This is a genomic window from Lysinibacillus sp. 2017 (assembly GCF_003073375.1).
In the GTDB taxonomy this organism is placed as follows: Bacteria; Bacillota; Bacilli; order Bacillales_A; family Planococcaceae; genus Solibacillus.
Genome location: NZ_CP029002.1, coordinates 922,743 through 980,413, shown reverse-complemented (window position 1 = coordinate 980,413; position 57,671 = coordinate 922,743). Strand labels below are relative to the sequence as shown.

Sequence of the window (57,671 nt, the reverse complement as noted above, 5' to 3'; positions counted from 1 at the left end):
CTTGTTCTGCACGATGAATCGCTTCACTCGATAACGAATCTGCATCGATTAATTTATTAGCCTCTTCTTGTATTAAAATACGACGAGCATCATTTACTTGTAGCTTACGTTTTTTTGTCTTTTTCGGCATTAAATTCGAAAGCATATCTTGCATGCCACCCGCATTCATATCCATATGCATACCTGGCATTGCATCAAATAATGCTGGAGCTGCTTCAGCAACTTCAATCGTAACCCACTGATTTTCTAACTTACCATCCTTTAAGTCTTTGGCAATTTGCGCTCGTCTTGAACGAACTTCAGTATCTTCTACTTGATCCGTTTCTTGTTCCGACGTAGTTTCTTTTTGTCCAAATAACATTTCAAAAGGATTTTGAGTCAGTTTTTCTTTAACTTTTGATGGAGCTAATAATTTTACAAGTTGGTCATTCGCATTACGTTCTGCTTGCTCTCGCACAGCTTCAACCATTTCTTCTTTCACAAGACGACGTGAAGCTTCTACTAAATCACGCACCATCGATTCAACATCGCGGCCAACATAACCTACTTCAGTAAATTTTGTCGCCTCTATTTTGATAAATGGCGCATTTGTTAATTTGGCAATTCTACGTGCAATTTCCGTTTTCCCGACACCGGTTGGCCCAATCATCAAAATATTTTTTGGAATGACTTCATTTTTCAATTCTTCACTAAGTAATGAACGGCGATATCGATTACGAAGTGCAATAGCAACCGCGCGCTTTGCTGTTTCTTGACCAACAATATGACGATTTAAGTGTTCCGTAATTTGTCTTGGCGTTAAATTATTTGTTGTCATTATAATGCCTCCAAGATAATATTATGGTTCGTAAACACACAAATATCCGCTGCAGTCGTTAATGCAGCTTCTGCAATTTCTTTTGCCGTTAAGTGATCCCCCGCATGTTTCTTAAGAGCTCGACCTGCTGATAATGCATAGTTACCGCCTGAACCAATTGCTAAAATACCATCATCAGGTTCAATTACTTCTCCTGTACCTGAAACAAGTAACAAAGTCGATTGATCCATTACAAGTAGCATTGCCTCTAATTGACGTAACATTTTATCACCACGCCACTGTTTTGCTACTTCAACAGCCGCTCTTTGTAAATTTCCATTGTATTCATTTAATTTCACTTCAAACATTTCAAATAACGTGAATGCATCTGCAACCGAGCCAGCGAAACCTGCTAAAACTTTCCCATTAAACAGACGTCTGACCTTTCGTGCCGTATGCTTCATGACAACTGCATTCCCTAGTGTAACTTGACCATCGCCCGCCATCGCACATTCACCTTTATGATGAATCGCAAAAATTGTCGTTGCATGAATTTGACCCATTCGCTCTTCCTCCTTATTTATGCCCTAGGATGACTATTCATATAAGTCTTCCGAAGCGCCTCTTTCGTTACATGAGTATAAATTTGAGTAGAAGATAAATTCGCATGTCCAAGTAATTCTTGAACAGTTCGCATATCTGCCCCGTTATTTAATAAATGAGTAGCAAACGTATGACGTAACATATGCGGATAGATTTTCGTATGCATACTTGCATTCTCAATCATCTCGCTTAATATATAACGCACACCTCTAGCGGTAAGTTCGCCCCCACGCATATTTACAAATACTTTTTGATGATTTTTATTTTTCATCAACTGTGATCGTACTTGTTCTATGTACAAAACAAGTGCATCGTGCGCATATTGTCCAAAAGGTACGATTCTTTCTTTACGCCCTTTACCCATTACCCGGATAATGCTGTAATGAAAATCAATATCCCCTAGTTCAACTGCTACGCATTCACTTACACGAATCCCAGTTGCATAAAGTAATTCTAATAACGCCATGTTTCGGACTTGCATAGGTTCTGTCCCTTTATTCTTTTCAAAAAGCTGTTGCAACTCTTCTTCATAAAAAAAGCTCGGTAATCGCTCTTCCTTTTTCGGATGATAAAGGGAACGAAACGGAGCATCATCAATATTATGTTCTCGATTTAAAAATCGAAAAAAAGAACGAATCGATGAGATTTTCCTTGAAATAGAAGTTCTTGCTTTTTGTTCGTCATAAAGTTTGGTTACGTATAATCGTGCATGAATATAATCAACTTCTGTAATATCCTGTATGCCTTCAGACTCTATAAATGCAAAAAAATCGATTAAATCAGATTGATATTCGCGTACGGTATGCAGCGAAAAGTTTTTTTCGATTTGTACATAGCGAATATATTGATCTAACGCTTCTTTTAACAAAGAGTTCATCTGGCTTACCTCCAAAGAATATAACTTAAGTAAATTTGAAATTTTTGACTACTGATAATAACAATTAAAACACACATATTGACACTATACTTATCACAGAAAGATTTCAAGTGTAAAACTCTTTATTTATGTAGCTTTCTTGTATTTTTTAATTCATTCAAATAAATATCGCAAAAAAATTGTTTAGATTTCCTTAATATTTCAATAAATGTATTATGCATAAATAAAAGCCCTTAAAGTATATCAATCTTTAAGGGCTTATTGCAATTAAATTGCTTGAATATTAATAAAATTTTGAATTGTTTCTAACGCTCGATTAGCATGACGTTCTGCACGTTCGGCTTTTGATTTAACACGTTCCCCTAGATTAGGAAAAATGCCGAAGTTAACATTCATTGGTTGGAAGTTTTTCGAATCTGCTTCCGTAATATAACGTGCCATCGCCCCTAATGCCGTTTCAGCTGGGAAATGTAATAACGGTTCGCCTAACGCTAAGCGAGCCGCATTAATACCAGCGACTAAGCCACTACCTGCTGATTCTACATACCCTTCAACACCCGTCATTTGACCAGCGAAGAAAATATTTGGATTTGAGAGTAATTGATACGTATTATTTAACACTTTCGGCGAGTTAATAAATGTATTACGGTGCATAACGCCGTAGCGAATGATTTCTAAATTTTCTAATCCCGGAATCATAGATAATACACGTTTTTGTTCTGGCCATTTTAAATGTGTTTGGAACCCTACTAAATTATAAAGCGTTCCGGCTGCATCATCTTGACGTAATTGAACAACCGCATAAGGACGTCTTCCTGTTTTAGGATCATCAAGTCCAACAGGTTTCATTGGACCAAATAACATCGTCTTTTCACCGCGTGCTGCCATTACTTCAATAGGCATACATCCTTCGAAATACTTTTCTTTTTCGAATTCTTTTAACGGTGCACATTCCGCTGTAATTAATGCTTCACGGAATGCATTAAACTCTTCCTTCGTCATCGGACAGTTTAAATAAGCCGCTTCCCCTTTGTCGTAGCGTGATTTTAAATATACTTTTTCCATATCAATTGAATCTTTTTCAATAATTGGTGCTGCTGCATCATAGAAGTATAAATATTCTTCACCCGTTAGCCCTTGAATAGTTTTCGCTAAGTTTTCAGATGTTAAAGGACCCGTTGCGATTACTGTAATCCCTTCAGGAACTTCTGTTACTTCTTCATTGATGACTTCAATTAATGGATGATTTTTAACATTTTCTGTTACATAACCAGCAAACTCATGGCGGTCTACTGCTAATGCTCCACCAGCTGGTACGGAACAGTTATCTGCGGCAGTCATGATGACAGAATCAAGCTTGCGCATTTCTTCCTTAATTACACCTACTGCATTGGTTAAACCATTGGCACGTAATGAGTTAGAGCATACTAACTCGGCAAACTTATCTGTGTGGTGAGCTGGCGTTTGTTTTACTGGACGCATTTCATATAATCGAACTTTTACGCCTCGTTTTGCAATTTGCCAAGCTGCTTCTGATCCTGCAAGACCAGCACCAATTACATTTACAATTTGTTGTGTCATTGTTGTTACCTCATTATCTTATTGTGACGGTGTTTCTTCATAGTCGCATTCGCTATTTGTACACTGAATTTGAACACCTTTTTTTGATTTTTTCTCTACTAATAAAGTACTACATTTTGGACAAGGTCGACTGATTGGTTTATCCCATGAAACGAAATCACATTCTGGGTAGCGATTACATCCATAAAATACACGCTTTGTTTTTGACTTACGTTCAACAATTTCGCCTTCTTTACATGTCGGGCACTTCACATCGATTAACTTCACAATCGCTTTCGTATTACGGCAATCTGGGAAGTTGGAACACGCCATAAACTTACCATATCGTCCTAATTTGAATACCATTGGCCCACCGCATTTTTCACAATCTTCGCCAGCTGGTTCATCTTTGATTTCGATTTTTTCCATCTCTTCATCTGCATATTTTACACGTGGTTCAAAATCTTTGTAGAAATTATCAATAACGCTCACCCAACGTGTGATACCTTCTTCAATTTCATCTAAATTATGTTCCATTTGTGCAGTAAATTCGATGTTGATAATTTCCGGGAAAAATTCTAATGTTGCTTGATGAACAATTTCGCCCAACTCTGTTGGTACAAAGCGTTTTGTATCTAATTGAACATAACCGCGCTTTTGAATGGTATCTAATGTTGGAGCATACGTAGACGGACGACCTATACCTAGTTCTTCTAACGTTTTTACTAAACGTGCCTCTGAATAACGTGGCGGTGGCTGTGTGAAATGTTGCTTTGGTTCAATTTCTAATGATTTTACTTTATCACCAATTTCCATTTCTGGTAATAGTTTATTTGTTTCTTCTGTTTGATCGTCTGTACCTTCAATATATAACTTCATAAAACCAGCAAATTTCACTTGTGAGCCATTTGCACGGAATACGACATCATTATTTTGTAAATCTACTGTTACGGTATCTAGTACAGCGGATGACATTTGACTTGCAATAAAGCGCTCCCAAATTAGGCGGTACAAGCGTAGTTGATCGCGACTTAAAATCGCCTTTAACTCTTCTGGCGTACGCATTGCACTCGTCGGACGAATAGCTTCATGCGCGTCTTGTGCATTTGCTTTTGCTTTTACTTGTTTCACTTCTTGTGATACAAATTCTTTGCCGTACTTGCCTTCAATATATGAAATTGCTTCTGTTTTTGCAGTTTGTGAAATACGTGTTGAATCTGTACGCATATAAGTAATTAAACCAACAGCGCCTTCTTTTTTACTTAGCTCAATACCTTCATAAAGTTGTTGTGCAAGCATCATTGTTTTCTTTGCACGGAAATTTAATTTTCGTGCTGCCTCTTGTTGAAGTGAAGATGTCGTAAAAGCAGGTGCTGCGTTACGTTTACGTTCTTTTTTCACAACATTCATTACTTCAAAATCGGATCCCTTAACTTTTTTCAAAATCGTCTGTACTTGATCTTCATTTGTTAATTTAATTTTTTCTTTGCCATTTCCATAATAAAATGCTTCGAATGGTTTTTTTCCCTTTTCAAACGACGCATCAATTGACCAATATTCTTCTGGTTCAAAGCTTTTAATTTCATTTTCACGATCAATAATTAAACGTAGTGAAACCGATTGTACACGGCCTGCTGATAAACCTTTTTTAACTTTCTTCCATAAAATCGGGCTAATATTATATCCAACAAGACGGTCTAAAATACGTCGAGCTTGTTGTGCATCCACTAAATCCATATTAATTGGTCGAGGACTTTTAAAGCTTTCTAAAATGGCTTCTTTTGTAATCTCATTAAAGACAACGCGGCAATCTGATGCTACATCAATATTTAAAGCTGTAGCTAAATGCCAGGCAATTGCTTCCCCTTCACGGTCTGGATCGGCCGCGAGATAGATTTTTTTTGCTTTTTTCGCTGCTGTTTTTAGATCTTGTAAAACGGGACCTTTACCACGAATCGTAATATATTTTGGTTCATAATCATGTTCTGTATCAATCCCCATTTGACTACGTGGTAAATCACGTACATGTCCAATAGAAGCCTTTACTTTATATTTCTTTCCTAAATAGCGTTCAATTGTTTTCGCCTTTGCAGGTGATTCTACTATTACTAAATAATCTGCCATCTTTTTTTCCTCCTTAGAGAGGTTTGTTATTTTCTAAAATTCCCTATAGAGAATTTGTCAATGTTTTTTCAAAGCTTTTCCTGTTGCAAAATGTATAACAGATTAGCAGATAATGCAACTTTTTTTCAACGAAAACTTGAAAACATTTGCAATTCCTCAAGTATTTGATAACCATCCCATACTGGAATTGCCCCTTCTTTTATCAGTTTATTCGGCCCTCTTGATTGCTCAGAAAAAATATTACCCGGTATTACAAATACATCTTTTCCCTGCTCCAATGCAAGCTCCGTCGTAATAAGCGTTCCACTTTTTAGCGAGGCCTCCGTTACGATTAATCCTTGGCTTAACCCACTAATAATACGATTTCGAGCAGGAAAATGCCATTTTTGTACACCTACATAGGGTGGGTATTCCGTTACGAGTAAATGATCAATTGCCATTTGTTCGGCAAGTTGCTGATTTTGTTTTGGATATAAGTGAAACAACCCATGTCCGAGCACCCCGATGGTTTTCCCACCATAAAGAATCGTCGCTTCATGGGCAAAACGATCTGCCCCCTTAGCCAATCCACTTACTATGACAAACTGTTCATTTAATAACGGTGGTATTACTAATTTTAATGCTTCTTCACTATAAGACGTGGCCGCTCTCGAACCGATCACTGCTATTTTTTTAGACGCCTTTAATAAATCCTTATTCCCTTTAACATAAAGAACGGCTGGTGGGTCATAGATTGTTTTTAATGCAGACGGGTACCACTCATCATCATACGGAATGGCGTGTATTTTATGCTGTTCGTAATACGCCGTCATCGACATATCACGCATTTTTCTATAATGCGTCATTAAGTATAAAGCTTTTTCCTGTTTTATATTTAAACAATGAGCGATGTCATATGCTGAACGATTCATTAATTCATCTAAATCGCCTAAAACATTTAATAATCGTTGAATTTTATGCCAAGAGAGAGGGGAAATATAATGAAGCACGAGTAATTGCTGAGTAAAAATAGTTGTCATTTAAACACTCCTTATTTTTAATAGAAGAAATTAGAATGACCGCATATTTTTTTGAAAGAGCGTGAAGTAATTCATGATAAAAAAGATGTAGCGCATGGCGACGCTACATCTTTCATTTTAATGTGTTTTACAAGCTTCGTATAGCCCTTTTTCTTTAATCACTTTAATTAAAGTTTCACCAATAACAGATGGTGTTGGTGCTACTTCGATACCCGCTGCATTCATGGCTTTAATTTTTTCAGCCGCTGTACCTTTACCGCCTGAAATGATGGCACCTGCGTGACCCATACGTTTTCCTGGAGGCGCCGTTTGACCACCGATGAAGCCTACAACTGGTTTCTTCATATTTGCTTGAATCCATTCAGCAGCTTCTTCTTCTGCTGTGCCGCCGATTTCACCAATCATAACGACTGCATATGTTTCAGGATCTTCGTTGAATACTTTTAAGCAGTCAATGAAGTTTGTCCCGTTTACTGGATCTCCACCAATACCTACAGCTGTCGTTTGACCGATACCTGCTTGTGTTAATTGATGTACCGCTTCATATGTTAATGTACCAGAACGTGAAATAACACCTACATGCCCTTTTGTATGGATGTAACCTGGCATAATACCAATTTTACATTCATCTGCTGTAATAACACCTGGACAGTTTGGACCAACTAAACGAGTCTTTTTACCTTCCATATAGCGTTTTACTTTTACCATGTCTAACACTGGAATATGCTCTGTAATACAAATTGTCATATCAAGATCAGCATCCACTGCTTCAATGATTGCATCTGCTGCGAATGGTGCTGGAACATAAATAACTGAAACGTTTGCACCTGTAGCATCCACTGCTGCTTGCACTGTATTGAATACTGGTACGCCTTCGATTTCAAGACCACCTTTACCTGGTGTTACACCTGCAACGATTTTTGTACCATATTCTATCATTTGCTTTGTATGGAATAGGGCTGTTTCCCCAGTAATACCTTGTACAATTACTTTTGTTTCTTTATTAATGAACACGCTCATGCCATAACCCCGCCTTCAGCCTCTACTAATTCAACGATTTTTTGTGCGCCGTCTGCCATTGAGTCAGCTGCTACAATATTTAAGCCAGATTCATTTAATAGTTGTTTACCTAAATCTACATTTGTTCCTTCTAAACGAACAACTAACGGTACTTGTAAACCAACTTCTTTTGCAGCAGTGATAACACCTGATGCAATGATGTCACATTTCATAATACCTCCAAAAATATTAACGAAAATTCCTTTAACATTTTTGTCAGATAAGATAATTTTAAATGCTTCTGTTACTTTTTCAGCTGTCGCGCCGCCCCCAACGTCCAAGAAATTGGCCGGTGAACCGCCGTAATAACTAATCGTGTCCATTGTTGCCATCGCAAGACCAGCACCATTAACCATACAGCCAATATTTCCATCTAATGAAATATAGCTTAAGTCATATTTAGACGCTTCGATTTCTTTTGGATCTTCTTCATCAAAATCTCGTAATTCAATAATATCTTTGTGGCGATATAATGCATTTGCATCGAAATTGAATTTTGCATCTAATGCTACAACTTGATCATCACCCGTTACTACAAGTGGGTTAATCTCTACTGTTGATGCATCTTTATCGATAAATGCTTTATAGATACCTAACATAAGTGCTACCGATTTGTTCACTAAGTTAGATGGAATGTTCATATTAAATGCCATACGACGTGCTTGATAAGGCATTAAACCTGTTACAGGATCGATGACTTCTTTGAAGATTTTTTCTGGATTTGATTCTGCTACCTCTTCAATATCCATGCCGCCTTCTTCTGAACCCATCATGACAACACAAGAAGTTGCGCGGTCTAGTACTAAACTTAAATAGTACTCTTTTTTAATGTCCGATCCTTCTTCAATGTAAAGACGTTTTATTTCTTTACCTTCTGGACCTGTTTGATGCGTTACTAAAACTTTGCCTAATAACTCTTTCGCATATGAACGAACTTCTTCAAGATTTTTTGCAATTTTTACACCGCCCGCTTTACCACGACCGCCTGCATGAATTTGTGCTTTAACAACTGTTACGTTCGCACCTAATTCTTTTGCCACTTTTACTGCTTCATCTGGTGAAAACGCTACACTTCCTTTTGGAACTGCCACACCGTATTTTCTTAATATTTCTTTTCCTTGATACTCATGGATATTCATGATACATCCTCCCATCGGACATTTGGAAATTATTCTACTAACATTTTCTATTCTAAACAATAATTCAGACAATGTCTATATTTGTCATAAAAACGTTTTTTATATGTTTTTATGAACAAATATTCTTTCTGTATAAAATTACTAACTTTTTAAAAAGTATTTACTAAATAGAAAAAAGCGCGCTGACACAATAATGTGCTATTCTTTCCAATCAAATAGGCAAAAATTTTTAAAAAATTGTCACATTCAATTGTATGTGAAGATACATTTTCAAGACGTTTTTGCATACGACAAAAACAGTAAACTACATATCTAGTCTACTGTTGTTGTTTACCAATGTTGATTTATGTTTTTCATCAAGGTGATAAATAAAAGCAAATACTTCAGCCACTGCTTGATAGAGTTCCTCTGGAATAGAAGTGTTTAAATCCAGTTGTCCCAAAAGTTGAACGAGGTTAGGATCTTCATAAACTGGTACATCATTTAGTGTAGCCGTTTCTAAAATAGTTTCGGCAATTTTCCCTTTACCTTTAGCAACTATCTTAGGACCTGTACTTTTTTGTGGATCATAAGATAACGCGATGGCTTCTTTTCGTACAAATTTTTTTTCACTCATACTCGAATATCCACCCCGCTATGCTGCTCATCGGGTTGATTTGAATTTTTTGTGACGTTTTTCCCCTCACGTTCTTCAAACGGTTTTATAAAGACACCTGATAGCACATATTCTTTGTCAGCTAACCCGGCTTTAAGGGAACCTTTTAACGAAGTAGCCAAACTATCTAAATTCGGTAAATCATTAAAAATATTGATCGTTATGACACGATTTTGTACTTGCATGTCAACAACCGTTTGCTGCAGCGTTTCCATATTTAAATAAAATAATATACGTGCAAAATTTGCATCAATTTTGCCATCATCTTTCATACGGCCATTCCATTGAAGTGTAGCATCCATTTTCTTACCGAAAAATTCTAATGGGACTTGCATAACGAGTTGATGCTGATGCCCATTTTCGCTTGATAATAACTGCATCCCATTAATACGTGCCATTACCGTTTCAGCTGCATCTCGCAGTGCGGGAGGCGTTTGTGCATCTTGAATAAGTGTTAATAATTGCGGTTTCATTTGTTGTGCAACGGCTTGGACATCCCCTGCTTTACTCGCTAACGTCGCTTCGTAACTAACACCGAGTCCCTTTAATACCGTTTTCATTGCTTGCTCCATTGCACGGCTATCTGCTGCTGACTGTACTTGCGCTTCTGCCTGAGTCAATGTACTTTGAACTTGTGGTTGCGAACTATCTGCAGATACTTTCACTAAATTCCGGAGTAATTGATCCATCATTTGTGGTGAGCTATCCGGCTTTAATAATGAAACGAGCTGATCTTTTGCTGATATCCCTTGTTCATTTTGTGTAAATAAACGTGTAGATGCATTGTCACTAAACGCTTTTGTTAATTGCTCATGTAATTGTTTCACGAATACTTCTACCGCTTGTTTGGATGGTGGAATTTGGGCAAATCGATTTACTAATTGCTGAATTTGTTCTTTTTGTGCTGTAGAAAGTAAATTTTCATTATTTACCCAAGATCGTACTTGCTCCATCATTTGCTTACTTTGCTCTGGTGGTGTTTGCATTAACTGTTGAATCATTTGCCCTGCTTGTGAAGGCAAAGCGTTTTGTGGCATTCCTGCTGGTGCTTGCATGGTTTGTTGTACCTGCGTTGGCTGTTGATTTACAGATTGCCAATTTTGTAAGTTCGCATTTTGCGGTAAAACCCCCGCTTCTTTTAAAACGGTTAACGCTTGTAACTTTGACGAAACCGGAGCTGATGCATTTAGTAAATCTTGCGCTGCTCGCGCAAGTAATACGCCACCTGTTTCATTGTTTAACGGCTTTGCTAATTGCTGAATTTGTTGTAATAAATTGGCCTTTATGCTTTCATTGCCACCTGTATGCGTTGCTAATAGTTGGGCTAAGTTAGCTAAATTTGTCGACATACCATCCGTCTTTGCACCTTGTGTTAACGCTTGAAAAACTGTATTTGTAAATGGCATTTTATATTCAACCATACGCTGTAATGCTTGCAATGCATCGTTTTTTGAAACACCCTCAGGTAAGTTTTTCATCCACGTTTCTGCAGTCATTAGCTGCTCTTTTGAAATTGGAATTTGTGCTTTAATAAAGTGTGATAATACTTGTTGCATATCCGAGGATTTTGGCAAATTCATTGTTTCTAGAAGTTGATTCATTTGCTGAGTTGGCGTCATCGATTGAGACATTGGCCCAGTAACAACTTTTAATTCCGTTTGTGGATTTGTTGATGTCACTTGAAAGAAATGAGCATCTCCGACTTTTAATGGCACTTCTAATTTAGCCATTAATTTTTGACCGCCAACTTGAACTTCCGCCATTTGATCTGGATATAATTGTTTAATCGTTCCGTGAAAGACTTGATCTTGTTTTAGTGCTAATGGTTGATTTTGTACAGTCTGTTGGACATTGCTTGCTTGTATCGGATTAAATGATGCAAAGTTCATCCCATCACTCCTTTTATTCAATCATAGACTTAATCGGTTCAAATGTTTTTCTGTGATGCTCGGTCGGTCCAAACTGTTCTAGCGCTTCTAAATGCTGTTTCGTACCGTATCCAGCATGCTGTGCAAAACCATATTCAGGGAACTGTTGATCTAACGCTTCCATATAATCATCACGTGCCGTCTTCGCTAAAATTGACGCTGCAGCAATTGCTAAACTTTGTGCATCGCCTTTAATAATCGATGCTTGTGGAATATTGGTATGAAGTGTCATTGCATCTGCTAAAATAAAATCTGGCTTCACTTCGAGTGTTTCAATACTTTTTAACATTGACTGGCGTGTTGCTTCATAAATGTTGTGCTTATCAATTTCTTCAACACTTTGAAAATGCACGGCATAATATAGGGCATGCGTCTTTATACGCGCAGCAAATTCATTGCGTTTATTTTTTGAAAGCTGTTTCGAGTCATTCACACCAAGTAATTCCTCACAGTAGTTCGGTAAAATAACCGCCGCTGTCACGACTGGACCAGCTAGTGGACCACGCCCTGCTTCATCAGTACCAGCTACCAGTGCCTGTTCGTGTGGCAAGTAAGACGCGTCAAATTGTAATTTTGCTGTATGCGCAGCATGTAACTGCTCCGTTTTGGCAAGACGTTTTTGAAACTGCGCCCAAGCTTTTACGACACCGTTCCGCTCATCTTCAGCAAATTCCTGCATCCACGGTTCCATTTTTGTTGCTTCTTTTAATGCTAATGTAATTTCTTTAATTGTTTTCATCGTTATTCCTCAAATCGTGTCATTAAATGTTATATCGGTCTTATTTTGAATTATAAAAGAAAAAACCTTCTTCACAAAATGTGAAAAAGGTTTTGTCCTTATTGTTACTCTTTTTCAAGCTGTTTTTGACGACGTAACTCTTGATTTCTTATACGACGCTCTTCATTTTCTTTAGCGATAGCTTCTGCTAATTTTTCTTTTTCAATTTGTTCAGCAACGAAATCAAATGTTAATTTACCTAAATTTTGCTCCCGAATATCACGTACGATTAAAACAGAAACTTGATCATAATCAATTTCTCCGCCCTGTCCAAACACGCGGCGTAATTTTCCGATATGATCAAATGTATCGACTAAATCTTCAGCAACACTCGAAAGCTTGTAGCGTTCTTCCATGCGTGCTGGATAATGGGTAGCTAAGAAACGTAAGCCATACACTGCTAAATCTTCCATGTTGATAATCGTATCTTTAATCGCACCAGTTAGCGCGAGCTTATAACCTACTTCTTGATCTTCAAACTTCGGCCATAAAATCCCTGGTGTATCTAGTAGTTCAACTTCTTTCCCTACTTTAATCCATTGCTGCGCTTTTGTGACACCTGGTGTATTACCGGTTTTCGCTAAGTTCTTTTTCGCTAAACGGTTGATTAACGTCGATTTCCCTACGTTTGGAATTCCGACAATCATCGCACGAATGGCACGAGGTTTCATACCTCTCGATTTCATTCGTTCCCACTTTTCAGCTAAAATTTCTTGGGCGGCTTTTGTAACTGCTTGTAAGCCTTTCCCTTCTAATGAGTTGATCGCAACGGCTTTAAATCCGTGCTCATCAAAATATTGAATCCAGCGGCGTGTTTCTTGCTCATCAGCCATATCTTGCTTATTTAAAACGAGTAGACGTGGCTTTTGATGAATTACTTCATCTATCATTGGGTTTCGTGAGGATAATGGCAGGCGAGCATCTACAAGTTCAAATATGATATCTACAAGCTTTAAGCTCTCTGATACTTGACGACGTGCCTTGGCCATATGTCCAGGGAACCATTGAATTGTCATTTTATTACCTCCTAAATTCGAGCGTGTTGGATTCGATTAAAAAAACACAATTCGCGCAAAATAATGCGAATTAATGTCTTTCTTATGAGAATTTCCTTGAGAAGTTATACTTTCTTATTCACTAAAAAAATGAGGAGTACGCTCTTACCCCCTCATTTATCTTTTATTTTACAATTTCAATTTCACTTAAAGGCCAGAAAACAATACTTGTATTACCGATAATTTCATCGATTGAAACAATTCCGATATGGCGGCTGTCTTTACTATATTCGCGGTTATCCCCCATTACAAAAACATAACCTTCTGGAATCACATCAAGGGACGGATCAATATCCTTTAAAGTAAAGTCATACGTTAAATTACCTTCTGTTATTTCCTCTTTATATTCATCTAAATATGGTTCATCGATTGGTTCACCATTAATATAGAGCTGATCATCTTTATATTCCAAATAATCACCAGGAAGGCCGATTACACGTTTAATATAATCCTTTTTTTCAGGTGCATGGAAAACAACGATATCAAAGCGGTCAGGTTCTCCAATTTTATAACTGAATTTATTAACAATCATTCGATCTCCATTTTCAAGGGTCGGCATCATTGACTCCCCATCAACTACAATCGGTGTAAATAAAAAATAACGAATAAATGCAGCAATTGCAAAGGCTATGAGTAACGCTTTTGTCCATTCCCAAAGCTCATTTTTTTCTTTTTCAGTTTTTTCCACGTAGCTATCCCCCTTGCTTATCAAACTTATTGTATACGAAATATGTATTTCAAGCAAAAATATAATCTACACTTGCACGTGTTTCTATGTTCATAAAATAGAACTCGATCTAGTGTAAAGACCGAGTTATTATTTTCATGAAAGAAAGGGACTTGTAAAAACAAGTCCCCTCCTAAATCGTTCTTATCGAATTTCTTTAATACGAGCAGCTTTACCACGTAAGTTACGTAGGTAGTAAAGTTTAGCACGACGTACTTTACCTTTACGAACTACTTCTAATTTAGCGATTTTTGGAGTGTGTACTGGGAAAGTACGTTCAACACCAACGCCGTAAGAAATTTTACGTACTGTGAAAGTTTCGCTAATTCCGCCACCACGACGTTTAATAACTACACCTTCGAATAATTGGATACGCTCACGAGTACCCTCAACTACTTTAACGTGTACCTTAACAGTGTCACCAGGACGGAATGTAGGTAGGTCAGAACGTAGTTGGTCTTTTGTGATTTCTGTGATAATGTTTGACATTATTTTCTCTCCTTAGACAGATGCTCTTGCACGCTAAATCTTAGCCACAGCGGAACACCGTAATTCAGTGCTTTACATAGAAGCACAAATTGAATCTTAACATATAAAATTTTAGCTTGCAAGTAGTTTTGCTTTACATTTCAGACTTTATTTTGGCAATAATTTTTAATTGCTTGTCCGTTAGTTCGAGCGCTTCTATAAGGTCTGGACGACGTTCTAATGTCCGTTTAAACGACTGTTCCTCGCGCCATTCAGCAATTTTCGCATGGTTGCCTGATAACAGTACATCTGGCACTTTCATCCCTCTAAACTCAGCTGGTCGTGTATAATGAGGGTGCTCTAACAACCCTGTTGAAAAAGAATCTTGAATATGTGAATCTTGCTGACCAAGTACACCTGGTAACAAACGAACAATTGAATCAATGATTGTCATCGCAGGTAGCTCTCCACCCGTTAAAACGAAATCGCCAATGGAAATTTCATCCGTTACTAAGTGTGTCCGAATTCGTTCGTCATACCCTTCATAATGACCACAAAGGAATACTAAATCATCTTCCTTAGAAAGCTCCTCTGCCTTCTTCTGATTGAAGCGTTCTCCTTGTGGGCACATTAAGATTACACGAGGCTTACGATCCTTTGTGATAGCTTCTACGGCTTTAAACATCGGTTCTGGTTTAAGTACCATCCCCGCGCCTCCCCCGTACGGATAATCGTCAACTTGTTTGTGTTTGTTTTCACTGTATTCGCGAATATCTGTTACCGCTAATTCAACAGCACCTTTTTCCTGTGCCTTTTTTATAATCGATGAGCCAAATACACCCGAGAACATTTCTGGAAATAGGCTAAGTACATGAATTTGCATTACAATAAGCCGTCCATGACATGAATGATAATTTTCTTTTCATCTACATTGATTTCTTTAACGATGTCTTCGATGTACGGGATGTAATGACTTTTTCCGCCTTTAGCTTTAATCTCCCATACATCATTAGCACCAGTTTCTAAAATATCTGTTACGACACCGATTAGTTCGCCTTCTTCAGAAAATACTTCACAATCCATAATTTCAAAGTGATAGTACTCATTTTCTTCTAGTACATCTTCTTCTAATTGATCCATCGTTATTTTTAGCAGCCCTTCCTTGAAAGGCTCCACCAAATTGATGTTCTCCATTCCTTCGAAGGTTACCAAAATAAAGTTTTTATGGCGTCGAGATGATCCGATTGTTACCCAAGTTGGCTTTTTATCATCTTTTTTAAATGCTGCTAATTTTGAACCGACTGCAAAGCGATCTTCTTCAAAATCAGTTGTCGATAAAATTCGTAGTTCGCCACGAATTCCATGTGTATTTACAATACGTCCAACATTAAACCATTCCATTGTGTTAACACCTCGTTATGTTTTATAAGTTTATTATATGAAAAAAAGAAGGGACAGCAAGTAGCTACCCTCCTTTTCTTTAATCCAATATATCGACGTAAGTCTTTTTCTTCTGGTGACCGCCTGCTGCTGAGTACACAATCGTACGAATTGCTTTCGCAACACGTCCTTGCTTGCCTATCACTTTCCCTCGATCCTCTGGATGAACAAAAAGCTTATAAACAACTCGATTTGAAGTTTCATCCGTCTCGATACGAACGTCTTCTGGATAATCGACTAATGGTTTAACAATCGCTTCAATCAGCTGCTGCATAAAGCCACCTCCGAATTATTAATTGAATTATTTGCTGTATTTAGCGTTATGGAATTTTTCCATGATACCTTGTTCTGAGAACAGGTTACGTACAGTATCAGATGGTTTTGCACCATCAGTTAACCATTTAAGAGCTTTCTCTTCATCGATTAGAACTGTAGCTGGTTGAGTTAGTGGGTTGTAAGTACCAACTGTTTCGATTTGACGACCGTCACGTGGTGAACGAGCGTCTGCAACTACGATACGATAGAAAGGAGATTTTTTAGCTCCGATACGTTTTAAGCGAATTTTTACTGCCATTTTAATAGCACCTCCGAATAAGTTTCACACAAGATATTATATTAGCAATGTCTTGGTTGTTTGTAAAGTGTTTTTTCTTAACACCTATATTTTTTATTTAAATAATGAGTCAAAGCCTGGCATTTTCATTTTTTTCTTGCCCTTACCTTGCGTCATGCCCGTCATTTGCTTCATCATTTTTTTCATTTCTTCAAATTGCTTCAATAAGCGGTTTACTTCTTGAATCGTTGTACCAGACCCTGTAGCAATACGTTTTTTACGACTTGCACTAATGATATCAGGGGTTGTTTTTTCTTTTGGTGTCATTGAATAAATAATCGCTTCAATACGCCCCATTTGCTTTTCATCGACTTTGACATTGTCTAAGCCCTTCATTTTGTTCGCACCTGGAATCATTTTTAATAATTCATCCAGTGGTCCCATTTTTTTCACGGCTTGTAATTGCTCGATAAAGTCATCAAATGTGAAAGATTGCGTCATGAACTTTTCTTCAAGCTCTTTCGCTTTTTCCATATCGACGTTTGCTTGCGCTTTTTCAATTAATGAAAGGACGTCACCCATACCTAAAATTCGTGATGCCATACGTTCTGGGTGGAATGGTTCTAATGCGTCCATTTTCTCGCCCATCCCGACAAATTTAATTGGTTTTTCAGTAACAGAACGGATTGAAAGCGCCGCACCACCACGTGTATCACCATCTAATTTTGTTAAAACGACACCTGTAATGCCAACAGCTTCATTAAAGCTTTGTGCAACGTTTACAGCGTCTTGACCTGTCATGGCATCGACAACTAGGAATACTTCATCTGGTTCTTTCAACGCACGAATATCTTTTAATTCCTGCATTAACGTTTCATCAATATGAAGTCGACCTGCTGTATCGATTAATACAACGTCTAAATGTTCTTCTTTTGCATGTTCAATTGCTTGACGTGCAATTTCAACAGGAGAAACATCCGTACCTAATGAAAATACTGGTAATGATAACTGTTTTCCTAATGTTTGTAATTGCTGAACAGCTGCTGGACGATAAATATCGGCTGCTACTAATAGCGGGTTTTTATTGTATTTTTTACGTAAAACATTTGCTAACTTACCTGTTGTCGTCGTTTTACCAGCACCTTGTAAACCAACCATCATAATAACAGTCGGTGGACGGTTGCTAAATTTAATCGGGCTTTGTTCTCCACCCATCAATGTAGTTAATTCTTCCTGTACAATTTTAATGACTTGTTGTCCAGGTGTTAATGATTTCATGACATCTACGCCGACAGCACGCTCACTAACTTTTTTAACGAATTCTTTTACTACCTTTAAGTTTACGTCCGCTTCGATTAAGGCAAATCGGACTTCACGCATCATTTCTTTTACGTCTTGTTCCGTAACTTTCCCTTTACCTTTAATCTTTTGGATCGTACCTTGGAGTCGCTCTGCTAAACCTTCAAAAGCCAACTCGTTCGCCTCCTACTCCGTTTCCTTCAATTGTTCAACTAATGCAAGTTTTGCTTCTATAGTAGAAGTCTCATCTTGTATCGCATTCGTCAATTGTTTTAACACTTCTTGACGTTGTTGAAATTTTTCAAAAAGATTTAATTTTTCTTCATATTCTTCAAGCATCGCCTCGGTACGACGAATATTATCGTAAACAGCTTGACGCGAAATGCTATAGCTTCCCGCAATTTCACCTAATGAATTGTCATCTAAATAATAGAGTTCCATATAGCTACGCTGTTTATCAGTTAAAAGCGCTTGATAAAAGTCGAAGAGAAAGTTCATGCGTGTTGTTTTTTCAAGTAGCATCTTAATCTCTCCAATCATATTTTGTCTACCTTATCATAATCGCGTAAACGATTACTGTCAAGGTAATCTCCTTGTCTTCAGACTAAGATTGTGACAAAAAAATGAGCCGCAAAAAACTCTTGCAGCTCACCTCTAATTTAATCTTCTAACTCATTTAATTCTTTTTCTAAACCCTCTGCAAAGAGTCCGTATACGTAACGTTCTGCATCAAATGGCTGTAAATCATCCATTTTTTCACCTAGCCCAACAAACTTCACAGGGATGTGTAATTTATTGCGAATAGCTAAAACGATTCCACCTTTTGCTGTGCCGTCTAGCTTCGTTAATACAATACCCGTTACATTTGTAACCTCTTTGAACATTTGAGCCTGTACAAGCGCATTTTGACCTGTTGTCGCATCTAATGCTAATAACACTTCATGCGGTGCATCAGGAATCTCACGTGAAATAACACGATGCACTTTTTCAAGTTCGTTCATTAAGTTAACTTTATTTTGTAGGCGACCTGCTGTATCACAAATAAGGACGTCCGCATTACGAGTTTTTGCCGCGCGAATGGCATCATACATCACTGCTGCTGGATCAGAACCTTCAGATTGCGCAATGACTTCGACACCAACACGCTCGCCCCATACTTGAAGTTGTTCAATGGCACCTGCACGGAATGTATCACCTGCAGCTAGCATAACAGTTTTACCTTCTGATTTTAAACGGTGGGCTAATTTACCGATTGTCGTTGTTTTACCAACACCATTCACCCCAACGAATAAAATAACCGTTAAATCCCCTTGTTGTTGGATATTTAACTCTGTTAATTTATCTTCGCCTGATTCGTAAATTTCAACAAGCTTTTCTGAAATAATAGCTTGAATACCGCTCGTATCTTTAATATTTTGACGTTGTACTTCGAAACGCAATTTATCCATTAATTCCATAACGGTTTCAAAGCCTACGTCTGCTTGTAATAATACGTCCTCAAGCTCTTCAAAGAAGTCTTCATCCACTTTACGATATCGTGCAACTAAATCATTTACTTTCGAAGTGAATGAGTTACGCGTTTTTTCTAGACCCGCTTTGAATTTTTGAGTAATCGACCAAGCTGATTGTTTTTTCGGTTCTTCCTCTGTTTGTACAACTTCATATACGTTTTCTAGTTCCTCAACAGGGGCTGTACCAACTAAATTATCTTCTACTTGTTCAAACGCTTGCTTTTCTTCTTCAATCGATTCAGAAATAACCTCAGGCTGTGCTTCTTGGATAATTTCCTCTACTTGCTCAACCTCTTGTTCTTGCTTTTCTTCAACAGTTGTTTCAATCTCAGCTATTGGTGTATCAAGAAGTGAATTTTCTTCCCCTTCTTGTTCCTCACCTTTTGCTTGTTGTTCAAGTAGCTCCTTATCCTCGTCGCCACCCATTAATTTTTCTTTCAGTCTCTTAAAAAAGCTCATTACTTGCCACTCCCTTGACCTACTAATTCAGATTGTTCTTCTAATTTAACTGATACAAGTTTCGATACACCGGATTCTTGCATCGTAATACCATAAAGAACATCGGCACCTTCCATCGTTCCTTTACGGTGTGTAATCACGATGAATTGTGTGTCTTCACTAAATTTACGCAAATAATCACTATAACGTGCAACGTTTGATTCGTCTAACGCAGCTTCAACTTCATCTAAAATACAGAATGGTACTGGACGTGTATTTAAAATGGCGAATAATAAAGCAATCGCCGTTAATGCACGCTCTCCTCCTGATAATAGACTTAAATTTTGCAATTTTTTACCTGGTGGTTGCGCAATAATTTCAATTCCTGTTTCAAGTAAATTTTCTGGATCTAGAAGTACTAAATCAGCTGCACCACCACCAAATAATTCACGGAATGAAACTGAGAATTGCTGACGAATTTGCTTAAATGTATCATTAAAGCGCTCAGTCATTTCTTCGTCCATCTCACCAATCGCTTTATGCAATGTATCTTTTGCCTCAACTAAATCTTCACGTTGCTCGCTTAAAAAGGCATAGCGTTCTTGTACGCGATCAAACTCTTCAATTGCATTTAAGTTTACCGGACCAAGCTCTTCAATCGATTGCTTTAATAATTTCACTTTTCGACGAACTTGCTCTTCATCTTCAATTCCAATTGCTTCCTCTTGTGCTGTTAAAACGTCTAATTCATACTGTTCAAGCAATTGCTGTTGCATACTATTCATTTCGAAATCAATACGGCTACGCTTAATTTCTAGCGTACGCAATGCATCCATATAACTTTTATGTACACGTTGTACTTCTTGCAACTGAATTTCTGCCTCAGTCATTTGCTCATGTAACACAGTACGTGACGCACGATTTTTTTGAATTGTTTCGTTTAGCGCATCTTTCTTCGTCGACCAGTCTAAAATCGTTTGAGCCAATTCTTCAGAAGAAGGGCCATTTAAGCCATCCTCTGATTCTACCCATTCAATTTCCTGGGAAATCTTTTCGACTAAGTTTTGAGCTTTCGTTAAATTCAACTCAATACCTGCAATGGCTGCCTGCACTTGTGTAAGTTGTTCTTGTGCTACTGCTAATTCAGAGCGTTTCTGCGCTAATTGTTCACGCAACACATCTTTTTGTGTTTCACTTTGTGTTTTTGCAAGTGTAAGCTCATCAACAGTTTGCTGAATGTCCTGTAACTCCGTACGAAGTTCCTCTAAACGTTTATGTGCGACTTGTTGTTGTTCTGCTAACGATTCTTTTCGCGTTGATAAAGAGGATTGCTCCGATTGCGTAATTGATACCGTTGTTTTTAGGCTTTTCGCTGTCATATCTAGTTCTAAAGCCTTTGAACGATGAACTTGCTCTTGTTCACGCAATGATTCGCCTTGTAATTTTAGTTCTTCCAACGAATGACGTAATTGAACAATTTCTTCTTTTTTTACAGCGACTGTTTTCTCGGCTTTTTGAATGGTCGCTTCCATATCCGCTAAAGTTGTCACTAATTTATCTAGTTCTGCTTTTCGAGAGAATAAGGAACTTTGTTGTTTTAGCGCACCACCCGTTAACGAACCACCTGCATTGACGATATCGCCTTCTAATGTTACAACACGGTACTTAAAGCCACATAAACGGGCAATTTGACTTGCTCCCTCTAAGTTTTGAGCGACAAGTACATTACCTAAAAGATTTTCAATAATCGTTTGATTTTCAGGTGCATATTGTACCAATTCATATGCTAATGCAACATATGCTGGATGCGATGAAATATCCATTAATTGTTGATGTTGAATTTTACGAGAACGCATAACAGTCTTTGGTAAAAATGTTGCACGACCTGCACGTTTTTGCTTTAACCAGCCAATTGCTCTTTGTGCATGTTGTTCATTGTCTGTAACGATATGTTGAGACGCAGCACCTAATGCTGTTTCAATTGCTTGTGAATATTTCGCATCAACTTGAATTAATTCAGCTACAGCACCTTCAATACCTTCTAACTCTTTGCGGTCACGCGCTAATAGTATTTCTTTAACCCCGTGGAAGAAACCTGAAAAATCAGCTTCTAATTCAGCTAATGTTTCTTTACGTGCTTTTAGCTGTTGATGATGTTGATAGGCTTTATATAAAAGGTCCTGCTTTTCATCTAAATCAGCCGTTGATGATTTCAACTGCATTTGTACAACGTCAAATCGGCCGAGCTGATCTTGCAATGCTAGCTCTGCCTGTTGTAACGCTTGTTCCGTTACTTCTTTTGATGTTAATACGGTAGTTAATTCTTTTTGCATTTCTGAAGAGCGCCCTGTCATACGTTCAACAGAAGCTTGTTCTTGCGATAACTGCTGATCAATATGTTTTAATTCATTTTTAACGGTTGCTTCTTCGTTTAATAAGTTAATATACGTATTTTTTGCGTCTTCAATCTCTTGTTCGATTTCTGAAGCACTACGAGTTAATGCTTGTTCGATTTGCTTTAATGAAGAGCGAATTTCTTGTACAACTTTTTGTTTTTCAGTAAATTGCTGACGCTTTTCTTGCTGTTCTAATTCAAGTTCATTTACTGATTGAGTCGCTTGTTGTAAATTGAGTTTTAATTGTTGGGTTTGCTTTTCAGCATTCGAACGTTTTTCGTTAAATAACGCACGACGGCCTTCCCAACGTTCCACCTCTGCACTTGCTTCAACGAGTTGCTCTTGAGATGCATCAAGTACACCATCAATAGCTTTTAAATCAGTTCGGATTTTGCGCACACTTTGTTCAAGATTAGTAATTTCTGCTGCATGTTTCTTTTCAGAAGTTGAAAGTTCTTTATGCTCTGCTTCAAACTTTTGAAGTGTTTTTTCATGTGCCAATAAATCATGGACCATTAACGCAATATCGAAGTCTTTCAGCTCTTCTGTCATGCGCACATAATCTTTCGCACTAGAGGCTTGTATCTTTAATGGCTCTAAACGTACTTCAATTTCATGTAAAATATCGAGTACGCGATTTAAATTTTCATCTGTTTCGACAAGCTTATGCTCGGCTTTTTTCTTTCGTAATTTGTATTTCAATACGCCAGCAGCTTCTTCAAAAATGCTGCGGCGATCATCTGGACGGCTGTTTAAAATTTCATCAACGCGTCCTTGTGAAATAATTGAAAATGCTTCTTTCCCTAGCCCTGAATCCATAAACAAGTCCGTAATATCCTTCAGGCGACATTGCTGATTATTCAGCAAATATTCGCTATCACCTGAACGATACACACGTCTCGTTACACTAACTTCTGTGTATGGAATGGCTACACGCTCATCTTCGTTATCTAGTACAAGTGTTACTTCAGCAAAGTTCAACGGCTTACGCGATTCACTACCTGCAAAAATAACATCTTCCATTTTGGCACCACGAAGAGATTTTGCTGATTGTTCACCTAGCACCCAACGAATAGCATCTGTAACATTACTTTTCCCACTACCATTCGGTCCCACTACAGCTGTTACACCTGGGACAAAATCGATTCCAACTCTTTCGGCAAATGATTTGAAGCCTACTACTTCAAGTCGTTTAAGGAACATGTTATTCCCCCTCTTGCTTTGACTGCTTAAGCGATAGCATTGCATTTTGCGCTGCTTGTTGCTCAGCTTCTTTCTTTGATTTTCCGCGTCCAATGCCTAATTCTTCACTGTTTAATAATACGCGTGAAACGAATGTACGGTTGTGAGCTGGACCTTTCTCATCAACGATTTCGTAACCTAATAAACCATTGTTAGTTTGCTGAATAATTTCTTGTAATTGACTTTTAAAATCCATCACATGCGAAAAAGCACCGAGTTCCACTTTAGGGAATACAATACGCTCTAAAAATGCTACAACTACGTCTAATCCTAGGTCTAAGTACATAGCGCCAACAAATGACTCAAATACATCCGCAAGTAATGCAGGACGTTCTCGGCCCCCTGTTAACTCTTCGCCTTTACCTAACAATACAAATTGTCCAAAGTTTAACTCATTAGCAAATACAACTAACGATGGCTCACAAACAATAGAAGCACGTAGCTTTGTTAGCTCCCCTTCACTCATATGCGGGAATTTTTCAAATAAATATTTTGATACTGTTAACTCTAGTACAGCATCTCCTAAAAATTCTAAACGTTCATTGTCAGTAAATAATTTCCGGCGATGCTCATTCACATAAGATGAATGCGTAAAAGCTTGATATAATAAAGCTTTATTTTCGAAGTGAATATTCACTTGTTCTTGTAGATCTTGAAATTGAGTTTTTACTTTTTCAGGGAGTACTCCTGTTTTTGGGCTTATCCCTTTTTTTCTTTGGTTCATGTTTAGTATGCCTTCCTTCTAATTTCTATCTTTAAGTTTACCTTGTTCTATTGTAATGTGCAAAGGGTAACGGCTTAAAAAACTATCGAAATCCTAAACGTTTTACTTATTATGTCCTATAAAATGAAAAAAGGTACTCCATTACAAACGAATTTGCAATAGAATACCTTTTTTTATGTTTAGCTAATTTTATTTTCAATGTATGAAATTGCATTACCAACTGTAGCAATTTTTTCTGCATCTTCATCAGAAATTTCCATATCGAACTCATCTTCAAGTTCCATTACTAATTCAACAACGTCTAACGAATCCGCACCTAAATCGTCACGGAATGATGCTTCTAATTTCACTTCGCTTTCGTCAACGCCTAAACGGTCAACGACAACTTTTGAAACACGCTCAAATACTGTAGACAAATCAGTCACCTCCCCTCAAAAAGCTTTATCTATGTGTTATACCATTACCATACCGCCGTCGATATGTAATGTTTGGCCTGTTATATATTTAGAATTATCAGAAGCAAAGAATGCTACTGCTTTCGCAATGTCTTCTGGTTGACCAAGTTTGGCTAACGGAATTTGTTTTAACATCGCTTCCTTCAATTCTTCTGGTAAACCTTCTGTCATTTCCGTCGTAATAAAACCTGGTGCAATCGCATTTACTAAAATATTTCGTGATGCAAGCTCTTGTGCCGTCGTTTTTGTTAAACCGATGACGCCCGCTTTTGCTGCAACATAATTCGCTTGACCTGCATTTCCTGCTACACCAACAATTGACGAAATATTAATAATACGCCCCGCACGTTGCTTCATCATTTGACGCGTGACAGCTTTTGTACAAAGGAATACACCTTTTAAATTCGTATTGATAACATCGTCCCACTCATCGTCTTTCATACGCATTATTAAATTGTCACGCGTAATTCCAGCATTATTTACTAATATATCAAGCGAGCCGAAAGTATCAATCGCTGTTTTCATTAATTGTTGTACAGATTCTGTATGTGCTACATTCGCCTGTACAGCAACCGCTTTGCCGCCATTTGCTTTAATCTCTTCAACAACTTGTTCGGCTTTTTGTGCATTCCCGCTAAAATTGACGACCACGTTAGCTCCTTGGTTCGCTAATTCTATTGCGATTGCACGTCCTATACCGCGTGAAGCTCCTGTAACAACTGCACATTTCCCCGTTAAACCCATTGTGTCCACTCCTTTGATGCTTCCATTACTTGCGCTAAACTTGTGTCGTCATAAACACAATACGTTTGCACATTGCGATCAATTTTTTTCACAAGTCCTGATAATACCTTACCTGGTCCACATTCAATGAATACGGTTACTCCTTCAGCAATTAACTTCTTGACATTTTGCTCCCACAAAACGGAACTTGTTACTTGCGCTACTAATTCACGTTTTATATGCGGAACATCTGATAATAATTCTGCCGTTACGTTGCTAACAACTGGTATTGTTGGTGTTTGCAAAGATAAATTATCAATAATTTGCGCTAATTGATCTGCAGCTTGTTGCATCAATGATGAGTGAAATGGTCCACTCACGACTAACGGAAGTGCTCGTTTTGCTCCTGCTTCCTTCGCTTTACTACATGCCTCATCGACACCTTGTTTCGTCCCTGAAATCACAATTTGTCCTGGACAGTTGAAGTTTGCCACTTGCACAACTTCTCCTGCAGCCGATACTTCTTGGCAAATAGCCGCTAATTTGTCTCCGTCTAGCGCTAAAATTGCAGCCATCGCACCTTGCCCTGCAGGTACTGCCTCGTCCATAAATACACCCCGTTTATGAACTGTTTGCACTGCCGCATCAAATGATAAAACATTCGCCACAACAAGTGCACTGTACTCCCCTAATGAATGTCCCGCTACAAAATGCGGTTTTACCCCTGCTTGTTGCAACTTATTTGCAATCATCACCCCTGATGTTAACAAAGCAGGCTGTGCATGATACGTAAGCGTTAGTTTTTCTTGCGGACCATTTAACATAATGTCCGTTAATGAAAAACCTAATGCCGCGTCTGCACGGTCATAAAATCGTTTACTATTTTCGTCATTGGTTACAAAGTCCGCACCCATCCCCACAGATTGCGACCCTTGCCCTGGAAAAATAAAAGCAATTTTTGTCATATAGAATTTCCCCTTTGTGAATCACGTTTGTTTATTCAGCTTTTGGCATTTTAGCGATTGTTTCTGTAATTTTCTCGCATACGTGATGTTCTACCATTGTATTTGCTTGTCGGATTGCACTATAAATAGCGCGTGGATTCGAAGAGCCATGTGCTTTAATTACTGGTGCTTTTAACCCGAATAATGCCGCGCCACCATATTCTGTGTAATCCATTTTATTTTTAATTTGCTTTAAGTCATTTTTAATTAACGCGGCACCAATTTTTGCTTTTGTATTGGCAAAAAGTGCTTCTTTTAGCATTTTAAAAATTGCACCCGCAGTACCTTCAATTGTTTTTAGAACCATATTTCCTGTGAAACCATCTGTTACGACAACATCTGCCACACCGTTTAATAATTCACGTGCTTCGACATTTCCTTCGAAGTTGAAGTCTGCCTCTTGAATTAATGTAAAGGCTACTTTTGTTAATTCGTTGCCTTTTTTATCTTCTGTACCGATATTTAACAATCCGACACGTGGTGCTTTTTGACCGCGCACTTGTTTAACATAAATATCGCCCATAATGGCATATTGTAATAAGTTTTCTGGTTTTGCATCAGCATTGGCACCTAAATCTAACATAAGGAAACCGTCACCATTTAGCGTTGGTAATGTTGTTGCTAATGCTGGTCGAGAAACACCGTCAATACGACCGACTTTAAATAAGCCCCCAGCCATTAGTGCTCCTGTATTTCCAGCAGATAAACACGCATCCGCGCGCCCCTCTGCAACGGCTTCAAGCATACGCGTCATTGAAGAATCTTTTTTGCGGCGCACTGCTCGCGCTGCATCATCTTCGCCTTCAACAACTTCTGTACAATGAATTACTTGCAAACGTTCATGTGGTTTTAAATACGGCGCCATTTTCTTTTCATCACCATATAATTGAATTTCTATCGTTGAAAAATCTTCAAGGGCCATAAAAACGCCTTCCACAATCGCTTGCGGTGCATTATCTCCACCCATACCATCTACTGCTAATTTCATTTATACTTCTTCACCTTTCGTGTGGTACATTTCAAATTCGCCTTTAAATACAAGTTCATTATCTACTGTTGAAGTTACTTCAACAAGAGTACGATTTTTTTCAGGAAGCTTACCTTTTACGATTGCTTTTGTTACAACTCGGTCACCTGCGCGCACCGGTTTTACAAATGCTACATTTGATTTCACTGTTAACGCTAGCTCATCATCAATAACTGCGACCGCTAATGAGTTTGCTTGAGCAAATAAATGATGTCCTCGCGCAATGCCATTACGTTGGAAAACATGTTCTGTTCCCACATCAAAAATAGAAAGTGCACGATGATCTAGTTCAATATCAATAATTTCACCAATCACTTCATCGAGCGGTAGTGATTTTACTTCGTCATATTTTTTGGCAGCAACATCTTTAATACGTTCACGCAATTCCGGAATTGCGAGTTCCATACGATCCAGACGAATCGTTTGAACACTTACATTAAATTCAGCTGCTAATTGTTCATCTGTAACGAAAGGATTGTCGATTATTTTTTCGGTCAGCAACGACTGACGCTCTTTTTTGGAACGCTTCATACGTATTTGTTACCTACCTTTAATTTTATATAAGATTAGTATTAGCACTTGGTACTAATACCAATATACATGGATAAAAAAAAGAACGCAACAATTTTTTGCTACGTCCTTGAAAATCATCCTATTCCTCGTGACTTAATTGCCATAATACGCCAAATATATCCGTTACTTGTCCATAGCATTTGCTCCAAAAGGTTTGCTGTAAATCTATCGTTACTTTAAAACAAATTATTTTCTCACATTTTCAAACAAAATAAATCTATTAATCGATTCGTTCTCCTTCAAGAACACCAGATGATACTAATTTTTGTCGCAGAACTTCATATTCTGGTAACTGCCAAAAATCCTCATCATATAACATTTTCGCAGCATCTTGTCGTGCTGTTTCAAGGGCACGGTAATCATGAACTAAGTCCGCTAGTTTGAATTCTGGCAAACCACTTTGACGTTTTCCAAAGAAATCGCCTGAACCACGTAGTTCTAAATCTTTCTCGGCTAATTGGAATCCGTCATTCGTCTCTGTCATCGACGTCATTCTTTCTTTTCCTTCATCCGTTTTTGGATCGGCAATGAGCACGCAATACGATTGATGCTCCCCACGTCCAACGCGTCCGCGTAATTGGTGAAGCTGCGCTAATCCAAAACGCTCTGCATCGTATATTGTCATGAATGTTGCATTAGGTACGTTTACACCTACTTCGACTACTGTTGTTGAAACGAGCACATGAATAGATCCCTCACTAAAAGCACGCATGACTGCATCTTTTTCGTCAGGGTGCAATTTACCATGCATTAAACCGACCTCAAATCGATTACCAAAATACGCTTTTAATTGCTCGTACGCTTCTACTGCATTTTGTACATCCAGTTTATCGGATTCTTCGATTAGTGGTGTGATGACATACGCTTGGCGCCCAGCCTCTAATTCTTGTGTCATACGCATCAAGACACTATTTAACTGTTCTTTTTTCAACCAATGGGTTTCAATTTCTTTTCGCCCGGCTGGTAGCTCATCAATAATCGATACATCCATTTCACCAAATGCCGTAATTGCTAATGTACGCGGAATCGGTGTCGCTGTCATAAAGAGAACATCTGGATTTTCACCTTTTTCACGTAATACACGTCTTTGTTCAACACCAAAGCGATGCTGCTCATCAGTTATGACAAAGCCCAATTTATGAAATACAACATCCGGCTGAATAAGGGCATGTGTACCAATTAAAATATCAATCTCACCTGCAGCTAATTGTTCTAATAGCTCTCGGCGTGCCTTCGCTTTTGTAGAACCCGAAAGCAAAGCCACCTTGATGCCCATTTGATCAAACCAGCCATGTAAATTTTCAGCGTGCTGCTCTGCTAAAATTTCAGTTGGTGCCATTAATGCCCCTTGGTAGCCTGCTGTTACCGCTGCATAAAGTCCAATTGCTGCAACAACTGTTTTCCCTGATCCTACATCCCCTTGTAGGAGACGATTCATCCGTTGAGGAAGTAATAGGTCTTTACAAATTTCGTTGACGACACGTTTTTGTGCACCCGTTAATTCATACGGTAATGTGGCGATAAATTCCTTTAATTTTGATAAATCATAGCGAATCGTTATACCTTTTTCATTTTCTTTATTCATTTTACGAAGCGCTTGGATTCGCAACTGAAATTCGAGTAATTCTTCGTAAACAAATCGTCTACGTGCTTGCTTTGCATGTTCTGCATCTGTCGGGAAATGCACACCTTCTAATCCTTCTTGAATGCTTACTAGTTGATAATTCGCAAGTAGTTGTTGTGGCAATGATTCGGGAATTTCTTCCTTAATCGTATCCAGTGCTTGGCGCATATATTTTCGAAAGCGTTTTTGCTGAATATTACCTTTTAAACTATAAACAGGTTCAAAATCTACTTGTTCTGTTTTCGGACCAAATGTTACCGAAGAACCCACAATTACTTGTCGTCCACGATCCCATTTACCGGTAACTGTAATGACCATACCTGGTGCAATTTTTTGACGTAAATAATTTTGATTGAAAAAGACAATTTTGATTAGATGGCGTCCTGCAAGCGCTGTAAATTGTAAACGTGATTTATTTTTCCCCAAAAACAGAGCAGTCGGTTCACTTTCTACTCGTGCCTCAATCGTGACACGTTCATTATGGGGTGTTTCTGTTAGATCTTTTAAACGAAAATCTTCATGACGATATGGAAATGTCCACACTAAATCATGTACTGTTTCAATGCCAAGCTTTGCTAAATTTTCAGCAGTTTCCTTGCCAATGCCTTTTAAATTCGACACGGGTTCATGTATCAAACTCCGACATCTCCTTTTTATATAGTATATTTCTTTAGCATAGCACAAATGGGTGCATACGTTCTTGTTTTTGAGGTGATTTTATAATAAAGTCGCGTTTTGTAGGGAGTATGTCAATGTGTATCGATCTTCTAATAAAGTGGTAATTCGGGTGTAGTCATTTGGTGGGTTCTTCGCACGCAAGCCGCACAGCCAAGATAATGTCACAATCCGTTTGTTGTGACATTATCTTTGTGACGAAAGCGAAGCGACAGTCACAATTTAACAGACTATATAAAAGGAGTTGAAAGACCCGCCAATACTTGGTGTATCCATTTTCCTTTTGCTTGTATTCACGTGCTGGCGCTTACAGTGGTAGGCGCCAGTCTTTTTATTAGGCGAATCTTTTATAAAGAGAAAGATAAGTTCAAGTGGATCCTCCTTTTATTAAAGTGGTTATTCGGGCATAGTCATTTGGCAGGTTCTTCGCACGCAAGCCGCACAGTCATGTTGCACATGTCTGTACGACTCGCCTTTGTGCTTCGTGAAAGACCTGCCAATATAAGGTGTATCCATTTTCCCTTTACTTGTATTCACGTGCTGGCGCTTACAGTGGTAGGCGCCAGTCTTTTTATTAGGCGAATCTTTTATAAAGAGAAAGATAAGTTCAAGTGGATCCGCCTTTTATTAAAGTGGTTATTCGGGCATAGTCATTTGGCAGGTTCTTCGCACGCAAGCCGCACAGTCATGTTGCACATGTCTGTACGACTCGTCTTTGTGCTTCGTGAAAGACCTGCCAATATAAGGTGTATCCATTTTCCCTTTACTTGTATTCACGTGCTGGCGCTTACAGTGGTAGGCGCCAGTCTTTTTATTAGGCGAATCTTTTATAAAGAGAAAGATAAGTTCAAGTGGATCCGCCTTTTATTAAAGTGGTTATTCGGGCATAATCATTTGGCAGGTTCTTTGCACGCAAGCCGCACAGCCAAGATAATGTCACAATCCGTTTGTTGTGACATTATCTTTGTGACGAAAGCGAAGCGACAGTCACAATTTAATAAACTATATAGAAGGAGTTTAAAGACCTGCCAATACTTCGTGTATCCATTTTCCCTTTACTTGTATTCACGTGCTGGCGCTTACAGTGGTAGGCGCCAGTCTTCTAAATTTATCGAATCTTCCTTATGAAAGATACAGTTCAGTGGATCTGCCTTTTATTAAAGTGGTTATTCGGGCATAGTCATTTGGCAGGTTCTTCGCACGCAAGCCGCACAGTCATGTTGCACATGTCTGTACGACTCGTCTTTGTGCTTCGTGAAAGACCTGCCAATATAAGGTGTACCCATTTTCCTTTTACTTATATTCACGTTCTGGCGCTTACAGTGGTAGGCGCCAGTCTTCTAATAGGGTGAACCCTTTTTATAAAGTAGGGGAAATCACAATGTATTTATTTAACATCTAAATACTAAAGACATTAACAACTATTGAACCCTATCTATACATTCATTCCTTTATAAAAAGAGAATCTGTGACAATCCCTTCAACCCACAAAGTTTAACGGATTCACTTCATAGAAAAACGGCGCCTTTGCTCGCCAACAGCGCCGCCCCCGAATTCATGCAAAGGCATAATGGATTACACTTTGATTTGGCAGGCCTAGCACAAGGCGCAAAGAAGAGTCGTACAGATATGTGCAACATATCTTTGCGACTCTGGGCGCCCAGCCTGCCATATCACGATACACCTTAATAGAATACTTATTAGAAGATGACTAGCTCTGACAATCCCTTTAACCCACAAAATTCAACGGACGCGCTTTAAAAGTAAACGGCGCCTTTGCTCGTCAATAGCGCCGCACCCGAATACATGCAAGAGTAGAATGGATTACACTTTGATTTGGCAGGCCTAGCACAAGGCGCAAAGAAGAGTCGTACAGATATGTGCAACATATCTTTGCGACTCTGGGCGCCCAGCCTGCCAAAATACGATACACTTTCATAACATCTCTATTAGAAAATGACTAGCTCTGACAATCTCTTTAAAACAAAAAAGAACACTTAAATGTTACTTTAAGCGTTCTTACTTTAGTTAATTACTACTCACTCGTGATTTTAAAAGACTTTTTAGGTCGCCACCTTCAAAGATTGCGTGTGTAATAGCCTTACCTGTTGGTGTTGCAGCTAATCCACCACGTGCAGTTTCCTTTAAGTTTGTACTCATTGATTGCCCAATTCGATACATTGCGCCGATGACTTCATCACACGGGATACGACTTGTCACACCAGCTAACGCCATATCAGCTGCTACAATTGAATTGGAAGCCCCCATAGCATTACGCTTAACACAAGGTACTTCAACCAAGCCTGCTACTGGGTCACAAACTAAGCCAAGCACATTTTTTAGAGTAATTGCAAATGCTTCTGAACTTTGCTGTGCGGTTCCGCCCGCCATTTCTACAATTGCTGCAGCTGCCATCGCAGAGGCACTTCCAACTTCCGCTTGGCATCCACCTTCAGCACCGGAAATTGACGCATTATTTGCTACGATAAATCCAAATGCTCCAGACGTAAATAAATAACGGATCATTTGTTCACGCGTTGGGTTTAATTTATTTTGTACGGCAAAAAGCGTACCTGGTACAACGCCTGCTGAACCGGCTGTTGGTGTGGCACAAATTGTTCCCATTGCCGCATTCACTTCATTCGTTGCTACCGCCTTACTGACCGCATCAAGCAATAAATCACCCGCTAATGATTTTCCGGTTGCAATATAATTTTGAATTAATACAGCATCACCACCAGTTAAACCTGTAACCGATTGAACACCTTTTAAACCACGTTCCACTGCCTCTTCCATGACCCTTAAGTTACGGTCCATTTGAGTAAATATTTCCTCTCGACTGCGACCACTGATAATCATTTCTTGTTCAATCATTAATTCTGAAATAAGCTTTCCTTCGTTTTCCGCTCGTTCGACTAATTCTCGAACATTTCGAAATAATACATCCATATTGAGCACCCCTTAGTTATTAATTTTTGAAACTTTTGTGATATGTGGGATGTATGAAATTTGAGATAAAATACGCTCGTCAATGTTTTGATCAATCTCAATAACCATTAATGCTGTTAAACCGCGCTCGATACGCGATACTTCCATATGACCAATATTGACCTTATGCATTGCTAAACAGTTTGCAACATTGGCAATACAGCCTGCACGGTCATCATGCACTACTAGAATTGCAGGCATCCCCCCTGTTAAACGTAATTTAAAGCCATTTACTTCACTAATTTCAATTTTACCGCCACCGATTGAAATGCCTTCAACACTCATTTCACTTTCATCATCACCCATAACGAGGCGCGCTGTATTAGGGTGCGCACGATTCGCCGTTTCTGGAATAAATTCAAATTGTAAACCTGCTTTTTCAGCTTCTGCAAATGACGTTTTAATCCGTTCATCGTCTGTATCATAATCTAGTAATCCACCAACAATCGCGACATCTGTTCCATGTCCACGATAAGTTTCCGCAAATGAACCGTATAAATGAATTTTTACCCATTTCGGTTGACGTCCAAATAAATCGCGTGCAACACGACCGATTCGGGCTGCTCCTGCTGTATGCGAGGAGGATGGACCAATCATCACAGGACCGATAATATCAAACACAGATGTAAATTTCATGACGTTTCCTCCCTTACTTTTGTACATATTTTTACTTACAGTGTACCTATTTACACGATAATAAACAAATTTCTTGGCACATACATGTTTAATAAACTAAAATACGACTCTCACTAAAAAATGAGAGTCGATAATTTTTAAAACATTACGGAATAATTCACCTAAACAAAGAAAACAGCGCGCACTCACATACAGTACGCGCCGCTTTCGTCAAATATTACTCAACAGAAAGAATAAATGGATATAATGATTGTTTTCCTTCAACAATCTCCACTTCTACATCTGGATAGTTTTCTTCAATAAAGCTTTGTAATTCGTCTGCTTGTGTTGCTTTAGCATCTTCGCCGTATATTATTGTTACAATTTCAGAATCCTCGTCCATTAAACCATCAAGTACTTGTTTTGCTGCATCCATCATTTCAGGAGTTGATAAAATGATTTTACCTTCAGCTAATGCCATGTAGTCATCTTTATGAATTTCTACGCCATCAATTGAAGTATCACGTACTGCAAATGTCACTTGACCAGTCTTCACATGAGAGAATCCTTCTGTCATGTTATTTTTATTATTTTCAACTGATTCTTCAGTATTGAAAGCCAAAATCGCTGCCATCCCCTGAGGAATTGTTTTCGTTGGAACTACTGCAGCTTCAATATCTAAAAGTTCAACTGCTTGTTCTGCAGCCATAATGATATTTTTGTTGTTCGGTAAAATTAATACGCGTTCTGCACCAATTTCTCGAACAGCTTTTACGATATCTTCAGTAGAAGGATTCATCGTTTGACCGCCTTCGATGACATAAGATGCACCGATAGAGCGTAATAAGTTTGCTACACCTTCACCCATTGCAATTGTAACAATCGCATAAGGTACTTTTGCTTGTACCGGTTTTTTAGGTGCTTGTGGTACTTCATTTACAATAGCAGAGTGTTGCTCACGCATGTTATCTACTTTAATTTTAATTAGGCTACCATATTTTTGACCTGCCGCAAGTACTGCACCTGGAGTTTCCGAGTGAACATGTACTTTCGCAATTTCATCATCCGAAATAACAAGTAAAGAGTCACCCATTGGATTTAACTCTTGGCGGAATTGCTCCTCATCAAAAGGCGCTTTGTCCTCTTCGAAGCGTACCATGATTTCTGTACAATAACCGAATACGATATCCGATGTATCCATGAAATCTTGAACACGGTGGTGCTCAGCATTAATTAAGTCATCTAATGATGATTCATTTCTTTCTGGAAGTGGTTCACCTTTCATAGAAGCAAGGAATCCTTCGTATACGAATAATAATCCTTGACCACCACTATCGACTACACCTACTTCTTTCAGTACTGGTAGTAAATCAGGTGTGCGATTTAATGATGCTTGTGCTTCAGTGATAAATGCCTCCATAACAACGATTAAATCGTCTTCCTTTTCAGCCACTTCAACACCTTTTGCTGCCGCTTCACGTGCAACCGTTAAAATTGTACCTTCCACTGGCTTCATAACGGCTTTATACGCTGTGTCAACACCCGCTTGGAATGCATTAGCAAAACTCAACGCATTAATCTCTGCGTCTTTTTCAATCGCTTTTCCGAAACCACGGAATAACTGCGATAAAATAACGCCTGAGTTCCCACGAGCTCCCATAAGTAATCCTTTTGATAAACTCTGTGCTGTTTTACCAATATGTGCACTTACGTTTGCTTCTGTTTCATTTGCACCAGATGTCATTGATAAATTCATATTTGTACCTGTATCCCCATCTGGTACAGGGAATACATTTAGTGAATCTACATAACTTGCATTTTGGTATAGGTGATGTGCACCCATTTGAACCATTTCGGCAAATTTTATTCCGTCTAAAGACTTCATCCGATTCATTTCCTCCTCTTACACATTCGCAACACGAACGCCTTGAACAAAAATGTTAACCGACTTAACGCTCATACCTAATGTTTTATTTACTGTGTATTTTACTTTTGATTGAACTTGATATGCAATTTCAGAAATTTTCGTACCGTAGCTTACAATAATATACATATCAATATGTAAGTCTTCACCCTCTTGGCGAATTAGTACACCTTTTGCAAAATTTTCTTTGCGTAAAATATCTGTTAATCCATCACGAACTTGGTGTTTTGATGCCATGCCGACGATACCGTAGCATTCGATCGCCGCCCCACCAGCAATTTGTGCAATCACATCATTTGAAATATCAATATGGCCGAATTCGTTATTTAATTCTACTGACATAGTAATGCCCCCTTGGCTCTATTTGACTAATTTATATTGTACTACACAAAAGTTGATTATAAAAGAAAACGTTCACATACGTCTAGTTTGAAGTTGATTTTGTTGCATAATTCGACTATTTATGTGTTTTTTTTAAACATTATACACAATAAAAGGCTGAGTGAATCGCTTAAATTTTGGTAAAAAATATCAATATAGTTATATGAAATAGAAAATTCCGTTAATCCAATTGTTTTTTTCTCATTTTGTAATAGTAAAATAAAAATAGGTGTAAAGGTTTTTTTCTTGAAAGGTTGTGTAAAATGTCTTGCACTCATTCGGGAGGTATGTTAAATTATTATGGTATGTGAAATATCGAACTGAAATATAGATTTCAGATTCAGCTGTAAGGAGGAATTTTACAATGCCAAAACAATGCGTAATTACTGGCCGTAAAGCTCGTTCAGGTAACAACCGTTCACACGCTATGAACTCTTCTAAACGTACTTGGGGTGCTAACCTTCAAAAAGTTCGTATCTTAGTTGACGGTAAGCCTAAACGTGTATGGGTTTCTGCCCGTGCTTTAAAATCAGGTAAAATCGAACGCGTTTAATCGCGTTAAGAGCATCAACTGCTGTTGATGCTCTTTTTTACGTTTTAAAACAAAAAGGGTTCTAACACATGTAAAAGTGCTAGAACCCTTTTTATTTAGTCTTTTTTCTCTTTTCGAAACAACTTTACACAGCCTCTTGCCATACCACTTAGCCATTTTGGTAATTGAAATGTGTAAACTTTCACCAAGCGTCCTCCTCTAATCTTTACTACTTATCATCAAGCATATGCCACCCTCAAACGAAATAGACCCTTCTGCTAGCAGTTCATTGCTCGTGAAGCGAGACGTTCCTTGCTCAATCATTTCATTTGTCGTTTCATATTTGAACCCACGCTGTGTAACCTTATTCAATGTTTCACCATAGGCAAAAAATGAGACATACTTAAATTGAGATTTCGTTAATATATGGACTCCTGGTAATAAAAAGCGAATTTCATTGTGAGGATTAATGATTTTAAATATAATTTGAGGATGCTTTGCTTGTAATGTATAGAGAGACCTAAGTGCAGCCTCATAATGATCTAAACGTCCTCCTGTAACACCTGTTAACCAAATTTCTGTTGGTACATATTGAATTGCCTGAAGTAACGCTAAATCGGTGTCAGTTTCATCTTTTTCTGCTTGGAATTGCTCGACATGCGAAACAGCTTCAGAGATTCGCGCAAATTCATCTGCTGTTACGGAATCAAAGTCTCCAACAATCGTATGTGGAATAATGTTTTGGTCGATTAAATAAAGTGCCCCACGATCAACACCAATCCATTTATCAGCTGTTAAAGAAAAAGCGACCTCATTTAAGGGGCCGCCCGCGCAAATGGCTACAATCATTTTATTGCATCCAGTCCAGCTTGTTTAATTTCTTGTAAAGCTTGTGCGCGATCTTCTTTACCATAAATAGCAGAGCCCGCTACAAAAATTGTTGCACCTGCTTTTGCACAAGGAATAATTGTTTCGGCATTAATTCCACCATCAATTTCGATATCAATAGATAAGCCACGTTCTTTAATGATTTTTGATAATGCGGCAACTTTCGGTACAACCGATTCGATGAATTTTTGACCACCAAATCCAGGGTTTACCGTCATGAATAGTACCATATCAACATCTTCTAAAACATGTTGAATCGATTCGATTGGTGTATGTGGGTTTAATACAACCCCTGGCTTCACACCGTATGAACGAATTAACTGAATCGTGCGATGTAAATGACGACAAGCTTCTACGTGAACTGTAATATAATCAGCACCCGCTTTTGCAAATTGTTCAATGTACTGATCTGGGTTTTCGATCATTAAATGAACATCCATCGGTAATGTAGAAAGTGGACGAATAGCTTCCAATGCAATCGCGCCAAATGAAATATTTGGAACAAAATGCCCGTCCATTACATCTATATGAATCAGCTCAGCTCCAGCTGCTTCTACTTCTTTTACTTCTTGACCTAGCTTCGCAAAATCGGCTGCTAAAATCGATGGTGCAATTTTAATCATGATTAGTACCTCGGCTTTCGATCTGTAATTTCTTCTAAAAATTGCACATAATGCTTATAGCGATATGGACGAATGTCTCCCGTTTCTACCGCTGCTTTAACGGCACATTTCGGTTCTTTTGTGTGTAAACAGCCACGGAACTTGCAATCTTCACTAATGCGTTGGAATTCTGGTAAACAAAAAGTGAGCTCTTCTTTTTCGATTGTATCAAAATCAAACGAACTAAATCCTGGTGTATCAGCAAGTAAGCCCTCACACACTTCGATTAACTCAACATGGCGCGTTGTATGTTTTCCGCGCCCTAAGCTTTTTGAAATGATACCCGTTTTTAAATCGAGCTCAGGCAGTAATGTATTTAATAACGTCGATTTTCCAACACCTGATTGACCTGCTAAAACTGAAGTTTTCCCTTGTAGAATCGGCTGAACTTTTCCTATTAAGGAAGGGTCATCAATAAATGTTTGAATGATTTCGTAGCCAATTGCTTCATAATCTGCAATGTACTGCTGCAAGTTCTTAATTTCAGACTCATTTAGTAAATCCATTTTGGTTAAAATAATGATTGGTTGTACATGGAACGACTCTAATACGACTAAAAAACGGTCTAATAATATCGTATTAAAATCTGGTTCTTTCGCTGAAAAAACAAGTAACGCTTGATCCACATTGGCGATTGGTGGCCGAACTAATGCGTTTTTACGTTCGTGAATCTTTTCGACGGAACCATCTGACTCTCCATCATACGTATAGTCAACGAAATCACCAACTAACGGGGACTCACCTCGATTACGGAAAATTCCACGTCCGCGACATTGTATGAGTTTGCCGTCCTTTTCAATATAATAATAACCACTTAATGCTTTTCGAATTTGGCCTTGCGCCATCTAATTCCTCCTTAAGGCTTCAAACTATCATACGATATCGTATCACTTTCAATCACATTCTTATCTCGAACAATTCGATAGGCTGCTTGCTCTCCTTCAACAATTTCAAACTGAATTAAATAAGTTGTTGATTCTGTAATGATTATTGTATCGATAGGCTCTACCATTGTATGTGTTTTGTCTTGAATATAAATTTCAACAGTTTGTTCCATACCTTCCTCGAAAGGCTCATACGGAATATCTACTGTAAGTGAATACACTTCTTGTTTTTTTGCTTGTGGCCCTTTTGATAATACGACACTTATTGTGCCACCTTTTTCAAGCTCTGAACCTGCTTTAGGTGTTTGATCCATGACACTACCAGCTGGGACTGAATCCGAATACTTTTCACTCTTCACCTTAATGTTAAAGCCCGAGCTTCTTTCGTATTCTTTAAGATTTGCTTCATTAAAGCCAAGTAAACTCATGACAGGTACCGCTTCTTGACCTTTACTTACCGTCAATACAACATCTGTATCTTTCACAACGATTTCTTCGCCATTCTCAGGATATTGCTCAATAATTTTCCCACTATCCTCAGCAGAGAATTCATACTTTACATCGACACTTTTAAATTCTTGTCGCTTTAATATAGAAAGCACTTGTTCGGATTGCTCACCGACAAAATCATCCATCGTAATGGTTTCTTTCCCGATACTAACCATTAAATCAATAATCGTTCCTTTAACCTTTTCAAGTCCGGCATTTGGATTTGTTTCAATCACTCTTCCCGCTTCAACTTCCTCATGATTCAGTTCTTCCTGCTCCCCAATTTTGAAGCCTGCGTTTTCTAATTCTTGAATTGCTTCTTCGACCGGCTTATTGGTTACATCAGGTACTGACACTTTATTTGGTGTTAAGGCAAACGCTAAGACTGTTCCGATAATTGCCAAAATAACGATAATCCCTATAATTAATGGCCATTTTTTCTTTGATTTTTTCTTTGGTAATACGGGCTCAACAGGCTTTTTTTTAAGTAAAACTGTGTCCTCAGTCACTGGATTTTCTACATTTTTTACTGGCTTTGGATCTTTAATGACTGGGATAATTTTTGTCGCATCATTATCAACAGGTGGCATATATTTCGGCTCATTTATGCGTTGTACGGATAAACAGCTTTCTAAAGCCGCTTCCATTTCTTCTGCTGAGTTGTAACGATGATTCGCATCCTTCGCTGTTGCTTTTAATACAATATTCTCAACGCTTTGCGGGATGGATGCGTCAAATTCACGAACAGATGGTGTTTCAGATTGTAAATGCTTTAATGCAATGGAAACAGCTGATTCACCCGAAAACGGTAGTTCGCCTGTTAATAATTCATAAAGAACGATCCCCAGTGCATAAATATCTGATTTCATTGTCGCTACTCCACCACGTGCTTGCTCTGGTGATAGGTAATGAACGGTACCAATAACTGTATTCGTTTGTGTATACGATGTTGCACCAAGCGAAGTTGCGATTCCAAAATCTGTAATTTTCACATTTCCTTCTTCGTCCATTAAAATATTTTGCGGTTTAATATCACGATGTATAATGCCATTTTCATGTGCATGAGCCATCGCAGACGTTAACTGCTTCATAATATGAACACTGCGTGCTGCCGATAAAGGAGAAAACTCTTGTATGTATTGCTTTAATGTTTTCCCTTTAATGTACTCCATGACGATGTAGTGCATATCCTCATCATCCCCGACATCAAATACCGTGACGATATTTGGATGTGTAAGACTTGTTGCGGATAATGCTTCGCGTTGGAAACGACGGTGCAAGTCTTCTTCATTTGAAAAATCGTAACGTAAAATTTTAATCGCTACATCACGATTTAAAATGATGTCATGTGCTAAATACACATTCGACATACCGCCTCCACCAATTAGCTGCAAAATTTTATAACGACCACTAATATGTTTTCCTACAAGCATTCTTACACCTCCTGCCCTGTTGTCATTAAAATAAGGGAAATATTGTCTTCGCCACCACTATCATTAGCTAGCTGTACTAACTTTTTACCTTTTTCTTGAATCGAACTTGGTAACGTAATAATCGCTGCCATTTCATGCGGTGTTAATTTATTACTCAGTCCGTCTGAGCAAATCAGTAAATAGGCTTCATTTTCTAACGTCATTTCATAAAAGTCGGGCTCAATCGATATTTCGGTTCCGAGCGCTTTTAAAATAAAATTACGCTGTGGATGGTGCTGTGCTTCTTCCTCACTAATCTCGCCGTTTTCCACTAAAATGTTAACATAAGAATGGTCTCTTGTAATTAACTCTACTTCGCTTTTTGTAAAATGATAGACACGGCTATCCCCGACATGACTAATTAAGCAATCTTGCTGATCAATTAATACAGCGATCATCGTTGTACCCATACCATTACAATTTTCGTGCGTTAATGAATATTGATGAATTGTTTGATTTATATGCGAGACAGCATCACGTAGCCAATCCTTTTGTAAAGACTTCGATGCTAACTTTTGTGAATCAACGCTTAAGAAAAGCTGTTGCATGCCAGTAATCGCCATTTCACTTGCTACATCGCCTGCATTATGACCACCCATACCATCTGCTAAAATCGCAAGCTTAAAATGATCGGGACGCTCAAAAAACGCGGCCCGATCTTCATTTATTGTTCGCTTTAATCCAATATCACTTTCCACTGTAAAGTTCACTATTAGTCCACCTACTTTGTTTCTTGTGATCGTTCTTGTGCACGTAACTGGCCACATGCAGCTGCAATATCTGCACCTTGCTCACGACGAATCGTTACGTTAATACCTTTCTCTTTCAATATTCTTTCAAAGGCAAAGATTTTACTACGAGATGTACGGATATAATCACGTTCTGGTACATAGTTAATCGGAATTAAGTTCACGTGACATTTTACGTTCTTAATTAAGTTCGCTAATTCTATCGCAACTTCCTCTGTATCATTTTCACCTGACATTAAACCGTATTCAAATGTCACACGACGTCCTGATTTTTCCGTGTAATAATTGACAGCTTCCATTAATTCTTCTAGCTTATAAGCACGCGCGATTGGCATTAATTTTTGACGCGCTTCTTGGTTTGGTGCGTGAAGTGAGACTGCAAAGTTAATTTGCATACCTTCATCCGCGAATTGATAAATTTTTGGTACAATTCCTGAAGTCGAAACGGTAATATGACGTGCACCGATGTTTAATCCTTTATCATCATTCATGATTTTTAAGAAGTTCATCATCGCATCATAGTTATCAAATGGTTCACCGATCCCCATAATAACGATACTTGAGACACGCTCATCATTTTCATCTAATTGCTGTTGAACTTTTACTACTTGTTCTACAATTTCCCCTGCCATTAAGTGACGTTTTAATCCACCTAAAGTTGAGGCACAGAATGTACAACCAATACGGCACCCTACTTGAGTAGTAACACAAATGGAATTTCCGTAATCGTGACGCATTAATACCGTTTCAATTGAATAACCATCTTGTAGTTGGAATAAAAACTTGATTGTTCCATCTTTTGATTCTTGTTTAATAATTGTTGAAAGGGTTGTTAATACAAATTCTTTTTCTAGTTTTTCACGTAAACCTTTTGAAAGGTTTGACATTTCTTCAAATGTTTTAATACGTTTTTCATATAACCATTCATAAATTTGGGCCGCACGGAAGGCTTTCTCTCCGTTTGCAGTTAACCATTCCTTCATTTCATCTAGACGTAATGAATAGATAGAAGGTTTTAATTGTGGTTTTTCTTTTTTCTCACGACGTACCGGTTTTTCCGCTACCTCTTCCACTAAATCCTGAATACGATCATCAACTTGTTTTAATTGTTCTTGCTCCATCTCTTAATTGGACGCTCCTTTTTTTACGAATGCAGCAACGAAAAATCCGTCACTACCAATATCTTGAGGGAATACTTGTAACATTCCATCTTGTTGTTTCGCTTCTAGTTGTGTTGGTAAATTTTGCAATCTCGTAGCTTCCATTTCTGGATGTGCTTCTAAAAAGGCTTTTACCGTACCTTCGTTTTCTCTGCGATCTACTGTACATGTTGAGTACACCAAACGGCCATCTTGTTTTAATAGTTGGACGGCATTATCTAAAATTGAAAGTTGGATTGTTTGTAAACTTTCTAAATCCTCTTCACGCTTTGTATATTTAATATCTGGCTTACGACGCATGACACCTAAGCCTGAGCAAGGTGCATCGACAAGGATAGCGTCATAGCTTTCTTTTTGTAAAAAGGTTGCCGCTTTACGACCGTCAAGTGGTGCTGTTTGAATAATAGTTAATCCTAAGCGCGCCACATTTTCATCGATTAAATCGAGTTTTTTCGAATGTAAATCTGTTGCTAAAATCGAACCTTCATTATTCATTTTTTCTGCTAAATGCGTTGTTTTACCACCTGGTGCTGCACACATATCAAGCACGTTCATGCCCGAAGATGGATTTAATACTGTAGCAGGAATCATCGAACTTTCATCTTGAATGGTAATCAGTCCGTTACGGAACGCGCCTGTACGAGCAGCTTGTCCACTTTCAAGGTGAATACATTCTGGTATAAATTCACTACGACGTGCTTTGACACCTTCACGCTCTAGTGTTGTTAATACTTGCTCCACTGTAGCCTTCGTTGTGTTCACACGCACTGTTTGTAGTGGTGCTACATTGTTTTCTAACAGCATTTCGCGTGTTTTTTCAAAACCATAGCTTTCAACCCAACGATCAACTAGCCACTGCGGATGAGACGTTTCAACGGCTAAACGCTCGTTCGCATCTTCAATTAAATCCGTTGAGCGAACACCCTCACGTAAAATCGAACGTAAAATACCATTGACCATTGAAGCAATGCCTTTATGTCCACGATGTTTTGCGATTTCTACCGCTTCGTTTACCGCAGCATGCGCTGGGATACGTGTTAAATAATGCATTTGGTATAAAGACATACGTAATAACCAACGCACCCAAATATCCACTTTTCCACGAATAAACGGATCTAAATAATAATCTAGTGTTAATTTATGCTGCAATGTTCCGTACGTTAACTCGGTTAATAGTCCACGGTCCTTTGCCTCAATTTTATATTTTTCAATGGTTTGGTGTAATAGTAAGTTACTATATGCTTGGCTTTTATCGACTGTTAATAAAATCGTTAATGCGGCATCACGTACATTACCATCCCAAATTACTGCCTTTTTTTTGCTCATTTAAAACGGTCCCCAATCTGTAATTTCGAGCCCGTACCACGTAGAAACTCTTCTGCTGTCATGCGTTTTTTCCCTGCTGGTTGAACATCGAATAATGCTAATGTTCCACCATCACCTGTTGCCACCTCAAAATGGTCTTTTTCGATTTTCACGACTTCACCAGGTTCTGCATTTGTAGAAGTTTCGCCTACTTTTGCCCACCAAATTTTAAAGTTTGCCTCTTCAAATGTTGTGTAAGCAACTGGCCAAGGGTGTAACCCACGCACTTGATTATATAATGTGCGTGCATCTTTATTCCAATCAATTAACTCTTGCTCACGACTTATATTACGTGCAAAGGTTACTTGTGATTCATCTTGTGTGATACGTTCGTTTGTACCATCAATTATAGAAGGCAATATATCTTTTAATAGCTCACGACCAACATCACTTAGCTTATCAAATAAGCCACCTGTATGATCTGTATCTTCAATGACGATTTCGCGTTGTGAAATAATATCACCCGCATCTAATTTTTCTGCCATATACATAATGGTCACACCCGTTTTCGCTTGCCCATCAATAATAGCTTGATGAATTGGTGCGCCACCACGATATGCTGGTAATAAGGAAGCATGAACATTAATACACCCTAGACGCGGTGCATCGAGCAATTCTTTCGGTAAAATTTGGCCAAATGCTGCTGTTACAACTAAATCTGGGTTTAATGCTAAAATTTCTTGTAACTCTTGTGAGCCACGTAATTTTTCTGGCTGAATGACTGGTAAACCAAGTGCTAGCGCTTCTGCTTTTACTGGTGGCGGTGTTAACACTCTTTTACGACCAACTGGACGGTCTGGTTGTGTCACGACAGCTAATACGTCATATCCTTCTTCGTGAAGCATACGTAAAATCGGTGCTGAAAAGGCTGGGGTTCCCATAAATACGATTTTTGTCATCGATTATTCCTCCTCAGCGTCTGCGTATAACTCTTCTAATTCTTCCTCAGTTAATACACGTGTCATTTTTGAATCGAATAACACGCCATCTAAATGGTCGATTTCATGTAAAATGCAACGTGCTTCAAAATCTTCTGCTTCTAATTCATAAATACGGCCTTCGCGATCAGACGCTTCAATTTTTACGTACGTAGGGCGTTTTACCATACCAAAAAGGTCAGGGAAGCTTAAGCAACCTTCGATATCTTCTACTTCTTCACCACGTGTTTCAATAACGATGGGGTTAATCATTTCTAAAATGTCTTCACCAAGTTCAACGATTGCCACACGTAGACTTACGTTAATTTGAGGTGCAGCGATTCCGATACCATCATTTTCAACCATTGTGTCATATAAATCATCAAGCAACTGAATCGTTTCATCATTGATGACTTCTACTTCTTTTGTTTTTTGTGATAAAACTTTCGCTGGGTTTTCCACAACTTCTTTAATAGCCATTATTATTTACCTCTTTCTATATGCATTAGATCATTGTTGGATCTAAATCGACTGTTAATACAATACCTTTTTTAATCCATTCTGAACGATACATTTTAATCAATTGTAGCAGCACAGGAATTAAATTCGGCTCTACTTTATATTTTATCAAACATTGGTAGCGATATCTATTTTGGAGACGGCTAATACTTGCTGTAGTTGGTCCAATAACAGACACTTTAAACGATAAACTCGAACGCAAGTATTGTGCCGCGCGCTCTGCATATTCTGCTGCCATCATGACATCCTCATGCGAAACTTGGATAAGCGCAATATAGTAATACGGCGGATAACCTGCTAAATGTCTCATATGCATTTCGCGTTCATAAAACGGCGTATACAATTGCTCTTTTGATAATTCAATCGCATAATGCTCTGGTGTATAAGTCTGAATAAATACTTCTCCAAGCTTTTCATGTCTCCCTGCACGTCCACTTACTTGTGTCATGAGCTGGAATGTTTTTTCTGCTGCTCGGTAATCTGGTAAATGGAGGGATGTATCTGCACTCAGTACACCAACAAGCGTAATATTCGGGAAATCTAATCCCTTCGCAATCATTTGTGTTCCAAGTAAAATATCTGCCTCACCTGCACCAAACGCATCCAGTATTTTTTCATGAGAGCCTTTTTGCTTCGTTGTATCAACATCCATTCGTAACACGCGCGCTTCTGGGAATAACTTATAAATTTCCTCTTCCACTTTTTGCGTTCCTGTTCCGAAATAGCGAATATTTTCACTTTGACACTGCGGGCAAGTTTGTGGAACGTATTCATCATAGCCACAATAATGGCATTTCAGCTTTTCTTGATAGCGGTGATATGTTAGAGAGATATCACAGTTTGGGCATTGTACCGTCGTCCCACAATCACGACATAGCACAAACGACGAATAGCCACGACGATTTAAAAACAGTACCGTCTGTTCTTTTTTAGCAAGTCGATTTTGTAGCGCTTCCATGAGTGGCTCTGAAAACATGGAGCGATTTCCTGCCTGTAATTGTTCCCGCATATCCACAATATGAACAGTTGGTAACGCTTGATTCTTCGCCCGATTTTCTAGTGTTAATAACGTATAAACACCCTTTTTCGCACGTGCAAATGATTCTAATGCCGGTGTTGCACTTCCTAAAATGACGGGACAATTATAATAATTTCCACGCCAAATTGCGACATCACGGGCATGATAACGCGGCGAATCTTCCTGTTTATATGTTGATTCATGCTCTTCATCTAAAATGATGAGTCCTAAATTTTTAAACGGAGCAAAAACCGCAGACCTCGCACCAACAACTACTTTGACTTCCCCTTTTTGAACTTTTCGCCACTCATCATATTTTTCACCGACAGATAAACCACTATGCATAACGGCTACTTGATCACCAAATCGCGATTTAAAGCGTTCAGTCATCTGCGGGGTTAAAGCAATTTCAGGGACAAGTACAATCGCTTCCTTGTTTTGTGCAATCGTTTTTTGAATGGCCTGCAAGTATACTTCCGTCTTCCCACTACCCGTAATACCATGTAGTAGAAATGTTTCACTACGTTTATCATCAATAGCACTCGTAATCTTTTCCAGGGCTACTTGTTGTTCTGACGTTAATTGTAAAAATTTCGTTGGAACAATGTCTTTTGTATACGGATCACGGTAAACTTCTTGCTGAATATATTGCGCCGCTCCCTTTTCAATAACACTTGTTAATACTGCATTTGTTATATGGAGTGCTTCACAAATTTCATCAGGAGCTATTACCGCACCGCTGTTTAATTTCATCCATTCAATGAGATGTTTTTGCTTTTGTGCTCTTGTAGAAATTGATTTTTCTACATCTTCAAGTGTTTGTAATGAAGCAATTTGGACTTTTCTAACCTGTTTCACTCGACCTTTTTGCTTCACTTCATTTTCAATCATTAATCTATTTTCTCGTATGGCTTGCTTTACAGGTTTTAATAACCCTTCTTTTTCGAACTGCTTCACATTCACTTTACTCGTTTTTTCAAAGAATGGTTGGAGCACTTCAGGTAAATTGCCAGTCTCACCGGATAACACAACAAATTTTTCATACTTCGCCCGTAATGCACCGGGTATCATCACTTGAAGTGCATCGATTTCATAACAGATTGTATGGAGTTTGAGCCATTTTGCTAACGCTAGCATTTCATCCGTTATAATCGGTTCTAAATCAAAAATTTCTGCTACTGGTTTAATTTTATTTAATGGGACATCCGTTTCAGTTGTAATTCCAACGACAAAGCCGAGCACATTTCGTGGACCAAATGGTACTTTCACACGACAACCTGTATCGATGAGTTCTTCCCACTGTTCTGGCACTAAATAATCAAACGGTTTGTCCACAGGATATGCAGAAACGTCAACAATTACTTGCGCAATTATCATTTTACATCGCTTCTTAACTGCTCATTAAAATACTTCACAACAAGCTCAGTAATTTTTTCTGGTTCTTCTAAACGCCCTTTTCCAATATAACCGCATGCCAAAAAGCCTTCTGACGGTTCAATAAATTTCACACCGTCTTCATGAAGTTGCGAAATATTTCTTAGGACCGCTGGATGCTCATACATATGCACATTCATCGCTGGTGCCACCCATATAGGAGCCGTTGTCGCAAGAAGCGTTGTTGTGACCATATCGTCGGCCATTCCGTGAGCCATTTTTGCAATCATATTAGCCGTAGCTGGCGCAACGATAACTAAATCTGCCCAGTCTGCTAAATCAATATGTGCTATGACACTTGAATCTTTTTCATCAAATGTATCGTAAAACACATCGTTTTTAGACATTACTTGAAAGCTTAAAGGTGTGACGAATTTTTGTGCTGAAGCGGTCATGATGACTTTAACGTTCATCCCTGCTTGCGATAATTTACTAACAAGAGCAACCGCTTTATAAACAGCAATCCCACCTGAAACGCATAGTAACACATTGTTTTTTTTCATCATCAAAACCATCCTTTCAAAGCACAAGCCCCCAAAGAAAAATTCTAAGGGAGCTTCTACTCAAAGTCATATCAAATTAATCTTTCGGTGAAATTAAATTTCATCCTCGTACACTGTTGAAGCATCTTGTTTCACTTTACGAAGTTTGCCTGCAGCCACTTCTTCTAATGCTTTACCAACTGGTTTGTAAGAAACGTAAGAATCTAATTGTTCTCCGCCCTCTTCTTGAAGTTGACGCGCACGTTTTGATGCTAAACTCACTAATGAGTATTTAGAATCGATTTGTTTTTTTAATTTATCTACTGATGGGTATAACATGGTTTTATTCTCCTCTCAACATTGACAAGTAGCGTTTCTCGACACGTTCACGACGGCAATGTTCCGCTACTATAATGGCATTAATTTTATCACAAGCATTTTGTACTTGGTCATTTTCTACGACATAATCGTACAGACTCATCATCTCAACTTCTTCACGAGCCGTTGCGATACGACGAGCAATAACCTCTTCTGTTTCAGTACCACGACCAACTAAACGTTGCTCAAGTTCCGAAATACTCGGTGGTGCTAAAAAGATAAACAACGCATTTGGTGCTTTTTCACGAATTTGTGCTGCACCTTGAACTTCAATTTCTAAAAAAACGTCACGACCAGCTTCTAGCGTTTCCTCTACATAAGCAAGAGGCGTTCCATAGTAATTGCCCACAAATTCGGCATGTTCTAGTAACCCACCTTGCTCGATTAACGTTTCGAATTCCTCACGTGTTCTAAAGAAATAGTCTACACCATCTACTTCTCCTTTACGAGGATTACGTGTCGTCATCGAAATCGAATATTCATAATTTGTGTCAGGCTGGGAAAATAGTTCTTTACGAACTGTACCTTTACCAACGCCTGATGGACCTGATAATACTATTAATAATCCACGTTGTTTATTCATATGTAACTCCTTTTACTATTCTATATTTTGAACCTGTTCACGCATTTTTTCTAAAATCGTTTTTGCTTGTACAACGGCGATTGAGCATGCTGCAGATTGATTCTTTGAGCCAATTGTATTAATTTCACGATTCATCTCTTGCATAATGAAATCTAGCTTACGACCAATCGCTATTGTTTCGGTTAAGGTTTCAGACAATTGTCCAAAATGACTTTCTAAACGATCTAGCTCTTCTGTAATATCAATACGTTCTGCAAAAATCGCAACTTCCGTTAACAAACGATCCTCCAGTTCTTGGCCACTTGCAATTTCGTTTAAACGACCAATCAAACGTTCGCGATATTTTGTAACGGCTTGCGGTGCTTCTTTTCGAATTTGTATAATTTGCTGTTCGAGCTCAAATTTATATTGTAACATGACATGACGTAATTCTTGTCCTTCGCGCTCACGCATGTTGACTAAATTGTATATTGCTTCTGATAATGCAGATTTAACCGCTTCAAGTATTTCCTCTTGCAAAAATTCAACCTTTTCAATTAGTAACACTTGGTCCAAGCTAACAATTTCTTGCATCGTCCACTTTTCTTCCATTTGAACAGATTGTGTAAGTTCATTTTTTGCTTGAATAAAAGCATTCAGTAATGTCCAATCAATACGAATCGACTGCTGCGCTTCATGAAGCTCTTTTAGAAAAATAATAACATCTATTTTCCCACGAGAAACAGCATCCGACAACATTTTTTTTGCAATTATTTCTGATTCCATCCAATCTTTTGGAAACTTTGTATTTATTTCTAAAAAGCGATGATTCACAGCACGAATTTCAACCGTAAGTTGAAAATTTTTCGTTGTTGTGACCCCTCTGCCGAATCCGGTCATACTACGCACCAAGGTTCGTCACACCCTTCTTTGCATATTGCTCCAATTATATCATATGTTCGTCCATTTATGCGCAATCGTTTAGTCAAAAATTGCACAACTACAGCATGCATCAGAAAAAGTGGTATGATAGGTAGAAAGATAAGAGAATATCGTTACGAAAGAGGAATGAAGATGGCATTTGATGGGCTATTTACACGTTCAATGAGCAAAGAGTTACAAACGCTCTCATCTGGACGAATTAATAAAATATATCAACCGAATGCGCTTGAAGTTGTTTTACAAATTCGCGCTGCTGGTACAAATTCAAAACTATTATTTTCAATCCACCCTTCCTATTCACGCGTACATATAACAGAACAATCGATTGAAAACCCAGCTGATCCTCCGATGTTTTGTATGTTATTACGCAAACATATCGAAGGTGGCTTTATCTCATCTATTACACAAGATGGATTTGAACGCGTTATTACAATAACTATAGACAGCAAAAATGAAATTGGCGATGCCGTTAAACGTAAGCTTATTGTTGAGGTTATGGGCCGTCACAGTAATTTAATTTTAGTTGATGCGGAAAACGATAAAATTATTGATAGCTTGAAGCATTTACCACCTTCTGTAAATAGCTATCGTACCGTTCTTCCTGGTCAGCCTTATATCGAACCACCACAGCAACACAAAGTTTCATTAAGCAGCTTAACAGATACAGAAATCGAACAATTTTTCGCTACTGATGTAACAACAAAAGAAATCATTGAAAAATTTGCCGGGTTCTCTCCACTTCATGCAAATGAATTATTACATCGTCAAAAGTCTCAAGACGTTGTAACTGCAAGCCGCCAATTGATGAATGAAATTGTTACCATCGCCAAACCGACTTATATAGAGCAAGAGAGTAAAAGCTATTTTTCTCCTACTGATTTGACACATTTACAAGGTAACGTGACGAATTTTGCAACACTTGGTGAATTGTTAGACCGCGTCTTTTTTGCTCGTGCAGAACGTGACCGTGTAAAGCAACAAGCTGGTGACTTAGAACGTTGGCTACAAAATGAGTTAAATAAATTAAAGTTGAAGCAAAAAAAACTACAAAAAGATTTCGAGCGTGCGCAAAACTTGGATCAGTTCCAACTGTACGGCGAGCTATTAATGGCGAATTTATATAACTTTACAAAAGGTGAAGAATACGTAGACGTTGAAAATTATTACAGTGAAACGGCTGAAAAAGTACGTATTCCAATCAGTCCGCGTAAAACGCCAATCGAAAACGCACAAAGCTATTATACGAAATACAATAAAGCTAAAACAGCGCTAATTATGATTGAAGAACAGCAAGAAAAAACAAAAGAAGACATTCAATATTTAGAAATGCTTTCACAACAAGTACAACAAGCCTCTCCTGCTGATATTGAAGAAATTCGTGAAGAACTTGCCGAACAGGGCTTACTTCGTTTACGTCAGTCAAAACGTAAAAAGAAACCGACAAAACCTGCACCTGAAAAATTCATTTCTTCTACAGGTATCGTCATTTCTGTCGGAAAAAATAACAAACAAAATGACTATTTAACCTTTAAAATCGGCAAGCGAAATGAAATTTGGTTGCATACAAAGGATATTCCTGGTTCACATGTTGTCATTCATAGCGATAATCCAGATGAAGCAACAATAAAAGAAGCCGCGATGTTAAGTGCTTACTATAGTAAAGCCCGTGAATCTGCTTCTGTTCCAGTCGACTATACAGAAATTCGCCATGTGAAAAAGCCAAATGGTTCTAAACCCGGATTCGTGATTTATTTCGAACAAAAGACAGTTTTCGTCACACCAGATGAAGCAGTAATCATGCAATTAAAAAAATAACAAAATGAGCGCACCGATTACCGATGCGCTCATTTTTATTATTTCATTGTTTTTTTATTTTTATATTGTACATGCCAAGCTAACGCTTCTTCTAAGTTATGCGGCGTATGCGCATTTCCTGATACTTCAATCGCACGGTTATAATAATCGCGAAGTGCCTCTTTAAAATCTGGATGTACACAGTTTTTAATAATTGCCTCCACTCGTTCTCTTGGGGCCATTCCACGTAAATCAGCAATCCCTTGTTCTGTCGCAATAACATCAACATCATGCTCCGTATGGTCATGGTGTGCAACCATCGGGACGATTGATGAAATATCGCCACCTTTTGCATAAGACTTCGTTACAAAAATACCGATACGAGCATTACGTGTGAAATCTCCAGAACCGCCTAATCCATTCATCATATGTGTGCCCATTACATGCGTTGAATTGACATTGCCATAAATATCGACTTCAAGCGCTGTATTAATCGCAATAATTCCTAAACGACGAATAAGTTCTGGATGATTCGATATTTCTTGTGGTCGTAAAACTAAACGATCTTTGTATTGATCAATATTGCTGTATACGCGGTCGCCACATTCTTTACTTAATGTAATCGATGTACCTGAGGCAATTTTCACCTTATTTGCATCAAGTAAATGGAATACAGCATCTTGTAAAACTTCAGAGTAAATTTCTAACTCTTCAAATTCAGAATCCAAAAAGCCATTTAGTACAGCATTTGCTACAGAGCCTACACCCGATTGCAGTGGCAATAGGTTTTTCGGTAAGCGCCCTACTATGATTTCATCGCGTAGGAATGCTAATAAATGCTGTGCGATTTTTTCCGTTTCTTCATCTGGCTCAACGATTAATGATGGTGCGTCTTTAATTGTTGAATGAACAATCCCTTTAATTTTGTTGACATCAACTGGGATACCTACTGTTCCAATACGATCACTTGCTTTGAGTAATGGGATTGGATCCCGTTCTCCTTGCATACCTGGTAAATAAATATCATGGATGCCTTCTAAATTCGGTTGTTCAGGATTTAATTCGATAATAATTTCTTTCGCCATTTGCACAAGAATAGGCGAGTTACCAATTGAAGTTGTTGGAATGATTTGGCCGTCCTCTGTAATTGCTGTTGCCTCAATAATAGCAAAGTCGATTGGACCGATAATGCCTTGACGAATTAGTTCAGCATTATGTGATAAGTGCATATCAGAATAAAGTACTTGCCCTGTGTTAATAGCTTTACGAATGGCAGGATCCCCTTGATAAGGAGCGCGCTTGCGGATAATTCCAGCTTCCGCCATCAATTGATCCACTTCTGGACCAAGTGACGCACCTGTGTAAACATCTACTTGAAACTTTTCCTTTTTTGCTTTTTCAACAAGCGCTAGCGGGACAGTTTTGGCATCGCCAGCACGAGTGAACCCACTCATGCCTAGTACCATCCCATCCTTAATCCACGAAGCTGCCGTTTCCGCGGATACCACCTTATCCGCTAATCCTTGATAACGAATTCGATCATTTATAACTGTGCCCATTTATTACATCCTCCCCTTCGTGTAAACGTACCAATAAAGTGTTCCATTTATGCCATATTTCATTTAGCTAAAAAAAGGCCAAACAACTCCTTCCAAAACTATTTAAATGATAATAAAATAGGTGACTCCATTAACCAACTCTCAGTAATATTCTTCACGAAAGAGAAAATACCTCTATAAAATAAGATAAATTTTACGTGATAAGTATTCTTGAAAAATATTTTTTGAAATATATTAATTTACTAGGTGGATTTATGTAAAACTACCACTATAATCGCTGCAATGTAATAATTACAAAGTTTCAGTAAAATCGACAAATATCATTAATAATTATCGCCATTAAACGTATAGGAGTGATTTATATGTCCGTTAGTAAAAAGTTAAATCTCGCATTCACTTCATTAATCGTTATTGTTTTTCTATGTTTAGGGCTTTTACTTCAGCAATTTCATAGAATTGGTGGTCAAATGGAAGAAACAGTAGACTCCCGTGTTGTCCAATTATAAATTGGAAAAAAATACAACGTTCCATTGCAACACAAGGAATGTTCATTCGTGCACACATCCAAGCACTGAACGCATCAATCGAAGCTGTTCGCGCGGGTGATCATGGAAAAGGTTTCGCTGTTGTTGCAGATGAAGTGAAAAAATTAGCCGAGCAATCCAAACAATCTGCTGAACAAATCGTATCCTTAACACTCGAAATACAAAAGGGGACGAAAAATGTAGAAAACGCTGTCGACAAAGGACTACTATCTGTAACAAAAGGCGTAGAGATTACGATGGAACAAATTAATGACGTTTCAATGGAACTAAGTCAAAATGCGCAGAATTTAAATGATCTTGTCCGTAAATTTAAGCTTTAATAGAAAAAGGGATTTGCAAAAATTTATGCAAATCCCTTTTTCTTTGTTTCTATTGTTAGAAAGAATGTTATATATTCTTATCAAAAAAGAAACCATCTAGAAATTCTAGACGGTTTCTCCCACTACTGAAAATTATTTAACTGGGTTTTCAGAAGTTAACTCGATTTCGTGCCACTTCGTACCGCCATCATAACTTACATTGTAGTTTTTGATACGTTTGTTGATCGGTAAGATTTCAGTACGGAAGTAAGTTGGAATCGTTGTAGCTTGTGAGAACATATACTCTTCCCATGCTTTAAATGCATTTGCACGGTAGTCAGCATCAATTGCTTCTTTAGAATCGATATCTACTAATAATTTTTCTAACTCAGGAGTAGTGAATCGGCTATAGTTGAATGCAGCTGTTGAACCGTATAAACCAAGTGGAGATGGGTTTGTACCAGTACCCCATGCAGCCATGAACATATCGATTTCAGCATCGTCAGCTTTAACTTTATCATAGAAGCTGTTGAATTCGATTAAACGACCTGTTGTTAATTGTACGTCTAAACCTACTTCTTTCCAGTTTTGACGGTAGTACTCAACGATTGCTTCGTCAGTGTCAGAACCAGACATAGATGCTAAGTTGATTGAGAATTTGTTTCCGTCTTTATCTTCACGGATACCATCGCCATCAACATCTTTGTAACCAGCTTCATCTAATAATGCGTTTGCTTTTTCTGGATCATAGTTGAAACCAGTTAAAGAATTATCATGGAATGAAGCGAATGCTGGTGGAATTAATGAAGTTGCACGAGAACGTAAACCTTGGTAGAAGCGTTCAGTTACTTGTTCAACGTCAATTGCATAACCAATTGCTTGACGTAATTTAACGTCACCCATTTTTGTATTGTCTGTATCAGTTACGTTAATAGAATTAGCTTGATCATATTTACCTACTTTGAAACCTAGGTAAGAATATGCTAATTCAGGACGAGCTAAAACTGCTACGTTTTGTAAGTCTTTCACGCCATCATATTGAGTAGCAGGGAAAGAAGATAACATGTCATATTGACCTGTACGTAATGCTTCACCAATTGAAGCTGAAGGTACAACTTGTAATACTACTTTATCTAACTTAGGAGTGCCTCTCCAGTAGTTTTCGTTTGCAACGTACTGAATAGATTCACCATCTACTAATTTATCAATTTTGAATGCACCTAAAGTTACAGGTGTTTTACGAACTGCATCAGAAGAGATTAAGTCTTCCATTTTAATATCTTTTAATTGGTGTTTAGGAGCAGCGTAACCCCATAAACCGTCACCACCAGAATAGATAGCTGGTGAAACTTTAGTCATTGAAATTTCTACAGTTTTGTCATCGATTTTTTTGATACCTGAGATTGAATCTGCAGTACCTGCTTTGTATTCAGCAGCACCGATGATATTTTCGAAGTCACCATCGTAACGGATACCAGTGTATTTTGGGTGACCAATAATTTCATAAGAGTAAATAATGTCGTCAGCAGTTAATGGCTCGCCATCAGACCACTTAACGTCTTGTTGAATTGTTACTGTTACTTTGTTGTTGTCAGCGTCAACACCTAATTTTGCGATACCTTCATCAGTGATTAAGAAGTCACCATCTGTATCGAAAATTGAGTTAGACATGAATTCCATAAGATCTGCGTCAAATCCATTTTCATATAACTCAGCAAGTAAAATACCTTGGAATGGAGAATCTGTTACTAAAGCGAATTTTAAAGTTCCGCCGTCAATAACATCACCATCGTTTGTTACTTCCATTGGAAGTGTTGGAGCTTCAGCAGTAGAACCGCCGTCTTCAGTTTTTTCTTCTGTTTTGCCAGAATCAGTTTCAGCTGGTTTTTCAGTTGATGATTCTTTGTCATCGCCACATGCAGCTAGAACTAACATAATTGCGAAAACAGTAGAAAGTAATAACCAATACTTTTTCTTCATTGTTTTTCCTCCTCTTTTTATCCTAATCGTTGTTTTGCGTCAGCCGCACGTCGTAACGCTTGACCAACGTAATTTATACCAAGCATCATAACTAAAATTAGTATAGATGCAGGTAACCATATCCACCATTTACTCGATAAAATAATCGGGTTCATGGCATAACTTACTAGCGTCCCTAAACTTGGTGTTGACGGTGGTAAACCGAATCCTAAGAATGATAAACCTGTCTCAATGCCGACGTTACCAGCAAAACTTAACGTAACTTCAACAATCAACAGCGAACTTAAGTTTGGTAATAAACCTTTAAACATAATCGCAAAATCACTAGTACCCATTGTTTTTGAGGCACTTATGTAATCGCGGCGTGCTTCAGAAAGTGCTTTTGAACGCACAAGTCTGGCCGTCCCCATCCATTGAAAAGCTGCAATGATTAATATTAATTCCATTATTCCGTATCTCGGAACAATCGTTACAACTACGATAATGATCATTAATGTTGGTAATGTGATGAAGAAGTCGATAATACGCATAAAGAAATTATCGATAAATCCACCATAATATCCCATGATGATCCCTAGAGCAATACCTAGTACGTTTGCAATTAACGTAATGGCAATAGCGATTAAAATTGAGTTTTTCGCACCGATGATTAACTGACCGA

At 38.2% G+C, this 57,671-nt stretch carries 53 protein-coding genes and 3 pseudogenes (2 of these 56 cut by a window edge); 4 read left to right on the top strand and 52 right to left on the bottom strand.

Features of this window, described 5'->3' with window-relative positions:
- The 34 genes and pseudogenes from hslU to DCE79_RS04180 form a co-directional block, all read right to left on the bottom strand.
- Positions 1–817: the 5' portion of an ATP-dependent protease ATPase subunit HslU gene (gene hslU, locus DCE79_RS04340; RefSeq protein ID WP_108711892.1), read on the bottom strand. It extends 581 nt beyond the left edge of the window; the window shows 817 of its 1,398 coding nt (coding positions 1–817); it begins with the start codon at positions 815–817; the stop codon falls past the left edge of the window.
- Entirely contained in the window at positions 817–1,359 is a 543-nt protein-coding gene (gene hslV / locus DCE79_RS04335; RefSeq protein WP_108711891.1) for an ATP-dependent protease subunit HslV, read from the bottom strand. The genes hslU and hslV overlap by 1 nt, the downstream gene beginning before the upstream one ends.
- A gap of 17 nt (positions 1,360–1,376) precedes the next feature.
- Positions 1,377–2,276: a tyrosine recombinase XerC gene (xerC, locus tag DCE79_RS04330; RefSeq protein WP_108711890.1), complete on the bottom strand. Its 900-nt coding sequence runs from the start codon at positions 2,274–2,276 to the stop codon at positions 1,377–1,379.
- A 267-nt stretch (positions 2,277–2,543) separates the two neighbouring features.
- Positions 2,544–3,857: an FADH(2)-oxidizing methylenetetrahydrofolate--tRNA-(uracil(54)-C(5))-methyltransferase TrmFO gene (gene trmFO, locus DCE79_RS04325; protein WP_108711889.1), complete on the bottom strand. Its 1,314-nt coding sequence runs from the start codon at positions 3,855–3,857 to the stop codon at positions 2,544–2,546.
- Between the two features lie 18 nt (positions 3,858–3,875).
- Entirely contained in the window at positions 3,876–5,960 is a 2,085-nt protein-coding gene (topA, locus tag DCE79_RS04320) for a type I DNA topoisomerase (RefSeq protein WP_108711888.1), read from the bottom strand.
- Between the two features lie 125 nt (positions 5,961–6,085).
- Positions 6,086–6,979: a DNA-processing protein DprA gene (gene dprA, locus DCE79_RS04315; RefSeq protein ID WP_108711887.1), complete on the bottom strand. Its 894-nt coding sequence runs from the start codon at positions 6,977–6,979 to the stop codon at positions 6,086–6,088.
- 117 nt (positions 6,980–7,096) lie between these two features.
- Complete coding sequence (gene sucD / locus DCE79_RS04310) at positions 7,097–7,999, bottom strand: succinate--CoA ligase subunit alpha (RefSeq protein WP_108711886.1); 903 nt, start codon at positions 7,997–7,999, stop codon at positions 7,097–7,099.
- On the bottom strand, positions 7,996–9,177 hold the full coding sequence (gene sucC / locus DCE79_RS04305) for an ADP-forming succinate--CoA ligase subunit beta (protein WP_108711885.1): 1,182 nt from the start codon (positions 9,175–9,177) through the stop codon (positions 7,996–7,998). The genes sucD and sucC overlap by 4 nt, the downstream gene beginning before the upstream one ends.
- Before the next feature lie 304 nt (positions 9,178–9,481).
- Positions 9,482–9,793, bottom strand: coding sequence for an EscU/YscU/HrcU family type III secretion system export apparatus switch protein (locus DCE79_RS04300; protein WP_108711884.1), 312 nt, complete (start codon positions 9,791–9,793; stop codon positions 9,482–9,484).
- Positions 9,790–11,721, bottom strand: a complete 1,932-nt coding sequence (locus DCE79_RS04295; RefSeq protein ID WP_108711883.1) for a hypothetical protein — start codon at positions 11,719–11,721, stop codon at positions 9,790–9,792. Before DCE79_RS04295 ends, DCE79_RS04300 begins: the two co-directional genes overlap by 4 nt.
- A 13-nt stretch (positions 11,722–11,734) precedes the next feature.
- Positions 11,735–12,499 (bottom strand): ribonuclease HII, encoded by a 765-nt coding sequence (locus DCE79_RS04290; protein ID WP_108711882.1) that lies wholly within the window; start codon positions 12,497–12,499, stop codon positions 11,735–11,737.
- Positions 12,500–12,603: 104 nt separating this feature from the next.
- Positions 12,604–13,554, bottom strand: coding sequence for a ribosome biogenesis GTPase YlqF (gene ylqF, locus DCE79_RS04285; protein WP_108711881.1), 951 nt, complete (start codon positions 13,552–13,554; stop codon positions 12,604–12,606).
- A 163-nt stretch (positions 13,555–13,717) separates the two neighbouring features.
- Complete coding sequence (gene lepB, locus DCE79_RS04280; RefSeq protein WP_108711880.1) at positions 13,718–14,281, bottom strand: signal peptidase I; 564 nt, start codon at positions 14,279–14,281, stop codon at positions 13,718–13,720.
- 183 nt (positions 14,282–14,464) lie between these two features.
- Positions 14,465–14,809, bottom strand: a complete 345-nt coding sequence (gene rplS, locus DCE79_RS04275) for a 50S ribosomal protein L19 (RefSeq protein ID WP_108711879.1) — start codon at positions 14,807–14,809, stop codon at positions 14,465–14,467.
- 133 nt (positions 14,810–14,942) lie between these two features.
- Entirely contained in the window at positions 14,943–15,671 is a 729-nt protein-coding gene (trmD, locus tag DCE79_RS04270; RefSeq protein ID WP_108711878.1) for a tRNA (guanosine(37)-N1)-methyltransferase TrmD, read from the bottom strand.
- A complete protein-coding gene (gene rimM, locus DCE79_RS04265) occupies positions 15,671–16,189 on the bottom strand; it encodes a ribosome maturation factor RimM (protein ID WP_108711877.1) in 519 nt (172 codons plus the stop codon). The genes trmD and rimM overlap by 1 nt, the downstream gene beginning before the upstream one ends.
- Before the next feature lie 79 nt (positions 16,190–16,268).
- Complete coding sequence (locus DCE79_RS04260) at positions 16,269–16,502, bottom strand: KH domain-containing protein (RefSeq protein WP_008403311.1); 234 nt, start codon at positions 16,500–16,502, stop codon at positions 16,269–16,271.
- 27 nt (positions 16,503–16,529) lie between these two features.
- On the bottom strand, positions 16,530–16,802 hold the full coding sequence (gene rpsP / locus DCE79_RS04255; RefSeq protein ID WP_108711876.1) for a 30S ribosomal protein S16: 273 nt from the start codon (positions 16,800–16,802) through the stop codon (positions 16,530–16,532).
- A 93-nt stretch (positions 16,803–16,895) separates the two neighbouring features.
- Complete coding sequence (gene ffh, locus DCE79_RS04250; RefSeq protein ID WP_108711875.1) at positions 16,896–18,254, bottom strand: signal recognition particle protein; 1,359 nt, start codon at positions 18,252–18,254, stop codon at positions 16,896–16,898.
- A 12-nt stretch (positions 18,255–18,266) separates the two neighbouring features.
- A complete protein-coding gene (locus DCE79_RS04245) occupies positions 18,267–18,602 on the bottom strand; it encodes a putative DNA-binding protein (RefSeq protein WP_108711874.1) in 336 nt (111 codons plus the stop codon).
- Positions 18,603–18,739: 137 nt separating this feature from the next.
- Complete coding sequence (ftsY, locus tag DCE79_RS04240) at positions 18,740–20,050, bottom strand: signal recognition particle-docking protein FtsY (RefSeq protein WP_108711873.1); 1,311 nt, start codon at positions 20,048–20,050, stop codon at positions 18,740–18,742.
- On the bottom strand, positions 20,050–23,628 hold the full coding sequence (smc, locus tag DCE79_RS04235; RefSeq protein WP_108711872.1) for a chromosome segregation protein SMC: 3,579 nt from the start codon (positions 23,626–23,628) through the stop codon (positions 20,050–20,052). The genes ftsY and smc overlap by 1 nt, the downstream gene beginning before the upstream one ends.
- 1 nt (position 23,629) lies before the next feature.
- Complete coding sequence (gene rnc, locus DCE79_RS04230; protein ID WP_108711871.1) at positions 23,630–24,391, bottom strand: ribonuclease III; 762 nt, start codon at positions 24,389–24,391, stop codon at positions 23,630–23,632.
- A 179-nt stretch (positions 24,392–24,570) separates the two neighbouring features.
- A complete protein-coding gene (gene acpP / locus DCE79_RS04225) occupies positions 24,571–24,807 on the bottom strand; it encodes an acyl carrier protein (protein WP_108711870.1) in 237 nt (78 codons plus the stop codon).
- 36 nt (positions 24,808–24,843) lie between these two features.
- Positions 24,844–25,590: a 3-oxoacyl-[acyl-carrier-protein] reductase gene (gene fabG / locus DCE79_RS04220; protein ID WP_108711869.1), complete on the bottom strand. Its 747-nt coding sequence runs from the start codon at positions 25,588–25,590 to the stop codon at positions 24,844–24,846.
- Positions 25,581–26,534 carry an ACP S-malonyltransferase gene (fabD, locus tag DCE79_RS04215; RefSeq protein WP_108711868.1) on the bottom strand — a complete coding sequence of 318 codons (954 nt, stop codon included), beginning with the start codon at positions 26,532–26,534 and terminating at the stop codon, positions 25,581–25,583. Before fabD ends, fabG begins: the two co-directional genes overlap by 10 nt.
- Before the next feature lie 31 nt (positions 26,535–26,565).
- Complete coding sequence (gene plsX / locus DCE79_RS04210) at positions 26,566–27,561, bottom strand: phosphate acyltransferase PlsX (protein WP_108711867.1); 996 nt, start codon at positions 27,559–27,561, stop codon at positions 26,566–26,568.
- Positions 27,562–28,131: a transcription factor FapR gene (fapR, locus tag DCE79_RS04205; RefSeq protein WP_108711866.1), complete on the bottom strand. Its 570-nt coding sequence runs from the start codon at positions 28,129–28,131 to the stop codon at positions 27,562–27,564. It abuts the gene before it with no gap.
- A 121-nt stretch (positions 28,132–28,252) separates the two neighbouring features.
- Positions 28,253–28,348: pseudogene (locus DCE79_RS18715) on the bottom strand (VOC family protein); the annotation flags it as partial.
- Between the two features lie 45 nt (positions 28,349–28,393).
- Positions 28,394–30,433 carry an ATP-dependent DNA helicase RecG gene (gene recG / locus DCE79_RS04200; RefSeq protein WP_108711865.1) on the bottom strand — a complete coding sequence of 680 codons (2,040 nt, stop codon included), beginning with the start codon at positions 30,431–30,433 and terminating at the stop codon, positions 28,394–28,396.
- A gap of 2,067 nt (positions 30,434–32,500) precedes the next feature.
- Positions 32,501–33,421, bottom strand: a complete 921-nt coding sequence (sdaAA, locus tag DCE79_RS04195) for an L-serine ammonia-lyase, iron-sulfur-dependent, subunit alpha (RefSeq protein WP_108711864.1) — start codon at positions 33,419–33,421, stop codon at positions 32,501–32,503.
- A 12-nt stretch (positions 33,422–33,433) separates the two neighbouring features.
- On the bottom strand, positions 33,434–34,096 hold the full coding sequence (gene sdaAB / locus DCE79_RS04190; RefSeq protein ID WP_108711863.1) for an L-serine ammonia-lyase, iron-sulfur-dependent subunit beta: 663 nt from the start codon (positions 34,094–34,096) through the stop codon (positions 33,434–33,436).
- A gap of 217 nt (positions 34,097–34,313) precedes the next feature.
- Positions 34,314–35,960, bottom strand: coding sequence for a DAK2 domain-containing protein (locus DCE79_RS04185; RefSeq protein ID WP_108711862.1), 1,647 nt, complete (start codon positions 35,958–35,960; stop codon positions 34,314–34,316).
- Between the two features lie 18 nt (positions 35,961–35,978).
- Positions 35,979–36,341 carry an Asp23/Gls24 family envelope stress response protein gene (locus DCE79_RS04180; RefSeq protein ID WP_108711861.1) on the bottom strand — a complete coding sequence of 121 codons (363 nt, stop codon included), beginning with the start codon at positions 36,339–36,341 and terminating at the stop codon, positions 35,979–35,981.
- A gap of 403 nt (positions 36,342–36,744) precedes the next feature.
- Between DCE79_RS04180 and rpmB the strand changes: the two genes are divergently transcribed.
- Positions 36,745–36,933 carry a 50S ribosomal protein L28 gene (rpmB, locus tag DCE79_RS04175; RefSeq protein ID WP_108711860.1) on the top strand — a complete coding sequence of 63 codons (189 nt, stop codon included), beginning with the start codon at positions 36,745–36,747 and terminating at the stop codon, positions 36,931–36,933.
- Between the two features lie 95 nt (positions 36,934–37,028).
- Here rpmB and spoVM read toward each other — a convergent pair whose 3' ends face one another.
- From spoVM to DCE79_RS04100, 15 genes and pseudogenes are all read right to left on the bottom strand, one after another.
- A complete protein-coding gene (gene spoVM, locus DCE79_RS04170; protein WP_108711859.1) occupies positions 37,029–37,118 on the bottom strand; it encodes a stage V sporulation protein SpoVM in 90 nt (29 codons plus the stop codon).
- 13 nt (positions 37,119–37,131) lie between these two features.
- Positions 37,132–37,761 carry a thiamine diphosphokinase gene (locus DCE79_RS04165; RefSeq protein WP_108711858.1) on the bottom strand — a complete coding sequence of 210 codons (630 nt, stop codon included), beginning with the start codon at positions 37,759–37,761 and terminating at the stop codon, positions 37,132–37,134.
- Entirely contained in the window at positions 37,758–38,423 is a 666-nt protein-coding gene (gene rpe, locus DCE79_RS04160) for a ribulose-phosphate 3-epimerase (protein ID WP_108711857.1), read from the bottom strand. The genes DCE79_RS04165 and rpe overlap by 4 nt, the downstream gene beginning before the upstream one ends.
- Positions 38,424–38,425: 2 nt before the next feature.
- Entirely contained in the window at positions 38,426–39,307 is an 882-nt protein-coding gene (rsgA, locus tag DCE79_RS04155; protein WP_108711856.1) for a ribosome small subunit-dependent GTPase A, read from the bottom strand.
- Between the two features lie 11 nt (positions 39,308–39,318).
- On the bottom strand, positions 39,319–41,268 hold the full coding sequence (pknB, locus tag DCE79_RS04150; RefSeq protein ID WP_108711855.1) for a Stk1 family PASTA domain-containing Ser/Thr kinase: 1,950 nt from the start codon (positions 41,266–41,268) through the stop codon (positions 39,319–39,321).
- Between the two features lie 2 nt (positions 41,269–41,270).
- Positions 41,271–42,017, bottom strand: a complete 747-nt coding sequence (locus DCE79_RS04145) for a Stp1/IreP family PP2C-type Ser/Thr phosphatase (protein ID WP_108711854.1) — start codon at positions 42,015–42,017, stop codon at positions 41,271–41,273.
- Positions 42,018–42,028: 11 nt separating this feature from the next.
- Positions 42,029–43,177 (bottom strand): dual-specificity RNA methyltransferase RlmN, encoded by a 1,149-nt coding sequence (gene rlmN, locus DCE79_RS04140; RefSeq protein ID WP_108711853.1) that lies wholly within the window; start codon positions 43,175–43,177, stop codon positions 42,029–42,031.
- Between the two features lie 3 nt (positions 43,178–43,180).
- Entirely contained in the window at positions 43,181–44,542 is a 1,362-nt protein-coding gene (gene rsmB / locus DCE79_RS04135; protein WP_108711852.1) for a 16S rRNA (cytosine(967)-C(5))-methyltransferase RsmB, read from the bottom strand.
- Entirely contained in the window at positions 44,539–45,480 is a 942-nt protein-coding gene (gene fmt / locus DCE79_RS04130) for a methionyl-tRNA formyltransferase (RefSeq protein ID WP_108711851.1), read from the bottom strand. Before fmt ends, rsmB begins: the two co-directional genes overlap by 4 nt.
- Positions 45,481–45,483: 3 nt before the next feature.
- Positions 45,484–45,978: a peptide deformylase gene (def, locus tag DCE79_RS04125; RefSeq protein WP_108711850.1), complete on the bottom strand. Its 495-nt coding sequence runs from the start codon at positions 45,976–45,978 to the stop codon at positions 45,484–45,486.
- Between the two features lie 25 nt (positions 45,979–46,003).
- Positions 46,004–48,412 (bottom strand): primosomal protein N', encoded by a 2,409-nt coding sequence (gene priA, locus DCE79_RS04120; protein WP_108711849.1) that lies wholly within the window; start codon positions 48,410–48,412, stop codon positions 46,004–46,006.
- A gap of 17 nt (positions 48,413–48,429) precedes the next feature.
- Positions 48,430–48,975 (bottom strand): annotated as a pseudogene (gene coaBC / locus DCE79_RS04115) (bifunctional phosphopantothenoylcysteine decarboxylase/phosphopantothenate--cysteine ligase CoaBC); the annotation flags it as partial.
- Positions 48,976–49,065: 90 nt separating this feature from the next.
- Positions 49,066–49,290, bottom strand: coding sequence for a DNA-directed RNA polymerase subunit omega (gene rpoZ / locus DCE79_RS04110; RefSeq protein ID WP_108711847.1), 225 nt, complete (start codon positions 49,288–49,290; stop codon positions 49,066–49,068).
- A 4-nt stretch (positions 49,291–49,294) separates the two neighbouring features.
- Positions 49,295–49,912, bottom strand: a complete 618-nt coding sequence (gene gmk, locus DCE79_RS04105; protein ID WP_108711846.1) for a guanylate kinase — start codon at positions 49,910–49,912, stop codon at positions 49,295–49,297.
- A 15-nt stretch (positions 49,913–49,927) separates the two neighbouring features.
- On the bottom strand, positions 49,928–50,803 hold the full coding sequence (locus tag DCE79_RS04100; RefSeq protein ID WP_108711845.1) for a YicC/YloC family endoribonuclease: 876 nt from the start codon (positions 50,801–50,803) through the stop codon (positions 49,928–49,930).
- Between the two features lie 162 nt (positions 50,804–50,965).
- On the opposite strand from DCE79_RS04100, the gene DCE79_RS04095 reads away from it, so the two are divergent.
- The gene (locus DCE79_RS04095; RefSeq protein WP_108711844.1) at positions 50,966–52,648 is read left to right on the top strand and encodes an Rqc2 family fibronectin-binding protein; all 1,683 of its coding nucleotides are present in this window, start codon (positions 50,966–50,968) and stop codon (positions 52,646–52,648) included.
- Between the two features lie 38 nt (positions 52,649–52,686).
- Here DCE79_RS04095 and DCE79_RS04090 read toward each other — a convergent pair whose 3' ends face one another.
- A complete protein-coding gene (locus tag DCE79_RS04090) occupies positions 52,687–54,186 on the bottom strand; it encodes a succinyl-CoA:acetate CoA-transferase ScpC (RefSeq protein WP_108711843.1) in 1,500 nt (499 codons plus the stop codon).
- A 362-nt stretch (positions 54,187–54,548) separates the two neighbouring features.
- On the opposite strand from DCE79_RS04090, the gene DCE79_RS18445 reads away from it, so the two are divergent.
- Both DCE79_RS18445 and DCE79_RS04085 read left to right on the top strand, forming a co-directional pair.
- The gene (locus DCE79_RS18445; RefSeq protein WP_159083051.1) at positions 54,549–54,692 is read left to right on the top strand and encodes a hypothetical protein; all 144 of its coding nucleotides are present in this window, start codon (positions 54,549–54,551) and stop codon (positions 54,690–54,692) included.
- A 59-nt stretch (positions 54,693–54,751) separates the two neighbouring features.
- Positions 54,752–55,051 (top strand): annotated as a pseudogene (locus DCE79_RS04085) (methyl-accepting chemotaxis protein); the annotation flags it as partial.
- A gap of 132 nt (positions 55,052–55,183) precedes the next feature.
- Here the strand turns inward: DCE79_RS04085 and DCE79_RS04080 are convergent.
- Positions 55,184–57,010 carry an oligopeptide ABC transporter substrate-binding protein gene (locus DCE79_RS04080; RefSeq protein ID WP_108711841.1) on the bottom strand — a complete coding sequence of 609 codons (1,827 nt, stop codon included), beginning with the start codon at positions 57,008–57,010 and terminating at the stop codon, positions 55,184–55,186.
- Positions 57,011–57,027: 17 nt separating this feature from the next.
- On the bottom strand, positions 57,028–57,671 hold the 3' portion of the coding sequence (locus DCE79_RS04075) for an ABC transporter permease (RefSeq protein WP_108711840.1). 271 nt of this gene lie beyond the right edge of the window; 644 of the gene's 915 nt are visible here — the last part of the coding sequence; its start codon lies off the right edge, out of view; its stop codon occupies positions 57,028–57,030.

Excerpts from the sequence above, each read along its gene's own strand:
- hslV (WP_108711891.1), bottom strand. The coding sequence starts at position 1,359 with ATGGGTCAAATTCATGCAACGACAATTTTTGCGATTCATCATAAAGGT.
- xerC (WP_108711890.1), bottom strand. The coding sequence starts at position 2,276 with ATGAACTCTTTGTTAAAAGAAGCGTTAGATCAATATATTCGCTATGTA.
- trmFO (WP_108711889.1), bottom strand. The coding sequence starts at position 3,857 with ATGACACAACAAATTGTAAATGTAATTGGTGCTGGTCTTGCAGGATCA.
- topA (WP_108711888.1), bottom strand. The coding sequence starts at position 5,960 with ATGGCAGATTATTTAGTAATAGTAGAATCACCTGCAAAGGCGAAAACA.
- dprA (WP_108711887.1), bottom strand. The coding sequence starts at position 6,979 with ATGACAACTATTTTTACTCAGCAATTACTCGTGCTTCATTATATTTCC.
- sucD (WP_108711886.1), bottom strand. The coding sequence starts at position 7,999 with ATGAGCGTGTTCATTAATAAAGAAACAAAAGTAATTGTACAAGGTATT.
- sucC (WP_108711885.1), bottom strand. The coding sequence starts at position 9,177 with ATGAATATCCATGAGTATCAAGGAAAAGAAATATTAAGAAAATACGGT.
- DCE79_RS04300 (WP_108711884.1), bottom strand. The coding sequence starts at position 9,793 with ATGAGTGAAAAAAAATTTGTACGAAAAGAAGCCATCGCGTTATCTTAT.
- DCE79_RS04295 (WP_108711883.1), bottom strand. The coding sequence starts at position 11,721 with ATGAACTTTGCATCATTTAATCCGATACAAGCAAGCAATGTCCAACAG.
- DCE79_RS04290 (WP_108711882.1), bottom strand. The coding sequence starts at position 12,499 with ATGAAAACAATTAAAGAAATTACATTAGCATTAAAAGAAGCAACAAAA.
- ylqF (WP_108711881.1), bottom strand. The coding sequence starts at position 13,554 with ATGACAATTCAATGGTTCCCTGGACATATGGCCAAGGCACGTCGTCAA.
- rplS (WP_108711879.1), bottom strand. The coding sequence starts at position 14,809 with ATGTCAAACATTATCACAGAAATCACAAAAGACCAACTACGTTCTGAC.
- trmD (WP_108711878.1), bottom strand. The coding sequence starts at position 15,671 with ATGCAAATTCATGTACTTAGCCTATTTCCAGAAATGTTCTCGGGTGTA.
- rimM (WP_108711877.1), bottom strand. The coding sequence starts at position 16,189 with ATGGAATGGTTTAATGTTGGACGTATTGTAAATACACATGGAATTCGT.
- DCE79_RS04260 (WP_008403311.1), bottom strand. The coding sequence starts at position 16,502 with ATGCAGCAGCTGATTGAAGCGATTGTTAAACCATTAGTCGATTATCCA.
- rpsP (WP_108711876.1), bottom strand. The coding sequence starts at position 16,802 with ATGGCAGTAAAAATTCGCTTAAAACGTATCGGAGCTAAAAAATCTCCT.
- DCE79_RS04245 (WP_108711874.1), bottom strand. The coding sequence starts at position 18,602 with ATGCTACTTGAAAAAACAACACGCATGAACTTTCTCTTCGACTTTTAT.
- ftsY (WP_108711873.1), bottom strand. The coding sequence starts at position 20,050 with ATGAGCTTTTTTAAGAGACTGAAAGAAAAATTAATGGGTGGCGACGAG.
- smc (WP_108711872.1), bottom strand. The coding sequence starts at position 23,628 with ATGTTCCTTAAACGACTTGAAGTAGTAGGCTTCAAATCATTTGCCGAA.
- rnc (WP_108711871.1), bottom strand. The coding sequence starts at position 24,391 with ATGAACCAAAGAAAAAAAGGGATAAGCCCAAAAACAGGAGTACTCCCT.
- fabG (WP_108711869.1), bottom strand. The coding sequence starts at position 25,590 with ATGGGTTTAACGGGGAAATGTGCAGTTGTTACAGGAGCTTCACGCGGT.
- fabD (WP_108711868.1), bottom strand. The coding sequence starts at position 26,534 with ATGACAAAAATTGCTTTTATTTTTCCAGGGCAAGGGTCGCAATCTGTG.
- plsX (WP_108711867.1), bottom strand. The coding sequence starts at position 27,561 with ATGAAATTAGCAGTAGATGGTATGGGTGGAGATAATGCACCGCAAGCG.
- fapR (WP_108711866.1), bottom strand. The coding sequence starts at position 28,131 with ATGAAGCGTTCCAAAAAAGAGCGTCAGTCGTTGCTGACCGAAAAAATA.
- sdaAA (WP_108711864.1), bottom strand. The coding sequence starts at position 33,421 with ATGGATGTATTATTTCGAAATGTTCGAGAATTAGTCGAACGAGCGGAA.
- sdaAB (WP_108711863.1), bottom strand. The coding sequence starts at position 34,096 with ATGAAATTTACATCTGTGTTTGATATTATCGGTCCTGTGATGATTGGT.
- DCE79_RS04185 (WP_108711862.1), bottom strand. The coding sequence starts at position 35,960 with ATGAAGTCTTTAGACGGAATAAAATTTGCCGAAATGGTTCAAATGGGT.
- DCE79_RS04180 (WP_108711861.1), bottom strand. The coding sequence starts at position 36,341 with ATGTCAGTAGAATTAAATAACGAATTCGGCCATATTGATATTTCAAAT.
- rpmB (WP_108711860.1), top strand. The coding sequence starts at position 36,745 with ATGCCAAAACAATGCGTAATTACTGGCCGTAAAGCTCGTTCAGGTAAC.
- DCE79_RS04165 (WP_108711858.1), bottom strand. The coding sequence starts at position 37,761 with ATGATTGTAGCCATTTGCGCGGGCGGCCCCTTAAATGAGGTCGCTTTT.
- rpe (WP_108711857.1), bottom strand. The coding sequence starts at position 38,423 with ATGATTAAAATTGCACCATCGATTTTAGCAGCCGATTTTGCGAAGCTA.
- rsgA (WP_108711856.1), bottom strand. The coding sequence starts at position 39,307 with ATGGCGCAAGGCCAAATTCGAAAAGCATTAAGTGGTTATTATTATATT.
- pknB (WP_108711855.1), bottom strand. The coding sequence starts at position 41,268 with ATGCTTGTAGGAAAACATATTAGTGGTCGTTATAAAATTTTGCAGCTA.
- rlmN (WP_108711853.1), bottom strand. The coding sequence starts at position 43,177 with ATGGAGCAAGAACAATTAAAACAAGTTGATGATCGTATTCAGGATTTA.
- rsmB (WP_108711852.1), bottom strand. The coding sequence starts at position 44,542 with ATGAGCAAAAAAAAGGCAGTAATTTGGGATGGTAATGTACGTGATGCC.
- fmt (WP_108711851.1), bottom strand. The coding sequence starts at position 45,480 with ATGACAAAAATCGTATTTATGGGAACCCCAGCCTTTTCAGCACCGATT.
- def (WP_108711850.1), bottom strand. The coding sequence starts at position 45,978 with ATGGCTATTAAAGAAGTTGTGGAAAACCCAGCGAAAGTTTTATCACAA.
- priA (WP_108711849.1), bottom strand. The coding sequence starts at position 48,412 with ATGATAATTGCGCAAGTAATTGTTGACGTTTCTGCATATCCTGTGGAC.
- rpoZ (WP_108711847.1), bottom strand. The coding sequence starts at position 49,290 with ATGTTATACCCATCAGTAGATAAATTAAAAAAACAAATCGATTCTAAA.
- gmk (WP_108711846.1), bottom strand. The coding sequence starts at position 49,912 with ATGAATAAACAACGTGGATTATTAATAGTATTATCAGGTCCATCAGGC.
- DCE79_RS04095 (WP_108711844.1), top strand. The coding sequence starts at position 50,966 with ATGGCATTTGATGGGCTATTTACACGTTCAATGAGCAAAGAGTTACAA.
- DCE79_RS04090 (WP_108711843.1), bottom strand. The coding sequence starts at position 54,186 with ATGGGCACAGTTATAAATGATCGAATTCGTTATCAAGGATTAGCGGAT.
- DCE79_RS18445 (WP_159083051.1), top strand. The coding sequence starts at position 54,549 with ATGTCCGTTAGTAAAAAGTTAAATCTCGCATTCACTTCATTAATCGTT.
- DCE79_RS04080 (WP_108711841.1), bottom strand. The coding sequence starts at position 57,010 with ATGAAGAAAAAGTATTGGTTATTACTTTCTACTGTTTTCGCAATTATG.